The 40,859-nt window shown below is 71.2% G+C and carries 36 protein-coding genes; 5 read left to right on the top strand and 31 right to left on the bottom strand.

Annotated elements, in window-relative coordinates:
• The 12 genes from aroC to IE249_RS22495 all read right to left on the bottom strand — a co-directional run.
• On the bottom strand, nt 1-974 hold a 974-nt coding region (gene aroC / locus IE249_RS22550), incomplete at its 3' end, for a chorismate synthase (protein ID WP_229859017.1).
• A gap of 169 nt (nt 975-1,143) precedes the next feature.
• The gene (locus IE249_RS22545) at nt 1,144-1,992 is read right to left on the bottom strand and encodes a shikimate dehydrogenase (protein ID WP_189707251.1); all 849 of its coding nucleotides are present in this window, start codon (nt 1,990-1,992) and stop codon (nt 1,144-1,146) included.
• Nucleotides 1,973-3,766 carry an endolytic transglycosylase MltG gene (gene mltG, locus IE249_RS22540; RefSeq protein WP_189707249.1) on the bottom strand — a complete coding sequence of 598 codons (1,794 nt, stop codon included), beginning with the start codon at nt 3,764-3,766 and terminating at the stop codon, nt 1,973-1,975. The genes IE249_RS22545 and mltG overlap by 20 nt, the downstream gene beginning before the upstream one ends.
• A 121-nt stretch (nt 3,767-3,887) precedes the next feature.
• Nucleotides 3,888-4,352: a Holliday junction resolvase RuvX gene (gene ruvX, locus IE249_RS22535; RefSeq protein ID WP_189707247.1), complete on the bottom strand. Its 465-nt coding sequence runs from the start codon at nt 4,350-4,352 to the stop codon at nt 3,888-3,890.
• Nucleotides 4,353-4,360: 8 nt separating this feature from the next.
• Complete coding sequence (alaS, locus tag IE249_RS22530) at nt 4,361-7,033, bottom strand: alanine--tRNA ligase (RefSeq protein WP_189707245.1); 2,673 nt, start codon at nt 7,031-7,033, stop codon at nt 4,361-4,363.
• Nucleotides 7,033-7,392 (bottom strand): hypothetical protein, encoded by a 360-nt coding sequence (locus tag IE249_RS22525; RefSeq protein ID WP_189707243.1) that lies wholly within the window; start codon nt 7,390-7,392, stop codon nt 7,033-7,035. Before IE249_RS22525 ends, alaS begins: the two co-directional genes overlap by 1 nt.
• A gap of 9 nt (nt 7,393-7,401) precedes the next feature.
• Nucleotides 7,402-7,845: a DUF948 domain-containing protein gene (locus IE249_RS22520; RefSeq protein WP_189707317.1), complete on the bottom strand. Its 444-nt coding sequence runs from the start codon at nt 7,843-7,845 to the stop codon at nt 7,402-7,404.
• A 211-nt stretch (nt 7,846-8,056) separates the two neighbouring features.
• Nucleotides 8,057-8,671, bottom strand: a complete 615-nt coding sequence (gene rpsD / locus IE249_RS22515; RefSeq protein WP_189707241.1) for a 30S ribosomal protein S4 — start codon at nt 8,669-8,671, stop codon at nt 8,057-8,059.
• A gap of 321 nt (nt 8,672-8,992) precedes the next feature.
• Nucleotides 8,993-10,399, bottom strand: coding sequence for a replication-associated recombination protein A (locus IE249_RS22510; RefSeq protein ID WP_189707239.1), 1,407 nt, complete (start codon nt 10,397-10,399; stop codon nt 8,993-8,995).
• A 57-nt stretch (nt 10,400-10,456) separates the two neighbouring features.
• Nucleotides 10,457-11,113 carry a vitamin K epoxide reductase family protein gene (locus IE249_RS22505; RefSeq protein WP_189707237.1) on the bottom strand — a complete coding sequence of 219 codons (657 nt, stop codon included), beginning with the start codon at nt 11,111-11,113 and terminating at the stop codon, nt 10,457-10,459.
• Between the two features lie 248 nt (nt 11,114-11,361).
• Complete coding sequence (gene hisS, locus IE249_RS22500; protein WP_189707235.1) at nt 11,362-12,624, bottom strand: histidine--tRNA ligase; 1,263 nt, start codon at nt 12,622-12,624, stop codon at nt 11,362-11,364.
• Nucleotides 12,625-12,635: 11 nt separating this feature from the next.
• Entirely contained in the window at nt 12,636-13,349 is a 714-nt protein-coding gene (locus IE249_RS22495; protein WP_189707233.1) for an MBL fold metallo-hydrolase, read from the bottom strand.
• Between the two features lie 168 nt (nt 13,350-13,517).
• On the opposite strand from IE249_RS22495, the gene IE249_RS22490 reads away from it, so the two are divergent.
• The gene (locus IE249_RS22490; protein ID WP_189707231.1) at nt 13,518-14,342 is read left to right on the top strand and encodes a peptidylprolyl isomerase; all 825 of its coding nucleotides are present in this window, start codon (nt 13,518-13,520) and stop codon (nt 14,340-14,342) included.
• A gap of 137 nt (nt 14,343-14,479) precedes the next feature.
• Nucleotides 14,480-15,709, top strand: a complete 1,230-nt coding sequence (locus IE249_RS22485; protein WP_189707229.1) for a DUF349 domain-containing protein — start codon at nt 14,480-14,482, stop codon at nt 15,707-15,709.
• A gap of 112 nt (nt 15,710-15,821) precedes the next feature.
• On the opposite strand, the gene IE249_RS22480 is transcribed toward IE249_RS22485, so the two are convergent.
• The 8 genes from IE249_RS22480 to ruvC all read right to left on the bottom strand — a co-directional run bounded on the left by IE249_RS22480 (nt 15,822) and on the right by ruvC (nt 25,056).
• Nucleotides 15,822-18,335 carry a RelA/SpoT family protein gene (locus IE249_RS22480; RefSeq protein WP_189707227.1) on the bottom strand — a complete coding sequence of 838 codons (2,514 nt, stop codon included), beginning with the start codon at nt 18,333-18,335 and terminating at the stop codon, nt 15,822-15,824.
• 212 nt (nt 18,336-18,547) lie between these two features.
• Entirely contained in the window at nt 18,548-19,087 is a 540-nt protein-coding gene (locus IE249_RS22475) for an adenine phosphoribosyltransferase (RefSeq protein WP_189707315.1), read from the bottom strand.
• 5 nt (nt 19,088-19,092) lie between these two features.
• On the bottom strand, nt 19,093-20,208 hold the full coding sequence (gene secF, locus IE249_RS22470) for a protein translocase subunit SecF (protein ID WP_189707225.1): 1,116 nt from the start codon (nt 20,206-20,208) through the stop codon (nt 19,093-19,095).
• A 3-nt stretch (nt 20,209-20,211) separates the two neighbouring features.
• Nucleotides 20,212-21,999 carry a protein translocase subunit SecD gene (secD, locus tag IE249_RS22465; RefSeq protein ID WP_189707313.1) on the bottom strand — a complete coding sequence of 596 codons (1,788 nt, stop codon included), beginning with the start codon at nt 21,997-21,999 and terminating at the stop codon, nt 20,212-20,214.
• A gap of 143 nt (nt 22,000-22,142) precedes the next feature.
• Nucleotides 22,143-22,655 carry a preprotein translocase subunit YajC gene (yajC, locus tag IE249_RS22460; protein ID WP_189707223.1) on the bottom strand — a complete coding sequence of 171 codons (513 nt, stop codon included), beginning with the start codon at nt 22,653-22,655 and terminating at the stop codon, nt 22,143-22,145.
• Between the two features lie 163 nt (nt 22,656-22,818).
• Complete coding sequence (gene ruvB, locus IE249_RS22455; protein ID WP_189707221.1) at nt 22,819-23,889, bottom strand: Holliday junction branch migration DNA helicase RuvB; 1,071 nt, start codon at nt 23,887-23,889, stop codon at nt 22,819-22,821.
• A gap of 25 nt (nt 23,890-23,914) precedes the next feature.
• Nucleotides 23,915-24,520 carry a Holliday junction branch migration protein RuvA gene (gene ruvA, locus IE249_RS22450; protein ID WP_189707219.1) on the bottom strand — a complete coding sequence of 202 codons (606 nt, stop codon included), beginning with the start codon at nt 24,518-24,520 and terminating at the stop codon, nt 23,915-23,917.
• Complete coding sequence (gene ruvC, locus IE249_RS22445; protein ID WP_189707217.1) at nt 24,517-25,056, bottom strand: crossover junction endodeoxyribonuclease RuvC; 540 nt, start codon at nt 25,054-25,056, stop codon at nt 24,517-24,519. The genes ruvA and ruvC overlap by 4 nt, the downstream gene beginning before the upstream one ends.
• A gap of 297 nt (nt 25,057-25,353) precedes the next feature.
• Here ruvC and IE249_RS22440 point away from each other — a divergent pair, with 297 nt between their 5' ends.
• Nucleotides 25,354-25,662 (top strand): hypothetical protein, encoded by a 309-nt coding sequence (locus IE249_RS22440; RefSeq protein ID WP_229859016.1) that lies wholly within the window; start codon nt 25,354-25,356, stop codon nt 25,660-25,662.
• A 61-nt stretch (nt 25,663-25,723) separates the two neighbouring features.
• Here IE249_RS22440 and IE249_RS22435 read toward each other — a convergent pair whose 3' ends face one another.
• The 7 genes from IE249_RS22435 to pgsA all read right to left on the bottom strand — a co-directional run bounded on the left by IE249_RS22435 (nt 25,724) and on the right by pgsA (nt 31,552).
• Entirely contained in the window at nt 25,724-26,476 is a 753-nt protein-coding gene (locus tag IE249_RS22435) for a YebC/PmpR family DNA-binding transcriptional regulator (RefSeq protein WP_189707213.1), read from the bottom strand.
• Nucleotides 26,477-26,524: 48 nt separating this feature from the next.
• Nucleotides 26,525-27,136, bottom strand: coding sequence for a pyridoxal 5'-phosphate synthase glutaminase subunit PdxT (gene pdxT, locus IE249_RS22430; protein WP_189707211.1), 612 nt, complete (start codon nt 27,134-27,136; stop codon nt 26,525-26,527).
• Between the two features lie 8 nt (nt 27,137-27,144).
• On the bottom strand, nt 27,145-28,059 hold the full coding sequence (gene pdxS, locus IE249_RS22425; protein ID WP_189707209.1) for a pyridoxal 5'-phosphate synthase lyase subunit PdxS: 915 nt from the start codon (nt 28,057-28,059) through the stop codon (nt 27,145-27,147).
• 129 nt (nt 28,060-28,188) lie between these two features.
• Nucleotides 28,189-28,731 (bottom strand): LemA family protein, encoded by a 543-nt coding sequence (locus IE249_RS22420; RefSeq protein WP_189707207.1) that lies wholly within the window; start codon nt 28,729-28,731, stop codon nt 28,189-28,191.
• Nucleotides 28,732-28,803: 72 nt separating this feature from the next.
• A complete protein-coding gene (locus tag IE249_RS22415) occupies nt 28,804-29,967 on the bottom strand; it encodes a glycosyltransferase family 4 protein (protein ID WP_189707205.1) in 1,164 nt (387 codons plus the stop codon).
• The gene (locus IE249_RS22410; RefSeq protein WP_189707203.1) at nt 29,964-30,881 is read right to left on the bottom strand and encodes a phosphatidylinositol mannoside acyltransferase; all 918 of its coding nucleotides are present in this window, start codon (nt 30,879-30,881) and stop codon (nt 29,964-29,966) included. The genes IE249_RS22415 and IE249_RS22410 overlap by 4 nt, the downstream gene beginning before the upstream one ends.
• The gene (gene pgsA, locus IE249_RS22405; protein WP_189707201.1) at nt 30,878-31,552 is read right to left on the bottom strand and encodes a phosphatidylinositol phosphate synthase; all 675 of its coding nucleotides are present in this window, start codon (nt 31,550-31,552) and stop codon (nt 30,878-30,880) included. Before pgsA ends, IE249_RS22410 begins: the two co-directional genes overlap by 4 nt.
• Before the next feature lie 693 nt (nt 31,553-32,245).
• Between pgsA and IE249_RS22400 the strand changes: the two genes are divergently transcribed.
• Nucleotides 32,246-34,444, top strand: a complete 2,199-nt coding sequence (locus IE249_RS22400; protein ID WP_189707199.1) for an elongation factor G-like protein EF-G2 — start codon at nt 32,246-32,248, stop codon at nt 34,442-34,444.
• Nucleotides 34,445-34,670: 226 nt separating this feature from the next.
• A complete protein-coding gene (locus IE249_RS22395; protein ID WP_189707197.1) occupies nt 34,671-36,326 on the top strand; it encodes an AbeC-like domain-containing protein in 1,656 nt (551 codons plus the stop codon).
• Between the two features lie 118 nt (nt 36,327-36,444).
• Here IE249_RS22395 and IE249_RS22390 read toward each other — a convergent pair whose 3' ends face one another.
• The 4 genes from IE249_RS22390 to IE249_RS22375 all read right to left on the bottom strand — a co-directional run.
• The gene (locus IE249_RS22390; protein WP_189707195.1) at nt 36,445-37,005 is read right to left on the bottom strand and encodes an HIT family protein; all 561 of its coding nucleotides are present in this window, start codon (nt 37,003-37,005) and stop codon (nt 36,445-36,447) included.
• 79 nt (nt 37,006-37,084) lie between these two features.
• Nucleotides 37,085-39,061, bottom strand: a complete 1,977-nt coding sequence (gene thrS / locus IE249_RS22385) for a threonine--tRNA ligase (RefSeq protein ID WP_189707193.1) — start codon at nt 39,059-39,061, stop codon at nt 37,085-37,087.
• Between the two features lie 157 nt (nt 39,062-39,218).
• Complete coding sequence (locus tag IE249_RS22380) at nt 39,219-40,499, bottom strand: hypothetical protein (RefSeq protein ID WP_189707191.1); 1,281 nt, start codon at nt 40,497-40,499, stop codon at nt 39,219-39,221.
• The coding region (locus IE249_RS22375) for a DUF4365 domain-containing protein (RefSeq protein ID WP_189707189.1) at nt 40,496-40,859 on the bottom strand (364 nt) is incomplete at its 5' end. The genes IE249_RS22380 and IE249_RS22375, both read right to left, overlap by 4 nt.

The raw sequence follows: 40,859 nt of genomic DNA, 5'->3' as shown, positions 1-40,859 counted from the left end.
GCGCGCGGCACGGTCGCGATCGGCTTCATCGCCGCCCGCACCCGCAGCAGCTCGCCGGTGGACAGCCCGCCCTCGGTGCCGCCGGCGCGGCCCGACGTACGCCGGATGCCCTCGGGCGTGCTCACGATCTCGTCGTGCGCCTTCGACCCGGGCACCCGGGCCAGCTCGAAGCCGTCGCCGACCTCCACGCCCTTGATCGCCTGGATGCCCATGAGCGCCCCGGCCAGCCGGGCGTCCAGCTTGCGGTCCCAGTGCACGTGGGAGCCCAGGCCCACGGGCACCCCGTACGCCAGTACCTCCACCACGCCGCCCAGGGTGTCCCCGTCCTTGTGCGCCTGGTCGACCTCCGCGACCATCGCCTTCGACGCGTCCGCGTCCAGGCAGCGCAGCGGGTCCTCGTCCAGCTTCGCCACGTCCGCGGGCGTGGGGTACACACCCTGCGGAGCCTTCACCGAGCACAGCTCGACGACATGGCTGACGATCTCGATGCCGGCCGTCTCCTTCAGGTACGACCGCGCCACCGCGCCCAGCGCCACCCGCGCCGCCGTCTCCCGCGCGGAGGCCCGCTCGAGGATCGGCCGGGCCTCGTCGAAGCCGTACTTCTGCATGCCCGCGAGGTCCGCGTGGCCCGGGCGGGGCCGGGTCAGCGGCGCGTTGCGGGCCAGTTCGGCGAGCTCCGCCGGGTCGACCGGGTCGGCCGCCATGACCTGCTCCCACTTGGGCCACTCGGTGTTGCCCACCATGATCGCCACCGGGGAGCCGAGGGTGAGGCCGTGCCGGACACCGCCGAGGAAGGTGACCTCGTCGCGCTCGAACTTCATGCGGGCGCCGCGCCCGTAGCCCAGGCGCCGCCGTGCGAGGTGGTCCGCCACCATCTCCGTGGTGATCGGCACGCCGGCGGGAAGGCCCTCCAGCGTCGCGACAAGTGCGGGTCCGTGGGACTCCCCCGCGGTCAGCCAACGCAACCTGCTCAACGATGCTCCTCAGTGCTCGCGCCCGGTCCTGCCCTGCGTACGCGCGCCCTCGCGCGTGGTGACGGCACCGCCGGGTGCGCGACCCCGGCCCGCCACCTCCGATCCTCCCACGTCCGGCCGCGTTGTCCGGCCGCCGGTCCATCAGGCGGACGCGGCGGCGGGCGGCCGGTCAGTCCCGGGAGCGGGCGGCGAGGGCGCGCTCCCCCGCCTTGCGCATGGCGTCGAGCGGGGCCGGGGCGCGTCCGGTCATCCGCTCGACCTGGAGGACCGCCTGGTGCACCAGGAGGTCGAGACCGCTGACGACGGCGCCGCCGGCCATGGACCAGCGGGCCGCGAGTGCCGTGGGCCAGGGGTCGTAGAGCACGTCGAAGAGGGTGGCGGGGCGCTCGGGCACGGCGGCGGCGAGCGCGTCCGTGGTGCCGGCGGGGGTGGTGGCGACGACCAGTGGGGCGGTGAGGGCCTCTTCGGCCCGCGACCAGTCGGCGGTACGGACCTCGACGTCCAGCCGCTCGCCCCAGCGGCGCATCTCGGCGGCGCGGGCGTCGCTGCGGACGTAGGCGACGACCTCGCCGGAGCAGACGCGGGCGAGGGCGGCGAGCGCGGAGGAGGCGGTCGCGCCCGCGCCGAGGATCGCCGCCCTCTCGACCTGCTCGATGCCGTGCTCGCGCAGTGCGGCGACCATGCCGGGCACGTCGGTGTTGTCGGCGAGCCGTCTGCCGTCCTCGGTGAACACGACCGTGTTGACCGCCTCGACGGAGGCGGCCGCCTCGCTGACCTCGTCGACCAGCGGCATGACGGCGCGCTTGAGCGGCATCGTCAGCGACAGTCCCGCCCACTCGGGGCCGAGCCCGTCGAGGAATTTGGGCAGGCCCGCCTCGTCGACCTCGAACCGGTCGTACGACCACTCGGTGAGCCCCAGCTCCTCGTAGGCGGCGCGGTGCAGCACCGGGGAGAGGGAGTGGGCGATGGGCGATCCCAGTACGGCGGCGCGGCGGGCGTCAGTTGCCCGAGCTGGCATTGAACTTGTCCTTGAGCTTCTGGAATTCGGCGTAGGTCTTGGCGAATTCGGTCTTGTTCATACCGTCGGTCGCCACGAAGTAGATCCAGCCCTCGTCGGTCGGGTTCAGCGCCGCCTTCAGCGCGTCCTCCCCCGGGTTTCCGATCGGTCCGGGCGGCAGGCCCTTGTTGGTGTACGTGTTGTACGGGCTCTTGTTGCTGTTGATCTCTTTTTCGCTGATGTGGATCTTGCTCTCGCCCTTCAGGTAGTTGAAGGTCGAGTCGAACTGAAGCAGCTGGTTGGTCTCGGTGTTGGTGGGCTTGAGCCGGTTGTAGACCACCTCCGCCATCTTGCGGAAGTCGTCGTGCGTCTTGCCCTCGGCCTGCACCAGGCTCGCCACCGTGACCAGTTGCAGCGGATCGGCGAGGTTGAAGTCCTTGGCCTTGGCGGCGAGGTTGTAGCGGCCGTAGGCCTGGGTGGCCTGGGTGACCATCTGCTTGAGCACCGTGTCGGGCTTCATGCCCTTGGCCGCGGGATAGGTGCCCGGCCAGAGGAAGCCCTCCAGCGGATCGAGGATCCTGCTGTTGCTGTTCGCCCAGCTCGGCAGGCCGAGGGACTTGTACTGCTTGGCTGCGAGTTTCTTCGTGGTGCCGTTCGCGAGGTCGAGTTGTTTGTCGATCGCCGCGTAGACCTGCGCGTTGCGCTCGCCCGGTTTGACCAGCACATTGCTCTGGCTCTTGGGGTCGAGCATCAGCGCCACGGCACTCGCGGCCGACATCTGCTTCTTCAGCAGATAGGCGCCCGCCTGGATCTGCTTGCCGTTCGGATTCTGCGACTGCGCGGCGACGAAGGCGTCCACGCTCTTCACCACACCGGCCGCTTTCAGCGCACGGCCGATGTCGTAACCGCCCGCACCCTTGGGAATCTCCACGGTCACGGTCTGGTCGATTCCGTTGCCCGCGAAGTCCGGGGCGGTGCCGAAACGATTTTGGTAGAACTGGTAGCCGTAGTAGCCGACGCCGGCCAGGCCGCCGCCGAAGACCATGACCACGACCAGGCAGGCGCAGCCGTTGCGGCGCTTCTTGCCGGTCTTCCCGCTCTTGCCCTTGCCGCCCCGCCCCTTGCGGTCGCCGCGCCCGCGGCCCCCGTCCGGCTCGTCGGCGCCCGGGTCGTCGTCGTCCTCGTCGTCGCCGCCCGCGAAGAAGGCGTGCTCCTCCTCGCCGTCGCCGGGCTCGGGGTCCCAGTCGGGGCGCTGCTCGGGTTCGGCCTTGCGGCGGCCCGGCGGCTCCGGCGGCGGATAGGCCTCGGGAGTGCCGTAGAAGTCGGGCTGCTGGGCGCCGTACCCGGCGCCCTGCTGGCCGTACGGGTCGGCCGGGTCGCCGGTGTAGGGGACCTGCGGCTGCGCTCCGGTGCCGTCCCAGCCGCCCTGCTGGTAGTGCTGCTGCTGGAGATGGCCCGCGTACTGCTGGTCGTACTGCTGCTGGCCGTGCTGATGACCCTGCTGGTGTACCTGCTGGTCGTACTGCTGCGGATGGCCCTGCTGGTGCGTGTGCTGGTCGTGGTGCGGGGACTGCTGGTGGCCCTGCTCGCCGTAGTGCGGCTGCGCGCCCTGGTGCTCCGGCTGCTGCTGGCCCCACTCGCCGTACTGCGGCTGCTGCGGATGGTGCTGCGACCGGCCGCCGTAGGGGGACTGCGGACCCGCGTGGGCCTGCTGTCCTCCCCATCCGCCGTCCCCGTACAACGGGTCCTCCGGATGCCACGGTTCGGAGCCTGGGCCCCGGCCATACTCAGTCATCGATCCCCTAGAGCCGCGAGGCGGCGGTCGCACGGCTACCGGCCCGCCTTCCGTTCCGCCTCTTGCTGTGCGGCGGCTGTTCGAACACCGCCGCATCGCGCGGAACGTTACCGTATCGCGATCAGATGACCACTTCGACGCCCTCGCCGGGTGCTTTGCCTGACACCCGTTCGGATTCCAGGGCCTGCTGCAGAATGATGACGGCGGCGGCCTGGTCGATGACGGAGCGTCCCTTCTTGGACCGCACCCCGGAGGCGCGCAGCCCCTGACTGGCCGTGACCGTGGTCATCCGCTCGTCCACCAGGCGGACCGGCACCGGGGCGATCCCCTTGGCCAGCTCACCGGCGAACGCGCGGACCTTGACGGCGGCCGGCCCCTCGCCGCCCTTGAGCGAGCGAGGGAGTCCGACGACCACCTCGATGGGCTCGTACTCCTCGACGAGCTGCCTGAGGCGGCGGTGGGCCGCCGGGACGTCCCGGCCGGGAACCGTCTCCACGGGCGTGGCGAGGATCCCGTCGGGGTCGCAGGAGGCGACCCCGATCCGGGCGTCCCCCACGTCGACCGCGAGCCGGCGTCCCCTTCTCATCGCCGGGCTCACTTGGCCGTTTCCGCCACGAGACGCTCGACGGCGTCCACGGCCTCGCCGACCGCGGCCGGGTTCTGGCCGCCGCCCTGGGCGACGTCCGGCTTGCCGCCACCGCCGCCGCCGAGGGTCTTGGCGGCGGTGCGGACCAGGTCACCGGCCTTGAGTCCGCGCTCGCGGGCGGCCTCGTTGGTGGCGATGACCGTGAGCGGCTTGCCGCCCGTCACCGTGAAGAGGGCCACGACGGCGGCCCGGCCGCCCTGGATGCGGCCGCGCACGTCGAGGACCAGCTTGCGCAGGTCGTCCGCCGTGGTGCCGTCCGGGACCTGGCCGGTGACGACGGCGACGCCACGTACGTCCTTGGCGGACTCGGCGAGACCGGCGGCGGCCTGGAGCACCTTCTCGGCGCGGAACTTCTCGATCTCCTTCTCGGCGTCCTTGAGCTTGCCGAGCATGGCGGAGACCTTCTCCGGCAGCTCCTCGGCGCGGCCCTTGAGCAGCTCGGTGAGCTGGTTGACGACCGTGTGCTCGCGGGCGAGGAAGTTGTAGGCGTCGACGCCGACCAGGGCCTCGATACGGCGCACACCCGAGCCGATGGAGGACTCGCCGAGCAGCTTCACCAGGCCCAGCTGGGCGGTGTTGTGCACATGGGTGCCGCCGCACAGCTCCTTGGAGAAGTCGCCGATGGTCACGACGCGGACCCGCTCGCCGTACTTCTCGCCGAACTCGGCGATGGCGCCCTGCTTCCGGGCGTCGTCGATGCCCATGACCTCGGCGCGGACGTCGAGGTCGCGGGCGAGCACCTCGTTGATCTTCTGCTCGACGTCGGTCATCACGGCCGTCGGGACGGCGGACGGGGAGCCGAAGTCGAAGCGGAAGCGGCCGGGCTGGTTCTCCGAGCCGGCCTGGGCGGCCGTGGGGCCGAGGGCGTCGCGCAGGGCCTGGTGGGTCAGGTGCGTGGCCGAGTGGGCGCGGGCGATGGCCTTGCGGCGGCGGTTGTCGATGGCGGCGTGGGCCTTGGCCCCCACCGTCACCTCGCCGACCTGGACGACGCCCTTGTGGACGTAGACGCCGGGCACCGGCTTCTGGCAGTCGCGGATCTCGATGACGGCGCCGGAGTCGGCCCTGATGCGGCCGGTGTCGCCGATCTGGCCGCCGCCCTCGGCGTAGAAGGGGGTGCGGTCCAGGACGACCTCGACCTCGTCGCCCTCGGTGGCGGCCGGGGAGGAGACGCCGTCGACGAGGATGCCGACGATGGTGGACTCGCCCTCGGTGTCGGTGTACCCGATGAAGTCGGTCTCGCCGGCGGTGTCGGCGATCTCACGGTAGGCGCCGAGGTCGGCGTGGCCGGTCTTCTTGGCCTGGGCGTCGGCCTTGGCGCGCTCCCGCTGCTCCTTCATCAGGCGGCGGAAGCCCTCCTCGTCCACGGCGAGGCCCTGTTCGGCGGCCATCTCCAGGGTGAGGTCGATCGGGAAGCCCCAGGTGTCGTGGAGCAGGAAGGCCTTGTCGCCGGGGAGGACGGTGCCGCCGGCCTGCTTGGTCTCGGTGACGGCGGTGTCGAGGATGTTGGTGCCGGCCTTGAGGGTCTTCAGGAAGGCGTTCTCCTCGGCGAGGGCGACCTTCTCGATGCGCTCGCGGTCGGTGACCAGCTCCGGGTACTGCTGGCCCATCATGCCGATGACGACGTCGATGAGGTCCTTGACCACCGGGCCGGTGGCGCCGAGCAGGCGCATGTTGCGGATGGCGCGGCGCATGATGCGGCGCAGCACGTAGCCGCGGCCCTCGTTGCCCGGGGTGACGCCGTCGCCGATGAGCATGGTGGCGGTGCGCATGTGGTCGGTGACCACGCGCAGGGACACGTCCGAGCCGTGGGCGTCGCCGTAGGCCACGCCCGTCAGTTCGGTGGCCTTCCTGATGACGGCCATGGAGGTGTCGATCTCGTACATGTTCTGCACGCCCTGCAGAATCATGGCGAGCCGCTCGAGGCCGAGGCCGGTGTCGATGTTCTTGCTCGGCAGGTCGCCGAGGATCTCGAAGTTGTCCTTGCCGGTGCCCTCGCCGCGCTCGTACTGCATGAAGACGAGGTTCCAGATCTCCACGTACCGCTCGTCGTTGACGGCGGGGCCGCCCTCGGCGCCGAACTCGGGGCCGCGGTCGTAGTTGATCTCGGAGCAGGGGCCGCAGGGGCCGGGCACGCCCATGGACCAGAAGTTGTCCTTCATGCCCAGGCGCTGGATGCGTTCGGCGGGGACGCCCACGGCGTCGCGCCAGATCTGCTCGGCCTCGTCGTCGTCCTGGTAGACGGTGATCCAGAGCTTCTCCGGCTCCAGGCCGTAACCGCCCTTGTCCTGGGGGGTGGTGAGCAGCTCCCAGGCGAGCTTGATGGCGCCTTCCTTGAAGTAGTCGCCGAAGGAGAAGTTGCCGCACATCTGGAAGAAGGTGCCGTGCCGGGTGGTCTTGCCGACCTCTTCGATGTCCGGGGTGCGCACGCACTTCTGCACGCTGGTGGCGCGCGGGAAGGGCGGCTTGACCTCGCCCAGGAAGTAGGGCTTGAAGGGCACCATGCCGGCCGGGACGAGGAGCAGAGTCGGGTCGTCCGCGATGAGCGACGCCGAAGGGACGACGGTGTGCCCGCGCTCCTCGAAGAAGCTCAGCCAGCGGCGGCGGATCTCGGCCGACTCCATCAGTGGTCCTCATTCCGGTTGTACGAGTACGACGGGTCCGTGGGATTCCCGGCGTACTTCGGGCTGTTGCGGTTCTCGATGGCGGCGTGCCGCCGTGGCGCGGGGAGTTCGGGGTCGACGGGGGCGTTGATGCCGAGGGCGTCGCCGAGTTCGGCCTCCCGCTGGGCCATGTTGTCGCGGACGTCGAGCGCGAAGCCGACCGCACGGTCCTTGATGCGGTGGCCGGTCTCGAGCGCCTTGCTGGCCGCGGTCGCGGCGAGGGACTCGGGGGTCAGCTGCCTGAGCTTGCGGTTGACCTTGGTGGTGGCCCAGACGCCGGCGGCGACACCGGTGCCGAACCAGAACGTACGGCGGAACATGGCTAGTCCTTACTTCTCCCGGTTGTTCCGCTTCCCCCGCCGGGCGGCCGGGACGGTGCGGCCCACGATCACGTTACGCCCGGAGGTCCTGGCGGGCACGTCCTGGCCCTTGCGGCCGCCGAGCGCACGGCGGACGCCGTAGCCGAAGGCCGCGACCTTGACCAGGGGACCGCCGAAGGTGGAGGCGACGGTGGTCGACAGCGCGGAGGCGTTGGACGTGACCTCCTGGACGTCGGAGGCGATCGCGTCGACGCGGTCGATCTGGGTCTGCGCGGAGCGCACCGCCTGCGAGGCGTCGGCCAGCAGCGGAACCGCCTGGTCGGTCACGTCCGCGACGAGTTTGGTGGTCGCCCTGAGCGTCTGGGCCAGCCTCGCCAGCGCGACGGCGAGGAAGGAGACCAGGATCGCCCAGAAGACGGCCACCAGGATCCCGGCCACCTCTCCACCGGACACTGTGCGCACCCGCTCCCTGAACATGCAGTGAACATCGGAACCAAAAGAATCAGTGCACCGAGCCTATCGCGCCGCGGGTGGGGCTCCGTACCGGATTACCGTCCCCGGCGGGGCGGGGGCCCGCGCAGATGCGTGAGCCCGCCGGCTCGCCCGCCCTCGCGGGCGGGGAGACGGCGGGCTCACGTGCGGTGGTGCTACGGCCTGCCGGTGATCAGCGGGCGTAGTACTCGACGACGAGCTGCTCGTCGCAGATCACCGGGATCTCCTTGCGGTTCGGCTCGCGGTCCAGGCGGAACGCCAGGGCCTTGAGGTTCACCTGGAGGTAGCGCGGGGTCTCGCCCTCGGGGGCGAAGCCGCCCTCACGGGCGATGTGGAAGAGCGTCTTGTCCTTGGAGCGGTCGCGGACCTGGACGACGTCGTCGGGGCGCACGCGGAAGGACGGCTTGTCGACCTTCTGGCCGTTGACCTGGATGTGGCCGTGGACGACCATCTGGCGGGCCTGGTAGATCGTGCGGGCGATGCCCGAACGCAGGACCAGCGCGTCGAGACGGCGCTCGAGCTCGATGATCAGGGCCTCACCGGTCTTGCCCTGGACCTTGGAGGCACGCTCGTAGGCGCGGACGAGCTGGCGCTCGGACACGTCGTACTGCGCGCGCAGACGCTGCTTCTCGAGCAGACGGACCTTGTAGTCCGAGTTCTGCTTGCGGCCGCGGCCGTGCTCGCCCGGCGGGTAGGGACGGGCCTCGAAGTACTTGACGGCCTTCGGGGTCAGCGCGATGCCGAGGGCACGCGACTTCTTCACCTTGGGGCGGGACTGGTTCGCCACTGTTTTCCTTTTCCTAGTTTTCCGGCTCGTCAGTGTTCAGGGAGGTCGCATCCGCAGCCGGGGAATCCCGCCGGGTCCGCGTGGGACCTGCCGGGCAGCCGCTCCCCTGGTCTGGGCACATACGTGCAGCACGCGAGTGGCCCACCTGCCGGTCCCGGAGCTCCGGGTGGTGGTGGGCTGCCCGCGACACCGAATCGACGGTGCGCGACGCTCCTGGATTCCGGCCCCGGGGGGCTGGGATCCGGCTGGTTGTCCCGCTCTGACGCGCCGGCCGAAGCCGGACACGGGACTCAGCGCTCCGGGAAGTCTACAGGGTGCTCACTACCGCTTACGACCGAGCCGTCCCCGGGTCCACTCCACCGCGTCCGCGTACCGCGCCTCGGCGCCGTGCCGGCCGGGGGTGTAGTACTCGCGGTCCTTGAGGGCGTCCGGTGCGTACTGCTGGGCGGCGATGCCCTCGGGCAGGTCGTGCGGGTAGACGTAGCCCTGGGCGTGGCCGAGCTTGGCGGCGCCCTTGTAGTGCCCGTCCCGCAGGTGGGGCGGCACGGGTCCGGCCAGTCCCTTGCGCACGTCGTCCAGGGCGGCGCCGATCGCGGTGGTCGCGGAGTTGGACTTGGGGGCGAGGGCGAGCGCGATGGTGGCGTGGGACAGGGTGAGCGCGGCCTCGGGGAAGCCGATCATGGCGACCGCCTGGGCTGCGGCCACGGCCATGGGCAGCGCGTTCGGGTCGGCGAGCCCGATGTCCTCGCTGGCGGAGATCATCAGGCGGCGGGCGATGAAGCGGGGGTCCTCCCCGGCCTCGATCATCCGGGCCAGGTAGTGCAGGGCCGCGTCGACGTCGGAGCCGCGGATGGACTTGATCAGGGCGCTGGCGACGTCGTAGTGCTGGTCGCCGTCGCGGTCGTACTTCACCGCGGCCCGGTCGACGGTCTCCTCCAGGGTGGTGAGGCCGATCTCGCTCTCGCCCTTGTCGAGGGCGGCCCCGGCGGCGGCCTCGAGCGCGGTCAGGGCGCGGCGGGCGTCGCCGCCGGCGATGCGCAGCAGGTGGTCCTCGGTGTCCTCGGGGAGGGCGACCGTGCCCTTGAGGCCGCGCTCGTCGGCGAGGGCGCGGCGGAGCAGGCCGCGGACGTCGTCGTCGGTGAGGGGTTCCAGGGTGAGCAGCAGGGAGCGGGACAGCAGCGGGGAGATGACCGAGAAGTACGGGTTCTCGGTGGTGGCGGCGATCAGGGTCACCCAGCGGTTCTCGACCGCGGGGAGCAGGGAGTCCTGCTGGGCCTTGCTGAAGCGGTGGATCTCGTCGAGGAAGAGGACGGTCTCCCTGCCGTACCCCCCGGAGGCGCGGCGGGCGCCGTCGATGACCGCGCGGACCTCCTTGACGCCCGCGGTGATCGCCGAGAGCTCCACGAAGCGCTTGTCGGTGGCCTTCGAGACGACGTAGGCCAGGGTGGTCTTGCCGGTGCCGGGCGGGCCCCAGAGGATCACCGACGAGGGTCCCGCCGGTCCCACCCGTCTCCCACCACCACCCTTGCCGGAGGGGCCTTCGGCCCCGCCCCTCTGGTCCGCGCCTTCGCCGACCAGCCGGCGCAGGGGCGAGCCGGGCTTGAGCAGGTGCTGTTGGCCCACCACCTCGTCCAGGGTGCGCGGGCGCATCCGGACGGCCAGGGGGCTGGCGGCCGGGTCCTTCTCCTGGCGTTCCTCGGCGGCGGCGGTGAACAGGTCGGGTTCCACGCTGAAACCCTATGGCACGCCACTGACAACCGGGCCGGGGCCGGGGCCGGCCCGGGCTCAGGCCCAGAGGCTGCTGCCCCAGCGGGTCAGGATGAGCATGGCGATGACACCGCAGTGCGTGACCGGCAGGACCCAGGTGAACTCGGTGAGGAAGTTCTTCACCGGACGCGGGGCGGGCAGGAAGTCGTTGCGGAGGTTGAAGGACGTCACGTACCAGAACATGGTGATGGTGGCGACCCAGGCCAGGGAGCACCACAGGCACAGGGCGTTGATCCGGTACAGGGACTGGAACTGCAGCCAGGTGACGAAGCAGACGCCGAAGAGCGTGCCGAAGTTGAAGGTCAGCCAGTACCAGCGCGGGAAGGTGGCACGGGCGAGCAGGCTCATGCCGACGCAGATGACGATGCCGTAGCAGACGAGGCCGAGCCAGGGGTTGGGGAAGCCGAAGGCGGCGGCCTGCTTGCTCTCCATGACGCTGCCGCAGGAGACGATCGGGTTGAGGCTGCAGCTCGGCGTGAACGTCTTGCCGCTGAGCTTGCCCTCCATGATCTTCTGCTTGTCGAGGGTGATGACCCAGGCGGCGAGCAGTCCGGCCGCGCCGGTGATCACCAGCATCAGGGCGAAGGCGCGGCTGCCGCCCACCGTGCGCGGGCCGCGGACCGCGCGCTCGGGTTCGGGCTCCGTGGAGACGTCCTTGACTGTCGTCTTGCTCATCACGCCGATTCCGTCACTTGTGAGTCGGACCTTCTTCGGGCATGGCCATTGTGCCGCACGCGTACGTGTCTTCACCGTTCGGTGAACATAAGGGGATACGCGTGCGCGAGCCCTGGCGTTCGGTTCCGGACAAGGTCCGCACCGGGGGTCCGCTTCCCCGGCGACCGGCACGCGTGCGTGCCGGTCGCACTTCGGAATCATTCGGCCGCGTGAAGCGGCGGGCGCGGAGTTGACGCCCGGCCGGGCCGTCAGCCGAGCCGTGACTCCAGTTCCGCCACGATCTCGTCCACGCCGATCGCCGTCTGCTCGCCGGACTCCATGTCCTTGAGCTGGACGACGCCCTCGGCGAGGTCTCGCTCACCGGCGACGAGGGTGAAGCGGGCGCCGCTGCGGTTGGCGTTCTTCATGGCGCCCTTCAGCCCCCTGTGCCCGTAGGAGAAGTCGGCCGCGATGCCCACCTTGCGCAACTCGGTGACCTTGGCGAAGAGCAGGCGCCGGGCCTCCTCGCCGAGCGGCACGGCGAACACGCTGGTGGTCGCGGGCAGGCGCAGTTCGACGCCCTCCGCCTCCAGCGCCAGGACCGTACGGTCCACGCCCAGCGCCCAGCCCACCGAGGGCAGGGCCGGGCCGCCGATCATCTCGGACAGGCCGTCGTAGCGGCCGCCGCCGCCCACCGCGGACTGCGAACCCAGGCCGTCGTGGACGAACTCGAAGGTGGTGCGCGTGTAGTAGTCCAGGCCGCGGACCAGCTTGGGGTCGTCCTCGAAGGAGACGCCGGCGGCCGTGATCAGCTCGCGGACCTCCTCGTGGTACGCCTTGCAGGCGTCGCACAGGTAGTCGCGCAGGAGCGGGGCCTCGGTGAGCTGCTTCTGCACGTCGGGACGTTTGTCGTCGAGCACGCGCAGGGGGTTGATCTCCGCCCGGCGCAGGGTGTCCTCGTCCAGGTCCAGTCCGCGCAGGAAGTCCTGGAGCGCGGCCCGGTAGACCGGGCGGCACTCCTTGTCGCCCAGGCTGTTGAGCAGGATGCGGAAATTGCGCAGGCCCAGGGAGCGGTACGCCTGGTCGGCGAGGATGATCAGCTCGGCGTCGAGCGCCGGGTCCTCCGCGCCGATCGCCTCGGCGCCGACCTGGGAGAAGTGGCGGTAACGGCCCTTCTGCGGGCGCTCGTAGCGGTAGTACGAGCCCGAGTACCAGAGCTTGACCGGGAGGTTGCCGGCCTTGTGCAGGCCGGCCTCCAGGGCGGCGCGCAGCACGGAGGCGGTGCCCTCGGGGCGCAGGGCGAGGCGGTCGCCGCCCTTGGTCTCGAAGGCGTACATCTCCTTGGTCACGATGTCGGTGGACTCGCCGACGCCGCGGGCGAACAGCTCGACGTTCTCGAAGCCGGGCGTCTCGATGTAGCCGTAGCCGGAGTTGCGCAGCGGGGCGGCGATCGCCTCGCGCACCGCCAGGTACGTCGCGGAGTCCGGCGGGATCAGGTCGTACGTGCCCTTGGGGGCCTTGAAGGTGCTCACGAAGTGTCTCGTCACATTCCTCGTCGGGGAGCGGCGTCCGCGTCCGCTCCCGGGCCGGCCGCCACCTGCCGCAGATAGGGGTTGGTGGCGCGCTCCCGGCCGATGGTCGTCTGGGGGCCGTGGCCGGACAGCACCACGGTCGAGTCGTCGAGCGGCAGGCACACGCGGGCCAGCGAGTCGAGCATCTCGGCCATGTCACCGCCGGGCAGGTCGGTGCGTCCGATGGAGCCGGCGAAGAGCAGATCCCCGGAGAAGAGGACCGGCGGGATGTCCGCGGCCTCGGGCATCCGGAACGTCACCGACCCCTTGGTATGGCCGGGCGCGTGCGCGACTGAGAATTCCAGGCCGGCCAGTTCCAGCCGGGCACCGTCGGCCAGTTCCCTGACGTCGTCCGGCTCCCCCACGGTCAGGTCCCCCATCAGCGGCGTACCGACGGAGAGGCCGAGGGCCTTGCCGGGGTCGCTCATCATGTACCGGTCGGCCGGGTGGATCCAGGCCGGTACGTCGTGCGCGCCGCACACCGGGACGACCGAGGCCACGTGGTCGATGTGGCCGTGGGTGAGGACGACGGCGACGGGCTTGAGCCGGTGCTTGCGGACCGCCTCCGCGACGCCGTCGGCGGCCTGGTGGCCGGGGTCGATGATCACGCACTCCTCACCGGCGGCCGGGGCGACGAGGTAGCAGTTCGTCCCCCAGGCCCCGGCGGGGAACCCGGCAATGAGCACGATCGTCCTTCGTTTGTGTCGATACGGGCGGCCGCGGCCGCGGTCAGAGCCTACCGGCGCTGCCGGATCCTCAGCGAACCCATATACGGTACGGGGCACACGCAGACGGTCGGCTCGCACGACGCATGTGTACCGGTCGGCACCCAAGACGCATGAGGAGAGAACCCGGTGGTCAGCCAGGAGCAGCGGCGGCGTCAGCTCGCCCGGGAGAAGTTCTTGCGGCAGCAGCAGCGGCGCACCAGCGCACGGCGCAAGGCGCGGATGCGCAACTCCGTGATCGCGTCGGTGCTCGGCGTGGTCGTCATCGGCAGCGTCGCGCTGTACACGACCGGGGTGCTGAAGAACGACAAGGACGACAAGTCGAACGCGAGCGCGCAGGTCACCCCGAGCGCCTCCGCGCCCAGCAAGGCGCCGGACCCGTGCGCGAAGCCGGCCGCGGGCCCGGTGAAGAAGCTGAGCTGGAAGAAGGAGCCGGCGATGACGATCGACGCGTCGGCGAAGTACACGATGAAGCTCGCGACGACGTGCGGCGACATAGACGTGGCGCTGAAGACGTCGGCCGCGCCGCACACGGTGAACAGCTTCAACTTCCTTGCCGCGCAGGGCTTCTTCGACCACACCAAGTGCCACCGGCTCACCACGAACGGCATCTACGTGCTGCAGTGCGGCGACCCGACGGGCACCGGCAGCGGCGGTCCCGGCTACACGCTCCCGGACGAGAACCTCAAGGACAAGAGCCTCAAGGACAACGTCTATCCGGCCGGCACGGTGGCGATGGCGAACACCGGGCAGAAGCACACGGGCGGAAGCCAGTTCTTCCTGGTGTACCAGAACAGTCCGCTGCCGCCCAACTACAGCCCGTTCGGTACGATTTCCGAGTCCGGGATGAAGGTACTGAAGAAGATCGCCGCCGCGGGCGAGAACACCGGCGGCGGCGACGGAGCCCCCAACGCGACGGTCGTGATCAACAAGGCGACGGTCGCCAAATCCTGAGCGTCAACTGCGAAATTTCGGTCGCGCGGGATGCGGACAGGCAACCCGCCGGTCGCCTATGTTGGCCGTGACGAAACTGTGGACGATGCCCGGGGGAGCTTCGAGCGCCCTCGCAGGCATCATGTGGAGGAGGCGCTGTGAGCAGCGACCCGTGGGGCCGCGTCGACGAGACGGGGACCGTGTACGTGCGTACGGCCGACGGCGAGCAGGTCGTCGGTTCCTGGCAGGCGGGCTCCCCCGAGGAGGCGCTGGCCTACTTCGAGCGCAAGTACGAGGGCCTGGTTGTCGAGATCGGCCTCCTCGAGAAGCGAGTACGGACCACCGATCTGTCCGCGAAGGACGCCCAGGCGGCCATCGACCACCTGCGGGAGCAGGTGGACGCGCACCATGCGGTCGGCGACCTGGACGCGCTGCGCACCCGCCTGGACAAGCTGGTCGAGACCGTGGAGTCGCGGCGCGAGGAGCGCAAGGCGCAGCGCGCCCGGCAGGCGGACGAGGCGCGGCACTCCAAGGAGGCCCTGGTCACCGAGGCGGAGCAGCTCGCGCAGTCCGACCAGTGGCGGGCGGCCGGTGAGCGGCTGCGCGCGCTGGTGGACACCTGGAAGGGGCTGCCGCGGCTGGACCGCAAGTCCGACGACGAGCTGTGGCACCGCTTCTCGCACGCGCGGTCGGCGTTCTCCAAGCGGCGCAAGGCGCACTTCGCGCAACTGGACGCGCAGCGCGAGGAGGCCCGCAGGACCAAGGAGCGGCTGGTCGCCGAGGCCGAGGCGCTGTCGGACTCGACGGACTGGGGCCCGACGGCGGCCCGTTACCGCGAGCTGATGGCGGAGTGGAAGGCCGCGGGCCGCGCCCAGCGCGAGCACGAGGACGACCTGTGGAACCGCTTCCGCGGCGCCCAGGACGTGTTCTTCGCCGCCCGCAGCTCGGTCTTCGCCGAGCGGGACGCCGAGCAGTCGGAGAACCTGAAGCTGAAGGAGGAGCTGGCCGAGGAGGCCGAGAAGCTCCTGCCGATCGCCGACCTGAAGGCCGCCCGGGCCGCCTTCCGCTCGATCAACGAGCGCTGGGAGGCCATCGGCCATGTGCCGCGCGACGCGCGTCCCCGCGTCGAGGGCCGGATGCACACGGTCGAGCGCGCCATCCAGGAGGCCGAGGAGGCCGAGTGGCGGCGCACCAACCCGGAGGCACGCGCGCGTGCCGAGGGCCTGACCGGTCAGCTGCAGGCGGCCGTGGACAAGCTCCGGGGCCAGATCGAGCAGGCGCGGGCGCAGGGCAACAGCGCCAAGGCGGACAAGCTCCAGCAGGAGCTGGACGGCCGCCAGGCGCTTCTGGACCAGGCGCTGAAGGGTCTGCAGGAGTTCGGCGGCTGAAGCTGTCGCCGCCCGGCCCCCGGGTGCTGAGACGGCTGAGGGCTCCCGTACCGATGGGGTACGGGAGCCCTCAGCCGTCTCCAGCGGGGCTCTCGCGCCCCGCTGTGCGCCTCTACGCCCTGCTGCGTGCCGAGGTGACCCGGTAGACGTCGTAGACGCCCTCCACGCCGCGTACGGCCTTCAGGACGTGTCCCAGGTGCTTGGGGTCGCCCATCTCGAAGGTGAAGCGGGAGGTGGCGACGCGGTCGCGGGAGGTCTGGACGGCCGCGGACAGGATGTTGACGTGCTGGTCGGACAGCACGCGCGTGACGTCCGACAGCAGCCGGGAGCGGTCCAGGGCCTCCACCTGGATGGCCACCAGGAACACCGAGGACTGGGTGGGCGCCCACTCGACGTCCAGGATGCGCTCGGGTTCGCGGGACAGTGACTCCACGTTGACGCAGTCGCTGCGGTGAACCGATACTCCGCTACCGCGGGTGACGAATCCGATGATCGGGTCGCCGGGCACCGGCGTACAGCAGCGGGCCAGCTTGACCCACACGTCGTCGACGCCCTTGACGACGACGCCCGGGTCGGCGCTGGAGCGGCGCTTGCGGCCGCGTCCGCGCGAGGGCGGCACGCTCTCGTCGATCTCCTCGGTGGCCGCCTCCTCGCCGCCGAGCGCCTGGACGAGCTTCTGCACGATGTTCTGCGCGGAGACATGGCCCTCGCCGATCGCCGCGTACAGCGCGGAGATGTCCGAGTAGCGCATCTCGTGCGCGAGGGTGACCAGCGAGTCACCGGTGAGGATGCGCTGGATCGGCAGGTTCTGCTTGCGCATGGCGCGGACGATGGCGTCCTTGCCCTGCTCGATCGCCTCGTCCCGCCGCTCCTTGGAGAACCAGGCGCGGATCTTGTTGCGGGCACGGGGCGACTTGACGAAGCCGAGCCAGTCGCGGGAGGGCCCGGCGCCGGTCGCCTTGGAGGTGAAGACCTCCACCAGGTCGCCGTTGTCCAGGGTGGACTCCAGCGGTACGAGGCGGCCGTTGACGCGGGCTCCTATGGTGCGGTGGCCTACCTCGGTGTGCACCGCGTAGGCGAAGTCGACGGGGGTGGCACCGGCCGGCAGCGCTATGACGTCGCCCTTGGGGGTGAAGACGAAGACCTCGTTGCGGGAGAGGTCGAAGCGCAGCGACTCCAGGAACTCGCCGGGGTCCTCGGTCTCCTTCTGCCAGTCCAGCAACTGCCTGAGCCACGCCATGTCGTTGATGGCGTCCTTGTCCTTGGCGGACGACTTGGGCGCGTCGGTGCGGACCTTGGAGGCGCCGGCGACGGCCTCCTGCTTGTACTTCCAGTGCGCGGCGATGCCGTACTCGGCGCGGCGGTGCATGTCGAAGGTGCGGATCTGCAGCTCGACCGGCTTGCCGTTGGGCCCGATGACCGTGGTGTGCAGCGACTGGTACATGTTGAACTTGGGCATCGCGATGTAGTCCTTGAACCGGCCGGGGACCGGGTTCCATCTCGCGTGCACGGTGCCGAGGGCGGCGTAGCAGTCGCGGACCGTGTCGACGAGGACGCGGATGCCCACCAGGTCGTAGATCTCCGCGAAGTCGCGGCCGCGGACGATCATCTTCTGGTAGACGCTGTAGTAGTGCTTCGGGCGGCCGGTGACCGTGGCCTTGATGCGGGCGGCGCGCAGGTCGGCCTGGACCTCGTCGGTGACGATGGCGAGGTACTCGTCGCGCTTGGGGGCGCGCTCGGCGACGAGGCGGACGATCTCGTCGTACATCTTGGGGTAGAGGATCGCGAAGGCGAGGTCCTCCAGTTCCCACTTGATGGTGTTCATGCCCAGGCGGTGGGCGAGCGGCGCGTAGATCTCCAGGGTCTCGCGCGCCTTCTTCTCCTGCTTCTCGCGCTTGAGGTAGCGCATGGTGCGCATGTTGTGCAGGCGGTCGGCGAGCTTGATGACCAGCACGCGCGGGTCCTTGGCCATCGCCACGACCATCTTGCGCACGGTCTCGGCCTGCGCGGCCTCGCCGAACTTGACCTTGTCCAGCTTGGTGACGCCGTCGACGAGCAGGGCGACGGTGTCGCCGAAGTCGCGGCGCAGCTGGTCCAGGCCGTACTCGGTGTCCTCGACGGTGTCGTGCAGCAGGCCGGCCATCAGCGTGGCCGGGTCCATGCCCAGCTCGGCGAGGATGGTGGTGACGGCGAGGGGGTGCGTGATGTACGGGTCGCCGCTCTTGCGCTTCTGGCCGCGGTGCCAGCGCTCGGCGACCTGGTAGGCCTTCTCGATCTGGCGGAGCGTGGAGTTCTCGATCTTCGGGTCGTTGCTGCGCACTATCCGCAGCAGCGGTTCCAGGACCGGGTTGTAGGGGTTGGCACGCTGGACGCCGAGGCGGGCGAGGCGGGCGCGGACGCGGTTGGAGGAGCCGGAGCGCGCGCTCTGTCCGGCGGCGGGGCGGACGGGCGCGGCCGGTTTGGGACGCGAGGCCTCGGCGCTCTTCTCGACGGGCGCGGACTGGGCGTGCTCGACCGAGCCGCGGGCGTCGTTCTTCGCGTGCGACACGTTCGGCGCGGGCTTCGCCGCGGACGCCGAGGCGGACTCGGGCTTGGCGGCGGTCAGTGGCTGGGCCTCGTCTGGCAAGAGGGCTCCTCGTGCACGATCCGGGTCCCCCGGTCAGGCTCCGGAGATCCCATGGTAGCGATCCCGGGCTCCAGGATCGCCTCCAGCCCGATGTGAGGGCTGTTCACCGGGGAAACACCGCAGACGGGCGCCGGATTCCTCCGGGCCCGTCTCGGTGGCGGTGCGTGATGCCGCGTGACGTCGTGTGGCGCACGGTGGCGTCCGGGCGGTCCTCAGATGCGGAGCAGGGCCTCCAGCGGGGCCTCGCCCAGGGTGGGCTCCAGGCGGCCGCGGCCGCCCAGGAAGCCCAGCTCCATGAGGACGGCCAGTCCCGCGACCTCGGCTCCCGCCCGGCGGATCAGCTGGACGGAGGCCTCGGCGGTGCCGCCGGTGGCGAGCACGTCGTCGACGACCAGCACGCGGTCGCCGCCGGTCAGGTCCTCGGCGTGCACCTCGATCTCGGCCGAGCCGTACTCCAGGTCGTAGGCCTGGCGCAGGGTGGCTCCGGGGAGCTTGCCGGCCTTGCGGACCGGGATGAAGCCCAGGCCCGCGCGGACGGCGACCGGGGAGCCCAGGATGAATCCGCGGGCCTCCAGGCCGACGACCTTGGTCGCGCCGGTGCGCTCGGCGATGTCCGCGAGCGCGCCGGTGAGCGCGGTGAACGCCACGGGATCGGCCAGCAGCGGGGTGATGTCCTTGAACATCACGCCCGGCTCCGGGTAGTCCGCCACGTCACGGATGCGGCTGAGCAGCAGCTCCTGCACATCGGTCATCGCGGTCATCGGCGCTTCCCGGAGGGACGGCCGCGGCCGCGGCCGCGGGACGCGGCCTGGCCGCGCGGACCGACCACGGCGGGAGCCGCGTCCGCGGTCTCGTCGTCGTACGCCGCGCCCGCGCCGGCCGCCGGCACCGGCTCGCCCTGGGCGCCGGCCTGTGCCCGCTTGGCCAGGACGCGCTTGCGCAGGGCCTTCATCTGCGGCTCGCGCTCCTTGAGGTCGGCGACGAGCGGGGTGGCGATGAAGATCGAGGAGTACGCACCGGCCGCGAGGCCGACGAACAGCGACAGCGAGATGTCGTTCAGCGTGCCGGCCCCGAGGAAGCCGCCTCCGATGAACAGCAGGCCCGCGACCGGCAGCAGGGCGACCACGGTGGTGTTGATGGAGCGCACCAGTGTGCCGTTGATCGACTGGTTGGCGATGTCGCTGTAGGTGAACCGGGTCTGCTTGGTGATGTCCTTCGTCTGCTCCTTGAGGCTGTCGAAGACGACGACCGTGTCGTAGAGCGAGTAACCGAGGATCGTCAGCAGACCGATGACCGTGCCGGGGGTGACCTCGAAGCCGACCAGGGCGTAGATGCCCGTGGTGATGGTGATGTCGTGGATCAGGGCGACCAGCGCGGCCACGGCCATACGCCACTCGAAGGCGATCGCCAGGTAGATCACGACGAGGACCATGAAGATGCCGAGGCCCTCCCAGGCCTTGTCGGCGATCTGCTGACCCCAGCTCGGGCCGACCAGGTCGGCGTTGATCTGCTCGGAGTTGACGTTGAGGTCCTTGGCGAGCGTGTCCTTGATCGCGTCGGACTTGCCGGTCTCGATCCCGGCGATCTGGATGCGCAGCGCACCCGTGCCGAGCTTCTGCACCACGGCCTCGTGACCGGAGGCCTGCGCGGCGTACTGCTCGGCCTGGGCCACCGAGACGGTGGTCTTCGGGGTGGTGAAGACCGCTCCGCCCTGGAACTCGATGCCCATGTTCAGGCCGCGCACCGCCAGGCCGACGATGGCCGTGATGGTGATCAGGATGGAGATGCCGTACCAGATCTTGCGCTTGCCGACGAAGTCGTAGCTGATCTCGCCGCGGTGCAGTCGAGCGCCGAGGTTGCCGAGTTTCGACATTGCTCAGGCCTCCTTCGGGTCGACAGGGCCGGCGGTCGGACCGGCGGGACGGCGGATGCGGCGCAGCGGCGGCTTGGCACCCAGGCTCTTCGGGTCGAGCCCGGACCACTTGTGGCCGTTCGCGAAGAACTTGCGGCGGGCGAGGATCGTCATGAGCGGCTTGGTGAACAGGAAGACGACGACCACGTCCAGCAGGGTGGTCAGGCCGAGCGTGAACGCGAAGCCCTGGACCTTGCCGACGGTCACGATGAACAGGACGGCGGCGGCCAGGAACGACACGAAGTCCGAGACCAGGATGGTGCGCCGGGCACGCGGCCAGGCCCGCTCGACCGCGGGACGCAGCGTGCGGCCCTCACGGATCTCGTCCCGGATGCGTTCGAAGTAGACGATGAACGAGTCGGCGGTGATGCCGATGGCGACGATGGCGCCGCAGACGGCCGGCAGGTTCAGCGCGAAGTGGATGGTCGGGCCGAGCAGAGCCATGATCACGTAGGTGAGGACCGCGGAGACCGACAGGGACGCGACGGCGACGAGCGACAGACCGCGGTAGTACAGCACGAGGTAGATGATCACCAGGGCCAGGCCGATCGCGCCCGCGATGAGGCCCGCCTGGAGCTGCTCGCCACCGAGCGCCGCGGTCACGGTGGTGACGCTCGACTCCTTGAAGGTCAGCGGGAGCGCTCCGTACGACAGCATGTTGGCGAGGCTCTGCGCCTCCTGCTGGGTGAAGCGGCCGGAGATCTCCGCGTTGCCGCCGGTGATGGCCGTCTGCACGTACGGGTGGGAGACCACCTGGTCGTCGAGGACGATCGCGAACTCGTTCTGCGGGGTGGTCTTCTGGGCCAGCTGACCGGTGATGTCGGCGAACTTGCTCGAGCCCTTGGAGTTGAAGGTCATCTGGACCTGCCAGCCGCTGGCGCCCTGGGTGTCGAAGGCGGCCTGCGCCTTCTTCACCTCCTGGCCGTCGACCGCGACCGGTCCGAGCAGGAACTTGCTCCAGACCTTGCCGTCCTGGCCGCAGGCGACGGTGGGCTCACCGGGCTTGGCGTCCTTCCCGGCGCCGGCCTGCTCGGCGGGCTTGCTGCAGTCGAGGGCGGCGTAGCGGGCCTGAAGGTCGGCGGCGGCGCTGCTCGCCCCGGGTGAGGGAGTGGCCGACGGCTTGGCGCTCGAGGAGGCGGACGCGCTCGGCGAGGGGGTGGAGCCGGCCTTCAGGGCGTCGGTGACGGCACGGCCCTGAGAGGTCGGCGTCGCCTTGGGGGACTGTGTGGCCGACGAGGACGCCTTCGCCTTCGGGGTGGAGCCGGAGGCGGGGCTGGCGCTCGGCTTCGTCGAGGAGCTGCCGCTGGGGGACGCGCCCGGCGACGGGCTCCGACCGGAGGCGCCGGAGACCTCTTGCTGCAGGACCGGGCGGAAGTACAGCTTGGCGGTCGTGCCGACCTGCTGCTGCGCCTCCTTGGAGTTCGTGCCGCGCGGGATGTTGACGATGATGTTGCGATCGCCCTGGGTCTGGACCTCCGTCTCCGACACGCCCAGACCATTGACACGGCGGTTCATGATGTCGACCGCGGTGTCCATGTTGGCCTTGTTGATCGCGTTGGGCTGCCCCGGCTGGTTGACCGCCGTCAGCGTGATGCTGGTTCCACCGGCGAGGTCGATACCGAGACGGGGAGTGGTGTGTCCCGAGGCGAACATTCCGCCGGTGAGCGCCACGATGGCGATCAGGATGAGGGCCAGCGAGCGCCCCGGCTTGCTCTGGGCACTCGCGCTCCGGCCCCTCTTAGGTGCTGCCACCTTCTCGTACTCCCTCTCGGGCCGCTCCACGCCGGTGGGCGCGGTCGGCCGTGACATGGTGTCGGGCTGTTCCGTGCAGGAAACAAGCGCGCCCGGTGGTGCCCGGGGCGGGATCGTGCCGCGCGCACACCACCGGAGCGTGACTACTTCGTGCCGGAGTCGCCCTCGGTCTTCTTCGGCTCGTCCTGCGCCTTGGCCTCGGTGGGCTCGGCGGCCTCGGCCGCGCCGGCGCCCTCCTCGGCGGCGTCCTTCTTGCCGAGGTCGATCTTGTCGTCGGAGGCGGCGGCAGCGGCGGATCCGTCGGCCTCGTCGGTCTCGGTGAGGGAGGAGGCGTCGTCCGGGACGATGTCGGTGTCGGACTTCAGGTCGTGCTCGATGCCGTGGACGATGCGGTTGTACTCGTCGTCGGACAGGACGGTCGCGATCGCGTTCTTGGCGAACAGCAGCTCGACGCCCGGGCCGGCGTCGAGGAGGACCGTCTCGTCACTGACCTCCTTGACCGTGGCGTACATGCCCCCGATGGTGCGGACTCCGCTGCCGGGCTGCATCTGGTTCCGCATTTGGGCGGCCTGCTGCTGCTTGCGCTTGGCCGACCGGGTCATCAGGAACATGGCCCCGATGAGCACGATGAACGGGAGGAGGGTCACGAGACTCACGGGTCGGTACTTCCTTCACACGACCGCGAAGTGAGCGGCCTGATGGTTGGGGGTATGTGTGCTGCCCACTAAGGCGGCATCGGCGGAGTCTAAGCGAGTCCGCGCGCATGGAACAACGCTCAGCATGGCACCTGGGTTCCTCCCGGGGCCAATGCCGTTCGTCTCATCCCCCGAACAGATCTTGTTGTCCGTTTCCCGCGGAGGCCGAGCGGGGCGGGGTGAGGCCGAGGTGCGCCCAGGCCGCCGGGGTCGCCACGCGCCCGCGCGGGGTGCGGGCGAGCAGGCCCTCGCGTACGAGGAAGGGCTCGGCGACCTCTTCCACCGTCTCGCGCTCCTCCCCCACCGCGACCGCGAGGGTGGACAGGCCCACCGGGCCGCCGCCGAACAGCTTCAGCAGCGCCTGGAGGACGGCCCGGTCGAGCCGGTCGAGGCCGCGCGCGTCCACCTCGTAGACGGCGAGGGCGGCCGCGGCGATCTCGCGGGTGACGATCCCGTCCGCCTTGACCTGCGCGTAGTCACGGACGCGGCGCAGCAGGCGGTTGGCGATGCGGGGCGTGCCGCGGGAGCGGCCGGCGATCTCGGCGGCGCCGTCGGTGTCGATCTCCACGTCGAGCAGGTGCGCCGAGCGGTGCACGACCCGCTCCAGCTCGGCGGGCTCGTAGAACTCCATGTGGGCGGTGAAGCCGAAGCGGTCGCGCAGCGGGGGCGGCAGCAGGCCCGCGCGGGTGGTGGCGCCGACCAGTGTGAAGGGGGGCAGCTCGAGGGGGATGGCGGTGGCACCGGGGCCCTTGCCGACGATCACGTCGACGCGGAAGTCCTCCATCGCCATGTAGAGCATCTCCTCGGCGGGCCGGGACATGCGGTGGATCTCGTCGAGGAAGAGGACCTCTCCCTCCTGGAGGGAGGAGAGGATGGCGGCGAGGTCGCCGGCGTGCTGGATGGCGGGGCCCGACGTGATGCGGATGGGGGCGCCCATCTCGGCGGCGATGATCATGGAAAGCGTGGTCTTGCCGAGGCCGGGGGCGCCGGAGAGCAGCACGTGGTCGGCGGTGGCGCCGCGGGCGCGTGCGGCGCGCAGCACGAGGTCGAGCTGTTCGCGGACCTTCTCCTGGCCGATGAACTCGCCCAGGTCCTTGGGGCGCAGGGCGGCCTCGACGGCCTGGTCCTCACCGTCGGCGGACGCACCGACGAGCCGCTCGGGGGCGGGGCTGTCGGTCGTGTCGTCCCAGTTCATGGAGTGTGCCTCGATCGTCGTGGGGTCAGCGGGCGCGGTTCAGGGTCTGCAGGGCAGCCTTGAGCAGCCGGCCCACTTCCGGGGCGCCGCCCGCGGCCTCGGCCTGCGGGGTGACGGCGGCGACGGCCTCGTCGGCCTCCCGGGTGGCGTAGCCGAGTCCGATGAGGGCCGCGTGCAGCTGGTCCCGCCACCCCTGGCTGACGGGCGCGCCCACGACCGGGGCGCCGAGGGGCTCGCCGAGGCGGTCCTTCAGCTCCAGCAGCAGCTTCTGGGCGCCCTTCTTGCCGATGCCGGGCACGGCGGTGAGGGCCTTCTCGTCGCCGGTGGCGACGGCGCGGCGCAGTGCGTCCGGGGTGTGCACGGCCAGCATGGCCTGGGCCAGGCGGGGACCGACGCCGCTCGCCGTCTGGAGCAGTTCGAAGGTCTGGCGTTCGTCGTCGTCGGCGAAGCCGTACAGGGTGAGGGAGTCCTCGCGGACGACGAGGGAGGTGTGCAGCCTTGCGGGCTGCCCGATGCGGAGCGCCGAGAGCGTGTCGGGCGTGCACTGGACGGCCATGCCGACACCGCCGACCTCGACGACGGCCGCGTCGGGGGCCAGTGCGGCGACCGTGCCGCTGACGAAGGCGATCATGCCGTACGGCCTTTCGTTGGGTTGACTGTGTGGCGGGCGACCGCCTGCTGGAGCCGGTTCTGGGCGGGGGCGCGCCAGATGTGGCAGATGGCGAGCGCCAGAGCGTCGGCGGCGTCGGCCGGCTTCGGCGGTGCGGCGAGCCGGAGCAGGCGGGTGACCATGGCCCCGACCTGGGCCTTGTCGGCGCGGCCGCTGCCGGTGACGGCGGCCTTGACCTCACTGGGGGTGTGCAGCGCGACGGGGATGCCGCGCCGGGCGGCGCACAGCATCGCGACGGCACTGGCCTGGGCGGTGCCCATGACGGTGCGCACGTTGTGCTGGCTGAAGACGCGCTCGACGGCGACGAACTCCGGCCGGTGCTCGTCCAGCCACTGCTCGACGCCCTGCTCGACGGCGAGGAGGCGGTGGCCGAGGTCGGCGTCCGCGGGCGTGCGGACGACACCCACTCCGAGCATGGTCAGCGGCCGGCCCGGGACGCCCTCGACCACGCCGACGCCGCATCGCGTGAGCCCTGGGTCCACACCGAGTACGCGCATCTCGCTCCGCCACCCCCTCCCTCTGTGTCGACTCGAGCCTTTCGGGCTCGCTGCCGTGCCAGGTTATTCGGCGGCACCGACAGCGCGTCCCCGGCCCAGTTGATCAAGTACAGGCAAAGGATCAAAACGTACCAGGTGAGGATGGCCGGAAAGGTGGCTGGATGCCCGGTATGCACGAGGGATTCGCGATTGCCTCTCCCACTTGATCACTTGTAAGTTCTCGAACGGCCGTACGAGAGACCACCGTTCGGCCGACGCCGAACAGGCGTCCATGATGACAAGAGAATCGGGGAACCCATGCGCTCCATGGCGAAGATCGCCGTGACCGCTTCCATGCTGCTGGCCGGTGTCGCCATCGCGACTCCCGCGCAGGCCGCCACGGCTTCGTCCGGCCTGACGAAGGGCCGCAGCGGTTGCTTCAACTACTCCTACGGTGACGGCATTTCGACCACGACCGTGTACTTCCACAACATCTGCAAGACCACGTCGACGATCAACATCTGGTGGAAGGACGGCAAGGTCGAGTACATGAAGGCCGCGACCGTTCCGGCCGACGGCAAGGGCCACCTGAAGCACACCGGCTCGATCAAGGAGATCGACGGCTGATCCACGCCGCCGAGACGACGAATGGCCCGCCGAGGAGTTTCCGGCGGGCCATTCGGCTTGTTCAGGCGTCGACCTTCTCCATGACCTCGTCGCTGACGTCGAAGTTGGCGAAGACGTTCTGCACGTCGTCGCTGTCCTCGAGGGCGTCGATCAGCTTGAAGATCTTCTTGGCGCCCTCCTCGTCCAGCTCGACCTGCATGGTGGGGACGAAGTTGGCGTCGGCGGAGTCGTAGTCGATGCCGGCGTCCTGGAGGGCGGTGCGGACCGCGACCAGGTCGGTGGCCTCGCTGATGACTTCGAAGGACTCACCGAGGTCGTTGACCTCCTCCGCGCCGGCGTCCAGGACGGCGGCCAGGACGTCGTCCTCGGTCAGCCCGCCCTTGGGGACGATCACGACGCCCTTGCGGTTGAACAGGTACGACACCGAGCCCGGGTCGGCCATGGAGCCGCCGTTGCGGGTCATGGCGACGCGCACCTCGGAGGCGGCGCGGTTGCGGTTGTCGGTGAGGCACTCGATGAGCACCGCGACGCCGTTCGGGCCGTAGCCCTCGTACATGATCGTCTCGTAGTCGGCGCCGCCGGCCTCGAGACCGCCGCCGCGCTTGATCGCGGAGTCGATGTTCTTGTTGGGCACCGACTGCTTCTTGGCCTTCTGGACGGCGTCGTAGAGCGTCGGGTTGCCCTCGAGGTCGACCCCGCCCATCCGGGCCGCGACCTCGATGTTCTTGATCAGCTTCGCGAAGAGCTTGCCGCGCTTGGCATCGATGACGGCCTTCTTGTGCTTCGTCGTGGCCCATTTAGAGTGGCCGGACATCTGCCTGTCTCCTTCGCGTAACCCGTCTCTGTACGAACTCCAGAGATCCTACAAGGACTCGGGTGCCCTCTTGGCGCGCACCATGTCGGCGAACAGCCGGTGCACGCGGTGGTCGCCGGTCAGTTCCGGGTGGAACGACGTGGCCAGCGCGTTGCCCTGGCGGACCGCGACGATGTGGCCGTCGTGCTCGGCGAGCACCTCGGCCCCGGCGCCGACGGACTCGACCCAGGGGGCGCGGATGAAGACGCCCTCAACAGGATCGCCCTCCACACCCTTGACGTCGACCGCGGCCTCGAAGGACTCGTTCTGGCGTCCGAAGGCGTTGCGGCGCACGATCATGTCGATGCCGCCGATGGTCTCCTGGCCCGAGCGCGGGTCGAGGATCTTGTCGGCCAGCATGATCATGCCCGCGCAGGTGCCGTAGACGGGCATGCCCTCGCGCACGCGCGCGCGCAGGGGGTCCATCACTCCGAAGAGGACGGCCAGCTTGGAGATGGTGGTGGACTCGCCGCCGGGGAGGACCAGGCCGTCGACCTCGGCGAGCTCTTCGGGGCGCCGCACCGGCCTGGCCACGGCGTCGGCCGCGGCCAGGGCGATGAGGTGCTCCCGTACGTCGCCCTGGAGGGCCAGGACGCCGATGACAGGGACTTCGTTGGACATGGAGGTGATTACCAGCCGCGGTTGGCGTAGCGCTCGGTCTCGGGGAGGGTGTCGCAGTTGATGCCGACCATGGCCTCGCCCAGGTTGCGGGAGGCGTCCGCGATGATCTTCGGGTCGTCGTAGAAGGTGGTGGCCTTCACGATGGCGGCGGCGCGCTTGGCCGGGTCGCCGGACTTGAAGATGCCGGAGCCGACGAAGACGCCCTCGGCGCCGAGCTGGCGCATCAGGGCGGCGTCGGCCGGGGTGGCCACACCGCCGGCGGAGAACAGCACCACCGGGAGCTTGCCGAGCTCGGCGACCTCCTTGACCAGCTCGTAGGGGGCGCGCAGCTCCTTGGCGGCGGCGTACAGCTCGTTGTTGTCGTAGCCGCGCAGGCGGGCGATCTCGTTCTTGATCTGGCGCAGGTGGCGGACGGCCTCGACGACGTTGCCGGTGCCGGCCTCGCCCTTGGAGCGGATCATGGCCGCGCCCTCGGCGATGCGGCGCAGGGCCTCGCCGAGGTTGGTGGCGCCGCAGACGAAGGGCGTGGTGAACGCCCACTTGTCGGAGTGGTTGACCTCGTCGGCCGGGGTGAGGACCTCGGACTCGTCGATGTAGTCCACACCGAGGGACTGCAGGACCTGGGCCTCGACGAAGTGGCCGATACGGGACTTGGCCATGACCGGGATGGAGACGGCGTCGATGATGCCCTCGATCATGTCCGGGTCGGACATGCGGGCCACGCCGCCGTCCTTGCGGATGTCGGCCGGGACCCGCTCCAGGGCCATGACGGCGACGGCGCCCGCGTCCTCGGCGATCTTCGCCTGCTCCGGCGTGACGACGTCCATGATCACGCCGCCCTTGAGCTGCTCGGCCATGCCGCGCTTGACGCGGGCGGTACCGGTCTCGGGAGTCTGGGCGGAGTCGGAAATCGTGGTGGACACGGGTGACCTCACATCGGTGGAAAAGAGGGGTTTGACGCAACCCCGAGGAAACGCGAGTGGACCAGTCCACGGCAAGGGCCAATGGCGAGCCGGTGGATCCTTTTGGCCGGATGAACGGGTGGTGGCGGGCTAGGCGGCCCGTTCCACCAGCGCCGTCGGCGGTTCGTCGTCCATCTCGAAGGCCATCGGGAAGGGGGCATGGCCGGCCAGGCGGAACCAGCGGACCTTGCGGTGTTCGCGGAGCCTGCGGGCGGCGCCCACGGCGTCGTTGTGGAAGCGGCGGGCCATCGGCACCCTGCGCACCGCCTCGGTGAGCTCGCGCGCCGCCTCCTCGCCGCCGGGGGCCTCGCGGACCGCCTCCACCTGCGGGGTCTCGGCGAAGACCGCCCGCAGCGCCTGGCTCAGCTCGCTCTCCGCGACCTCCCGCTGGTCCTCCTCGGCCTGCCGGGCGGCGTGGGCGGCCTCGTAGAGCACGATGGAGGCGGCGGGGTCGAGGACGCCGGAGGTGGCCAGCTCCTGCGCGACGGAGGCGCGGCGCAGCAGCTGCGCGTCGAGGGCGGCGCGCGCGGCGTCGATACGGGCGTGCAGCCGGTCCAGCCGCCCCGCCGTCCAGCTCAGGTAGAGGCCGACGGCGACCAGCGCGACGAGGATCCAGATCAGGGTTGCGGTCACGGTCGGCAGGCTATCGGGACCGTACAAGGCGCCCGCCCCCGGGCGGAGCTGCCCGGGGGCGGGGGTCCTGCCTCAGTCGCGGGTCAGGCCCAGGCGGGCCCTGAGGGTCGAGGTGCGGTCGTCCGTCGCCACGGCGGCGGCGCCCGCGGTGACCGTCTCGTAGACGGACAGGATGTCCGCGCCGACCGTGGACCAGTCGAAGCGGCGGACGTGGGCGCTGCCGCGGTCGCGCAGCTCGGCCCGGCGCTCGGGGTCGGCCAGGAGGCGTACCGCCGCGTCGGCGAGGGCGTCCGCGTCCTCGTTGGCGAACAGCTCGCCCGCCTTGCCCTGGTCCAGGACCTGGGCGAAGGCGTCCAGGTCGGAGGCGAGCACGGGGGCGCCGGCGGACATGGCCTCGACGAGGATGATGCCGAAGCTCTCGCCGCCGGTGTTGGGGGCCACGTAGAGGTCGATGCTGCGCAGGAAGCGGGCCTTGTCCTCGTCGCTGACCATGCCGAGGAACTCCACGCGCGAGCGCAGCTCCCTGGGCAGCGACTGGACCGCCTCCTTCTCGTCACCGCGGCCCGCGACCAGCAGGCGGGCGCCCGGGCGGGAGGCGAGAATCTTCGGCAGCGCGCGCATCAGCACGGGCAGGCCCTTGCGGGGCTCGTCGATGCGCCCTATGAAGCCGATCGTGTCGCCCTGCCACTCGGGCCTGGGCTCGGCCCCGGCGAAGAAGTCGACGTCGACGCCGTTGGGGATGACCACCGCGTCGCCGCCCAAGTGCTCGACCAGGGTGCGCCGGGCGTACTCGCTCACGGCGATCCGGGCGCTGATCTTCTCCAGGGCGGCCTGGAGGATGGAGTACGCGGCGATCATCGCGCGCGAGCGCGGGTTGGAGGTGTGGAAGGTCGCCACGATCGGGCCCTGGGCCGCCCAGCAGGTCAGCAGGCCCAGCGACGGCGAGGTCGGCTCGTGGATGTGGATGACGTCGAAGCGGCCCTCGTGCAGCCAGCGCCGCACGCGGGCCGCGGACAGGAAGCCGAAGTTGAGGCGGGCCACCGAGCCGTTGTACGGGACCGGGACCGCGCGGCCGGCCGAGACGACGTACCGCGGCAGGGGGGTGTCGTCGTCGGCGGGGGCGAGGACGGACACCTCGTGGCCCAGTCCGATGAAGTACTCCGCGAGGTCGCGGATGTGGAACTGGACGCCGCCCGGGACGTCCCAGGAGTAGGGGCAGACGATGCCGATCCTCACGGGCGCTCCCCGTCCGCGGCGCGCGGTTCGAGATCCGCGAGCCACAAGCGCTGCAGCATGTGCCAGTCCTCCGGGTGTTCGGCGATGCCGGTGGCGAAGGCGTCGGCCAGCGCCTGTGTCATGGAGGACGTCTTTTCGGCCCGGGTACCTGACCCGGGTACCTCGATCGGCGGGTGGACGCGTCCGCGCATGACGGGCGAGTCGTCGTACCAGAGGGTGACGGGCAGCAGCAGGGCGCCCGTCTGCTGGGCGAGGAGGGCGGGTCCGGCGGGCATCCTCGCGCTCTCGCCGAAGAACTTCACCTCGACGCCGGAGGCGGACAGGTCGCGGTCGGCGACCAGGCATACCAGGCCGCCGTCGCGCAGCCGGCGGGCCAGGGTGCCGAAGGCGGAGCCGCCGCTGTGCGGCAGAACCTCCATGCCGAGGCCCTCGCGGTAGGCGACGAAGCGGTCGTAGAGCGTCTCGGGCTTCAGTCGCTCGGCGACGGTGGTGAAGGGGGTGCCGAGCGCGGTGGTGACCCAGGCGCCGGCCAGGTCCCAGTTGGCGAGGTGGGGCAGCGCGAGGACGACGCCACGGCCGGAGGCGAGACCGTCGGTGAGGTGGTGCAGGTCCTTGGGGTCGAAGCCGGTGCGGACGCGCTCGGGGCTCCAGGCGGGCAGCCGGAAGGACTCCATCCAGTAGCGCAGGTACGACCGCATGCCCGCGCGGGAGAGTTCCGCGAGGCGCTCGGGGCCGGCGTCGGGCACCACGCGCGCGTAGTTGCCCTCCAGGCGCAGCACGCCCTTGCCGCGCCGCTTCCACGCGAGGTCGGCGACGGTGCGGCCCAGGCGCACGGCGGCCGGCTCGGGGAGTTTCTTCACGGTGCTCCAGCCGAGGCCGTACAGGGCGTCGGTGAGGCGCTCCCGGGCGCTCATTTCGCGGCCTCGCTCCCCCGCGTCTCCTGGCGGGCGGCCGCGGCCTCCGCCTCCTCCGACTCGCGGCGGACGGTGACCACGCGCTGGATCAGCGTGACCAGGCTGCCCGCGGCCACGATCCACAGGGCGACGGGGAGCAGGTACTGGATGCCGGGGACGCCGAACTTGTGCAGGCCCGCGAAGCCGGCCGCGACCAGGGAGATCACGAGGCGCTCGGCGCGCTCGACGAGCCCGTTGACGGCGACCGGCAGGCCGATCGACTCGCCGCGCGCCTTGGTGTACGACACGACCTGGCCGCTGGCCAGGCAGAAGATGGAGACCGCGCACAGCACGTTGTCGTTTCCGCTGCCCGCGTACCACAGGGCGAAGCCGCCGAAGATCGCGCCGTCGGCGACCCGGTCGAGGGTGGAGTCCAGGAAGGCGCCCCAGCGGCTGGAACGGCCCAGCTGGCGGGCCATGTTGCCGTCGACGAGGTCGGAGAACACGAACAGCGTGATGACGACCGTGCCCCAGAAGAACTCGCCCCTGGGGTAGAAGACCAGCGCGCCCGCGACCACTCCGGCCGTGCCGAGGAGCGTCACCGTGTCGGGCGAAACGCCCCGGCGGATGAGAAACGCGGCGAACGGTGTGAGGACACGCGTGAAGAATGCACGCGCGTACTTGTTCAGCATGGCCTTCCCGAGGGTCGGTGTCGCCGGACGCCCCTGCTGGCCACCGGCTGGCCCATCGTAGCCACGCACCCCCACCCACGACTCCCGGGCACCCACAGCCCACCCCCGGCACGCTCGGGGCGGGGAGAGCCGGGGGCCCAGGATCCCCGCACTCGGCGGCGGGGGCGCCCGGACTGGCTGCGGGGGCGCCCGGGGCCGGCGGCTGAGGGCCGCGGTGCCGCAAGCCGTGATGCCGGAACCGGAGGCCCCCACGCGGCGAGTGCCGGGCGACTGGCCGCCGGGCCGGCACCGACGCGCGACGCGCCCGGCGTGAAGCGGCGGACCGGTGCCAGGCCGAAGCACGAGGCGCCCGGGCCGGCGGCCAGGGCCAGTACCCGCCGGACAGGGCGGCACGGCGGCGGCCAAGGCACCCGAGGGCCAAGGGCGGGGCCCTGCCGAAATCCACCGACCCACGCCAGAACGCCAGAACGCCCGGACGCCAGAACGCCCGGACGCCCGGACGCCCGGGCGCCACCGCAGGATCCCCGGGGCGGGGTGTGAGCGTGCGGTGCGGTGGGATCGGGTTGTTCGTATGGACGGGCGGTGACGGGAGTGGAAAGCTCGAAGGACCGCGGGCGTCGCAGGAGCCGCCAGTGCACGCGGTGCCGCGTGTCCGCGCCCACAGTGACCTCACCGTCAACGGGAGGCAGGATCATGGGCGACAAGGCGCATACACACCCCGGGGCCGCCGGCAGGGCAGTGGCGGCCGACCATCCCGCGTCCGTACGGAATGTGGTGCTGGTCGGCCACTCCGGATCGGGCAAGACGACCTTGGTGGAGGCTCTCGCGCTGACCGCGGGGGCCGTGAACCGGGCGGGCCGTGTCGAGGACGGCGGCAGCGTCTCGGACTACGACGAGATCGAGCACCGGCAGCAACGCTCGGTGCAGCTCTCCCTGGTGCCGGTCGAATGGGACGGCATCAAGATCAACCTTCTGGACACCCCCGGCTACGCCGACTTCGTCGGGGAGCTCAGGGCCGGTCTGCGAGCGGCGGACGCGGCCCTTTTCGTCGTCTCGGCCTCGGACGGCGTGGACGGCTCGACCCGCATGGTGTGGGAGGAGTGCGCGGCGGTCGGCATGCCGCGCGCGATCGTGATCACGCACCTGGAGGCCGCCCGCGCGGACTTCGAGGAGATGACGCGGGTGTGCGCCGAGGCCTTCGGCGCGGACGACCCCGACGCGGTGCTGCCGCTGTACCTTCCCCTGCACGGCCCCCAGGGACCGGACGGGCACGCGCCCGTGACCGGCCTGACCGGTCTGCTCACGCGCAGGCTGTTCGACTACTCCACCGGCGAGCGCAAGGAGTCCGAGCCGGGCGAGGACCAGCTGCCGGACCTGGAAGAGGCCCGCAACCGGCTCATCGAGGGGATCATCTCCGAGAGCGAGGACGAGACCCTCATGGACCGCTATCTCGGCGGTGAGCAGGTCGACGTCACCACGCTGATCCAGGACCTGGAGCGGGCCGTCGCGCGGGGGGTCTTCTTTCCCGTCCTGGCCGCCGCCCCCGCGGCCGAGGGCGCCCGGCAGGGCCTCGGCACGGTGGAGTTGCTGGAGCTGATCACCGGCGGCTTCCCGACCCCGTTCGAGCATCCCCTGCCCGGGGTCGCCACCATCGACGGCGAGCCGCGCGAGCTCAAGGCCTGTGACACGGACGGCCCGCTGGTCGCCGAGGTCGTCAAGACCTCCTCCGACCCCTACGTCGGCCGGATCTCCCTGGTCCGCGTCTTCTCCGGCACCCTGCGCCCCGACGAGACGGTGCACGTCTCCGGGCACGGCCTTGCCGACCGCGGGCACGAGGACCACGACGTGGACGAGCGGATCGGCGCGCTGTCCACGCCGTTCGGCAAACAGCAGCGCCCGGTGACGCACGCGGTCGCCGGGGACCTGGTGTGCGTGGCCAAGCTGAGCCGCGCGGAGACCGGCGACACGCTGTCCGCGAAGGACGACCCGCTGCTGATGGAGCCCTGGCAGATGCCCGACCCGCTGCTGCCGGTGGCCATCCAGGCGCACAGCAAGGCGGACGAGGACAAGCTGTCCCAGGGCCTGTCCCGGCTGGTCGCCGAGGACCCCACGATGCGGCTGGAGCAGAACCAGGACACCCACCAGGTGGTGCTGTGGTGCCTGGGCGAGGCCCACGCGGACGTGGCCCTGGAGCGGCTGCGCAGCCGCTACGGCGTCCAGGTCGACGTCGTACCGCACAAGGTCTCCCTGCGGGAGACGTTCGCGAACCGTGCGGCGGGACGCGGCCGGCACGTGAAGCAGTCCGGCGGGCACGGACAGTACGCGATCTGCGAGATCGAGGTGGAGCCGCTGCCGGGCGGCTCGGGCATCGAGTTCGTCGACAAGGTGGTCGGCGGGGCCGTGCCCCGGCAGTTCATCCCGTCCGTCGAGAAGGGCGTGCGCGCGCAGGCCGCGAAGGGGGTCGCCGCCGGCCATCCGCTGATCGACGTGCGGATCACGCTGCTGGACGGCAAGGCGCACTCGGTGGACTCCTCCGACGCGGCCTTCCAGACAGCGGGCGCGCTCGCCCTGCGCGAGGCCGCGGCCGACGCGAGGATCCACCTGCTGGAACCGGTGGCCGAGGTGAACGTGCTGGTGGGCGACGAGTACGTGGGCGCCGTGATGAGCGATCTGTCCGGGCGGCGCGGCCGGGTGCAGGGCACCGAGCAGGTCAGCGGCGGGCGCACGCTCGTACGGGCCGAGGTGCCGGAGATCGAGATCGGCCGGTACGCGGTCGACCTGCGGTCCCTGTCGCACGGCACCGCCCGCTTCGACCGCCGCTACGTCCGCCACGAGCCGATGCCGCCGCAGGTGGCCGAACGGCTGCGGAAGCAGGAGAGCGAGGAGTCGTAGCCAACAGGGGTCAACGAGGTTGTGCGGCCGGGCTCTTGGCGCGCCCGGCGCACAACCCGGCGGCCGCGCGGGCCCGGAACGCTTCACTTCGCACGGGCGGGCGGCTTCGGCCGTCCGCCCTCCGGCGCCGGTGGGTACGGATACGCTGATGACCTGATCAACAGGTGTGCGGGGCAGGGAAGTCGGGAAGGCCGCAGGTGCAGACGCGGCGGCAGTGGGGGCGGCAGTGACGGACGGATTCGATTTCAGTCCCGGGGCGCAGGTGCCCCTGTCGGGCACGGCGGGACAGACGGCGGCCACCTACGCGCTGGCCGCGGCCGCGTACCGGGACGACGAGGTGACCAAGATCCTCGCCGCGGACAACGAGTGGCACCAGTCGAAGGTCAGCCTGCCCCGCCCCTGGGGGAAGATCTTCCGCCCGCGGCTGGGCGAGGCGTTCTCCCGCGCGGTGATCGACCGGATGCTCGGCGCCGGGCGCCTGCCCCTCATCCAGTCCTTCGGCCTGGAGCCCCAGGTGGTGGTGGAGCACTGCCTGGCCGCCCACCGCATCCGCCGCGAGCGGGACAACTGGCTCACGGCGGTCACCGTGCTGTGCGGGGTGCTGTTCCTGCCCGGCTTCCTGGTGTGGCTGCTGGTGTTCATGCTGCGCACCAATGTCAGCAGGCGCGAGGACAAGCGCGCGAGCGCTCTCGGCACGGTGCTGCTGGTCGCGATGGGCGCGCTCGCCGTGCTGTTCCTGATCAAGATGCCCTTCCACGGCTTCTGGGCGTGGTATGCGCGTGCGACGGTGGTCATGCCGGTCGTCGGCTGGTTCTGGGCCAAGCAGATCTGCGAGCGCACCGCGCGCGACTTGCGGGAGCGCTGGGAGGGCCTGCTGACCGGCGGTGGCGTGGGCGCCAAGATCCCCGAGGCGGTGCCGGGGAGCCCCGGTGACGCGGCCGAGCAGGTGCGCAAGGAGCTCGCCCGGCTCAGCGCCGAACAGCGCTCCAACTCGGTCTTCTACGCCGGGCCCAAGGGCATACTCGGCATGGGCACCCGGTGGGGCAGCTGGCAGCTGGCCGAGGAGCTGGTCTCCGCCGAGCCGGGCAAGGACTTCCACCCCTTCCGCAGCTGGGACGTGATCACCGCGATCCAGGGCGGCCTCGGGATGCTGGAGCGCACCCCGATCAACACCGGCGGTTTCCCCAAGCCGTCCATCACGCACTGGATCGTCACGCCCATCGGGGAGAACGCCAAGGAGGTCTCCCGGCCCAGCGGCACCGACGTGGAGGCGTACACCGTCAGGACGCACGCCATACAGGACATCTGCAACAAGCAGCAGTTCGGCGGCGGCGACCGGCACTACCTGGGCGTGCAGTGGACGCTGTGGGACGGGCACCTGGTGATCACCATGCTGATCACGGTGACGGTGCTGCACGACACCCTGCGCATCGAGGTCACCGGACACGCCCTGGGCCCGGTCAACTCCCTGTTCAACGAGAAGCCGGCGGCCAAGGAGAAGGAGGTGCAGAAGGCCTTCCGCTTCTGGGAGACCCGCAAGGTGAAACTCCCCCTGGTCGACGCCGACGAGGTCGTACGGCTGGCCGCCCGCGCCCCGCTCACCGCCTACCCGCCCGTACTGAACTGGCTCGGGGGCAGCCTCACCCTGCCCGAGCCGTTCGGCCTTCGGCATGCCTGGGCCGACCAGCCCTGGCGCCATCGCTTCATGGCCGACGACGCGCTGCGCGCCGCCACTCCCGTGCTGCGGGTGGTGCACGCGGCGGCGTTGAAGGTGCTCCGGGAGAACGGCGTGGACGTGGAGAAGTTCGGCTCCCGCTCGTCGGTCCTCAGCGGCGCGATCCAGGAGGCGTCGCCGAGGAAGGCCGACGTCTACGACGCGTAGCGCCTCCGGCGGGTGCGGGGAGGGGTACGGCGGGCTGCCCACCGCTCTCCGGGGGCTCCGCCCCCGGGCCCCCGTCGGCCTGAACGGCATCGTCCTCGAAGGCCGGACGGGCTGGTTGTCACGCCGTGGGCCAGGCCTCCGCGAGCATCTTGCGGGTGTCGGCGAGGAGTTGGGGCAGTACGCGCGTGTGGCCGACCACCGGCATGAAGTTGGTGTCGCCGCCCCAGCGGGGCACGATGTGCTGGTGGAGGTGGGCGGCGATGCCTGCGCCCGCGACCGAGCCCTGGTTCATGCCGATGTTGAAGCCCTGGGCGCCGGAGGCGGTGCGCAGGGCCCGCATCGCCTGCTTGGTCAGCTCCCCCAGCTCGGCGGTCTCCGCGGCCGTGAGGTCGGTGTAGTCGGCGACGTGCCGGTAGGGCACGGTCATCAGATGGCCGCCGTTGTACGGGTAGAGGTTGAGCACCGCGTACACCTGCTCGCCGCGCCTGACGATCAGGCCGTCCTCGTCGGACTTGGCCGGGATGGAGCAGAAGGGGCAGCCGTCGCCGGCGCCGGGGCCGGTCGGCTTGTTCTCGCCCTGGATGTAGGCCATCCGGTGGGGCGTCCACAGACGCTGGAACGCGTCCTGCGTCCCCACTCCGATCTGCTGCTCCGGCTCACTCGTCATGCGTGCCAGCATATGGCGTCCCGGCGGCTGACCGGGAAAGGCCCCCGAGGCTGCCCTCGGGGGCCGGACACCCCGCGCCGGCGGGACCGGGTCACACCTGCGCGCGGCGCTCCACCACGTCCACGAGCTTGGCGATGGCCTCGTCCCGCGGAATGCCGTTCTCCTGGGAGCCGTCGCGGTGGCGGAAGGACACCGTGCCCGCGTTCATGTCGTCGTCGCCGACGATGATCATGAAGGGGACCTTCTGCTTCTGCGCGGTCCGGATCTTCTTCTGCATACGGTCCGAGGAGGAGTCGACCTCGACACGCAGGCCCTTCTTCTTCGCGTCCGCGGCGAACTTCCGCAGGTACTCCACGTGCGCGTCGCCCACCGGGATGCCGACGGCCTGCACCGGGGCCAGCCACGCCGGGAAGGCGCCCGCGTAGTGCTCGAGCAGCACGGCGAAGAACCGCTCGATGGAGCCGAACAGCGCGCGGTGGATCATGACCGGGCGCTGCTTGGAGCCGTCGGCCGCGGTGTACTCCAGGTCGAAGCGCTCCGGGAGGTTGAAGTCGAGCTGGACGGTGGACATCTGCCAGGTGCGGCCGATGGCGTCCTTGGTCTGGACGGAGATCTTCGGGCCGTAGAAGGCGGCGCCGCCCGGGTCGGGGACCAGCGGCAGGCCCTGCTTCTCGGCGACCTGGCGCAGGGTCTCGGTGGCCTCCTCCCACACCTCGTCGGAGCCGACGAACTTCTCCGGGTCCTTGGTGGACAGCTCGAGGTAGAAGTCGGTCAGGCCGTAGTCGCGCAGCAGGTTGAGGACGAAGGTGAGCGTCTTGTCGAGCTCGTCCGCCATCTGCTCGCGGGTGCAGTAGATGTGCGCGTCGTCCTGGGTGAAGCCGCGGGCGCGGGTCAGGCCGTGCACGACGCCCGACTTCTCGTACCGGTACACGGTCCCGAACTCGAAGAGGCGCAGCGGCAGTTCGCGGTAGGAGCGGCCGCGCGCGTCGAAGATCAGGTTGTGCATCGGGCAGTTCATAGGCTTGAGGTAGTAGTCCACGCCCTCGTCGAGCTGCATGGGCGGGTACATGCCCTCGGCGTACCAGTCCAGGTGGCCCGAGGTCTCGAAGAGCTTCCCCTTGGTGGCGTGCGGGGTGTAGACGAACTCGTAGCCCTCCTCCTCGTGGCGGCGGCGCGAGTAGTCCTCCATCACGCGGCGGACGACGCCGCCCTTGGGGTGGAAGACGGCCAGGCCGGAGCCGATCTGCTCGGGGATGGAGAACAGGTCGAGCTCGTTGCCCAGCTTGCGGTGGTCGCGCTTCTCCGCCTCGGCGAGGAAGTCCAGGTACGCCTTCAGCTCGTCCTTGGACGGCCAGGCGGTGCCGTAGATGCGCTGGAGCATGGGGTTCTTCTCGCTGCCGCGCCAGTAGGCGGCCGCGTTGCGCATCAGCTTGAACGCCGGGATGAGCCGGGTGGAGGGCAGGTGGGGACCGCGGCAGAGGTCCTTCCAGCACAACTCGCCGGTCTTGGCGTCGAGGTTGTCGTAGATCGTCAGCTCGCCGGCGCCGACCTCGACGTCCGCGCCGTCCTCGCTGGAGGCGGAGCCCTTGAGGCCGATCAGCTCCAGCTTGTACGGCTCGCCGGCGAGTTCCTCGCGGGCGGCCTCGTCGGTGACGACCCGGCGGGAGAAGCGCTGGCCGCGCTTCTGGATCTCCTGCATCTTCTTCTCGATGGCCTTGAGGTCCTCGGGCGTGAAGGGCCGGGCCACGTCGAAGTCGTAGTAGAAGCCGTCCTTGACGGGCGGGCCGATGCCGAGCTTGGCCTCGGGGAAGATCTCCTGCACGGCCTGCGCCATGACGTGCGCGGTGGAGTGGCGCAGGATGTTGAGTCCGTCCTCGGAGGAAATCTCGACGGCTTCGACGGTCTCGCCGTCCTTGACCTCGTGGGCGAGGTCCTTGAGCTCGCCGCCGACGCGGGCGGCGACGACCGAGCGCTCGCCGGCGAAGAGGTCGGCGGCCGTGGTGCCCGTCGTCACCGTGCGCTCTTCCCGCTCGGAATCGCGTTGGATGATCACACGGACGTCTGACACCGGTCTCTCCTGACTGCAGGTGGGATGCGGCGCCATACCGGGAGCGCGCGCATGACTGGGATCGTACCGAGCCGGGGCCGTCCACCGCGAAACGGTCACCCTCGGTCCGCGCCCGGTCGCACGCCCCGGCCTTTGCCGGTCACCCTCACCGGTCCGATCAGCCGCGCTCCCCGGCGCCCGGCGCCCCCTCGTCCCCGGCGTCCGGCGCCCCTTCGTCCCCGGCGCCGCACGCATCCTCGAGGAAGTCCGTGTCCCGGCCGCTCTCCTGGACGGACTTCATCAGCCGGTCCCGCTCCTCGTCGTCCACCGGCACGGGTACGACCCCGCAGGCGTCCGTGAGCCGGCGGAAGCCGCCCCGGCTCTCCAGCCGCCCGAGCACCCGCACGGGCAGTCCCAGGAGGTGGGCGTGCCCGGCGGCGCGGTAGTCCTCCTCGTCGAGGGTGACGCGGACGTAGGGCACCTCGACGCCGGCCATCACCCGCAGCCGTACGGTGCCCTCGCCGCGCGGCTGGGACCTGCGCATCCGCACCACGGTGCCGGTGATCCGCACCGGCACCGAGGGCTCGGCCCGCAGATAGCGGGCGCCCGCCTCGCGCAGCACGGGCAGGTCGCCGGGGGTGAACTCGACGGCCTCGGCGGCGGCCGCGCAGTCCTCGGGCACGCCGGCGGCGGGCGCCCACTCGACCGCGATGCGGGCCCCCTCGGTGCCGCGTACGAGGGTGACGAGGGCCTCGGTGAGCTCGCGGCTCGCGCCCGCGCGCACGGCGCCGTCGAAGGCGTCCATGGCGCCGGTGGCCCGCTGGTAGTCGATGGCCTCGCGCACGGCGTAGACGGCCTGGTGGAGCCGCACGGCGAGCGGCCGGCCCGGGTCGACCGGCACGAAGGCGGTCAGCCGGCGGCCGTCGGTCGCGGAGCCGACGAGGACGTCCTCCAGGCGGGCGGTGGCCGAGCGGCGGTGGCGGGCGCCGTGGTAGCCGGCCCGCGCGCGGGTGGCGAGCGCGGCGGCGAGGAGGGTCTGCCGGGCGGCGGAGCGCAGCCGTTCCTCGACGGTCCAGGGAGCGGCGTCGGCCGGTCCGCCCGGCACGTCCCGCCACCAGCGGATCTCGTCGCTGGGCAGGCAGAGCGCGAGCAGCACCTCCCGCGCGGAGGGGGTGCCGCTGCGGGCGAGCGCGTCGAGCGCCTCGCCGAGCAGGTCGTCGCTGTCGGGGAAGGCGCGGCTGACGGGCACCAGCAGGCTGGTCCCGGCGCCGCCCGGTCCGGGCGGGGTCCAGCGGCCGTAGCGTCCGCCGGCGCCGCCGCGCCGCTGCCAGCCGTGCCGGTGCAGCAGCGCCGCGAGCACGGCGGGGTCCACCTGGGCGGGCCGGGGCCGGTTCCAGGAGGGCTCCACCGGGTGCGGCCGCACCGGCCGCAGGGGCTCGTCGAGGGGGCGGTGCGTCACGGTCTGCCTCCCGTCCCGACCCGCGTCATGATCTCGCACAGGGCCCGGTCGTCGAAGATGCGCGAGGTGGGGATCCGCACGGTGGTGCGGTGCCGGCCGGTGATGGGGTGGCCGGCGAGGTTGACCCAGTAGCAGCAGTGCCTGAGGTCGAGCCGGTCGTGCCCGGCGCGCAGCCACTGGTCCTGGGAGCGGGGCACGATCATCACGACCAGGATCTTGTGCACCGAGACGGGGGTGCGGGCGAGCTTGGCCAGGTGGTCGTTGTCGAGGGTGAAGGAGAAGAAGCGGCCCGGGGGGTTGGGCGGGACCTGGTAGGTGCACTTCAGCTGCACCTTGATGGTCACCTCGTCGTCGACGGTG

The sequence above is a fragment of the Streptomyces anandii JCM 4720 genome, from assembly GCF_014650655.1.
GTDB lineage: Bacteria > Actinomycetota > Actinomycetes > Streptomycetales > Streptomycetaceae > Streptomyces > Streptomyces anandii.
The sequence above is the reverse complement of the archived record's forward strand: the minus strand, read 5'-3'. Positions and strand labels throughout refer to the sequence as shown.

Bases quoted from the DNA above. Each gene is read 5' to 3' on its own strand.
- IE249_RS22545 (WP_189707251.1), bottom strand. From the start codon at position 1,992: ATGCCAGCTCGGGCAACTGACGCCCGCCGCGCCGCCGTACTGGGATCG.
- mltG (WP_189707249.1), bottom strand. From the start codon at position 3,766: ATGACTGAGTATGGCCGGGGCCCAGGCTCCGAACCGTGGCATCCGGAG.
- ruvX (WP_189707247.1), bottom strand. From the start codon at position 4,352: ATGAGAAGGGGACGCCGGCTCGCGGTCGACGTGGGGGACGCCCGGATC.
- alaS (WP_189707245.1), bottom strand. From the start codon at position 7,033: ATGGAGTCGGCCGAGATCCGCCGCCGCTGGCTGAGCTTCTTCGAGGAG.
- IE249_RS22525 (WP_189707243.1), bottom strand. From the start codon at position 7,392: ATGTTCCGCCGTACGTTCTGGTTCGGCACCGGTGTCGCCGCCGGCGTC.
- IE249_RS22505 (WP_189707237.1), bottom strand. From the start codon at position 11,113: ATGAGCAAGACGACAGTCAAGGACGTCTCCACGGAGCCCGAACCCGAG.
- IE249_RS22475 (WP_189707315.1), bottom strand. From the start codon at position 19,087: ATGACCGATGTGCAGGAGCTGCTGCTCAGCCGCATCCGTGACGTGGCG.
- secF (WP_189707225.1), bottom strand. From the start codon at position 20,208: ATGTCGAAACTCGGCAACCTCGGCGCTCGACTGCACCGCGGCGAGATC.
- ruvB (WP_189707221.1), bottom strand. From the start codon at position 23,889: ATGAACTGGGACGACACGACCGACAGCCCCGCCCCCGAGCGGCTCGTC.
- ruvA (WP_189707219.1), bottom strand. From the start codon at position 24,520: ATGATCGCCTTCGTCAGCGGCACGGTCGCCGCACTGGCCCCCGACGCG.
- ruvC (WP_189707217.1), bottom strand. From the start codon at position 25,056: ATGCGCGTACTCGGTGTGGACCCAGGGCTCACGCGATGCGGCGTCGGC.
- IE249_RS22440 (WP_229859016.1), top strand. From the start codon at position 25,354: ATGCGCTCCATGGCGAAGATCGCCGTGACCGCTTCCATGCTGCTGGCC.
- IE249_RS22435 (WP_189707213.1), bottom strand. From the start codon at position 26,476: ATGTCCGGCCACTCTAAATGGGCCACGACGAAGCACAAGAAGGCCGTC.
- pdxT (WP_189707211.1), bottom strand. From the start codon at position 27,136: ATGTCCAACGAAGTCCCTGTCATCGGCGTCCTGGCCCTCCAGGGCGAC.
- IE249_RS22410 (WP_189707203.1), bottom strand. From the start codon at position 30,881: ATGAGCGCCCGGGAGCGCCTCACCGACGCCCTGTACGGCCTCGGCTGG.
- pgsA (WP_189707201.1), bottom strand. From the start codon at position 31,552: ATGCTGAACAAGTACGCGCGTGCATTCTTCACGCGTGTCCTCACACCG.
- IE249_RS22400 (WP_189707199.1), top strand. From the start codon at position 32,246: ATGGGCGACAAGGCGCATACACACCCCGGGGCCGCCGGCAGGGCAGTG.
- IE249_RS22390 (WP_189707195.1), bottom strand. From the start codon at position 37,005: ATGCTGGCACGCATGACGAGTGAGCCGGAGCAGCAGATCGGAGTGGGG.